A 55,989-nucleotide genomic window follows, 5' to 3' on the forward strand; every position below is an offset into this window, starting at 1 on the left:
CTGGCCGCCGCGGCGTTGCAGGGGGCCATCTTCGCGGTGGTCCGGGCCGCCGTGGACCGGGGCGGCGCGGTCGGCGTCCGCCGGATGACCGGCCACTGGCCGGACTGACCAGCGCAGCGACATCGGCCCCCTTCCCGCATCGACGGGCAGGGGGCCTTTCGCATGGCGTCGCACGCCGCCCAGCGATCTCAGGCATCCGTCAGGTCACATGTCGGAGAAATTCGTCGGAGAGGTCGTGCAGAGTTTTTGCGTACGTGATTTGCTGTTGCCGCTGTTGCGAGATGGCGTGGGTTGAGAGAAGTCTCCTTCGTGGGGGCCGCCTCAAACGCCGCTGCTCGAGAACGGCCAATTCGGCCGCACGGCGTGCACGGCCGCCAGTTTTAGAAGGAGATACACATGGCGCAGGGAACCGTGAAGTGGTTCAACGCTGACAAGGGCTTCGGCTTCATCACCGTCGACGGCGGGGGTGCTGACGTGTTCGTCCACTTCTCGGCCATCCAGACCAGCGGCTACCGCACGCTGGAGGAGAACCAGCGGGTGGAGTTCGAGATCGCTCAGGGTCAGAAGGGCCCGCAGGCTGAGCAGGTCCGTCCCATCTGAGTAGTGTGGCCGGCCCCCGCCGGCCAGTGGGACGATCCGGCCAGGGGTCGTTGTGTAGCCCCGTATCCCATCCGGGATACGGGGCTTTCCACGTCCCAGGCGCGGTTGGTCCGCCCCGACGCCACTGTGGAGACCGGCGTCCCGCCGCGTCAGCGTCGACGGCGGGAGTGCAGGCCGAGCCAGAGCAGCACCAGCCCCGCCAGGGCCACGATCGGGCCGAGCACCGCCCAGACCGGCTGGTCGGTCATCACACTGCCGCTGACGTAGCCCAGGCCCTGCACCGTCCACACCGCACCGATCACGACCGCCAGCAAACCGAGGGTGAGCGAAAGCCAGCCTCTCATCGCGTCCCCTCTCCGCCGGATCGGGCGGCGCCCCGCCGCGCGCTCCCAGCATCGCCGCCCGGGCGACGCCGTGCGAGCACCCAGGGCGCGCGGGTCACCACCGGTCGTGCACCTGCGGGCGGATCAGCTCGTCGTAGACCTCGCGCACGCCGGCCAGCTGCCCGGTAGAGAGCGGCGGCAGGTCGGCCGCGGCCGCGTTGCGCCGGGCCTGATCGGCGTCGCGGGCGCCGGGAATGACGACGGTGACGCCCGGCTGGTCCAGCACCCACCGCAGCGCGAACTGCGCCATCGTGCGGTCCGCGTCGACCAGCGGCGCCAGCCGGCGTACGGCGGCCAACCCCCGCTCGAAGTCGACGCCGGAGAACGTCTCGCCGACGTCGAACGCCTCGCCGTGCCGGTTGTAGTTGCGGTGGTCGTCGGCCGGGAACTCGGTGTGCTCGTCGTAGCGGCCGGAGAGCAGCCCGCTGGCCAGCGGCACCCGGGCGATGATGCCGACCCCGGCCGCCGCCGCGGCCGGCAGCACCTGCTCCAGTGGCTTGTGTCGTACCGCGTTGAGGATGATCTGGACGCTGGCCACCCCGGGCCGGGCGATCGCGGTGAGCGCCTGGTCGCAGGTCTCCACGCTGACCCCGTACCCGGCGATGGCTTTCTCCGCGACGAGGGTGTCCAGGGCGTCGAAGACCCCGTCGTCGGCGAAGACGGCCGTGGGCGGGCAGTGCAGCTGGACCAGGTCCAGGGTGTCCATCCCCAGGTTGGCCCGGGACCGGTCGGTCCACTGCCGGAAGTTGGTCAGGGTGTACGCCTCCGGCCGCTGCTCGACCCGGCGACCCATCTTGGTCGCGACGGTCAGCCCGGCGTCGGGCCGGGAGCGCAGGAAGCGGCCGATCAACTGCTCGCTGCGGCCGTCGCCGTACACGTCGGCGGTGTCCAGGAAGGTGACCCCGGCGTCCACGGCGGCGGCCAGCACGGCCATCGCGTCGTCCTCGCTGACGGTGCCCCAGTCCGCGCCGAGCTGCCAGGCGCCCAGGCCGACCATTCCGACGGTCCGGCCGAGCCGGTTGAAGCTGCGCTGTTCCATGCCCCGAGCCTAGTGATCGGGTTGCCGGCCTGCCACGCGAGCCGTACGGTAAACAAGACGGACGTACGGTTTGGGAGGCGACGATGTGGGATCCGACGACGTACCTGCGCTACGGCGACGAGCGGTCCCGACCGTTCCACGACCTGGTCGCCCGCATTCCGGCCGAACGGCCCCGCACGGTGGTCGACCTCGGCTGCGGCCCCGGCCAGCTCACCGCCACCCTCACCGAGCGCTGGCCCGCGAGCCGGGTGATCGGCCTCGACTCCTCGCCGGAGATGATCGACCGGGCCGCCGCCCTGGACGCCCCGGTCGACTTCGCCGTCGCTGACCTGCGTGACTGGCGGCCGGACGGCGACGAGGACGTGGTGGTCACCAACGCCGCGCTCCAGTGGGTCCCGGGCCACCAGGCACTGCTGCGCCGCTGGGCCGTCGAGCTGCCCGCCGGCGCCTGGCTCGCCATGCAGGTCCCGGGTAACTTCACCGCTCCCTCGCACCGGGCGCTGCGCGAGGTCGCCGACCGGCCGGCCTGGCGTGCCGAGCTGGCCCCGCTGCTGCGCTCCGACCCGGTCGACGACCCCGCCGACTACGCCGAGCTGCTGACCGGTGCCGGCTGCGCGGTGGACGCCTGGGAGACTACCTACGTGCACCTGCTGCCGGCCCGGCCCACCGCCGACCATCCGGTGCTGGCCTGGATGGAGGGCACCGCGTTGCGCCCGGTCCGCGCGGCCCTGGACGCCGCCGGCTGGTCCGCCTTCCGGGCCGAGCTGGGGCTACGACTCGCCGCCGCGTACCCGGTGCGGCAGGGTCAGGTGTACTTCCCGTTCCGTCGCGTCTTCGTCGTCGCCCGCACCGGCGACCGTGCCGAGGAGAACCTGTGACCGACCTGCCCGCCTTCATCGCCGGACTGCCCAAGGTGGAGCTGCACGTGCACCACGTCGGCTCCGCCTCGCCCCGCATCGTCGCCGAGCTGGCCGCCCGGCACGAGGGACGCACCCCCGTGCCGGCCGACCCGGAGGCGCTCGCGAACTACTTCGAGTTCCGCGACTTCGCGCACTTCGTCGAGGTCTACCTGAGCGTGGTGGACCTCATCCGCGACCCCGAGGACGTCTGGATCCTCACCCACGAGGTGGCCCGGGAGCTGGCCCGCCAGCACGTCCGGTACGCGGAGCTGACCATCACCCCGTACTCGCACGTGCACCGGGGGATCCCCGCGCCGGCGTTCTGCGAGGCGATCGAGGACGCCCGCAAGCGCGCCTCGGTCGACTTCGGCCTCGACCTGCGCTGGTGCTTCGACATCCCCGGCGAGGCGGGCCTGCCGGCGGCCGAGGAGACGCTGCGCATCGCGCTGGAGGAGCGGCCGGACGGGTTGATCAGCTTCGGCCTGGGCGGCCCGGAGATCGGCGTACCCCGGCCGCAGTTCCGGCCCTACTTCGACCAGGCCCGTGCCGCCGGGCTGCGGTCGGTGCCGCACGCGGGCGAGACCACCGGCCCGCAGACCGTCTGGGACGCGCTGAACGAACTGGGCGCCGAGCGGATCGGGCACGGCATCTCCGCCGCACAGGACCCGCAGCTGCTCGCGTACCTGGCCGAGCGGCAGATCGGAATGGAGATCTGCCCGACGTCCAACGTGCGGACCCGTGCGGTGGCCAGCCTCGACGAGCACCCGCTGCCCCGGCTGGTCGAGGCCGGGCTGCTGGTCACCATCAACTCCGACGACCCGCCGATGTTCGGCACCACCCTCAACGACGAGTACGCGGTGGCGGCCCGGCTGCTCGGGATGGGCCCGCAGGGGCTGGCCGGGCTGGCCCGCAACGCGGTGACCGCGTCGTTCCTCGACACGGCCGGCAAGCAGCGGATCACCGCGGAGATCGACGCCCACCTCGCCGCCGCCGGCTGAGCCGTTACCGGGGAGCAGGGCGCGCGGCGGGAGCGTGGGTGTGGGGGGACCTGGACTCCCGCCGCGCGCGCGGCTCCACCGGCCGGTGGGCGCGTGGTGCGCTGGCCGGTGGAACTGGTGGGTTCGTGCCCTCATCCTGACAGCCCGCGGCCGTTTCGCGGCCGTCGTTAACCGCGATCTAAGGAAGACTTGCGCCGGCGCACAGTCCCGGGCCGGTCAGCCGTCGGTGGGGCGCTGGCGGGGCCAGCGTCGGCCGGTGGCCTTCTGGTCCCGGGCGTCCCGCGCCATCCGGCCGACCAGGCCGAACCGGTTGACCTGCCGGGGCGTCGCCTCGGGATCGGCGAGCAGCATCACCACGCTGGCACCGCCCAGCCGGGCACGGTCGATGCTCACCGACCCGTTGGCCTGCAACGACACCCGCTTGGCGATGTCCAGGCCGAGCCCGGTCGAGCCCTGGTCGCTGGTGCCCCGCCGCAGCGCCCGGTCCGGGTTGACGATGCCGGGGCCGGCGTCGTCGATCCGGATCGCCACGTAGCCGTCCCGGCGGGACACGGCCACCTCGAACGCGGTGCCCTGCGGCGTGTAGCGGAAGACGTTGCCGATCACCGCGTCCAGCGCGGCGGCCAGCTCGGCACGCGGCACCGGCGCGGGGATGCGCAGCTGCGCGCCGATGACCCGGTGCGGCCGGTTCTGGTCGCCGGCCAGCGCCGCCCAGAACACCATCCGATCCCGGACCACCTCGCTGACGTCACACATCGCCGGCCCGGCCTCTAGTGCCACCGCCTTGCGGGTGGTCTTGATCAGCACGTCGATCTCACCCTCCAGGGTGACGATCGCCTGCCGTATCCGCCGGATGCCCCGCCGCCGGTCCAGCTCCGCCTCGGAGAACGAACCCACGCTGGTGTCGTCGGACTCCAACGCCTCCGCGTCCAGCCGCAGCACGGTCAGCGGGGTACGCAACCGGTGCGACAGGTCGGCCACCAACTCCCGTTCGTCGGTGCGGGCCGCGTCCAGCCGGTCGGCCATCCGGTTGAAGGCGTACCCGGCCTCGGCCAGCTCGCGTGGGCCGGTCGGCTCGACGCGTACCCCCAGGTCGCCGTCGCCGATCGAGAGAGCGGCCTTGACCAGCCCCCGGGTCGAGTCCACCGCGCGGGCGGCGACCCGGTCGACCACCAGCACCGCCGCGCCGGCCATCGCCGCGCCGACCGCGAGCAGCAGCAGCCAGGTGCCGCCGGCACCCTCGCCCAGCGCCGAGTCCGGCACGAACACCTCGACCACGGCCGTCCGGTCACCGAGGACCACCGGGTCGAGCCGGACCACCCCGCCGTCGACGTCGGCAATCAGCGAGCGCCGGTCGGCACGTGCCCGGTCCAGGTCGGCGTCGCCGGCCCGGCCGGCGGACTCGTCGAGACCCAGCCCGTGGACCACCGGTCGGGCCGGTGCGCCCTCGCCGCTGGCCACCACGGCCCGCTCGACCACCGCGGGCTCGGTGCTGACCGCCAGCGCCCCGGTCACCAGCGCGCTGCGTCGGGCGGCGTCACCGATCGCCTCCGCCCGGGTCTGCTCACGCAGACTCAGGCCGAGCGGGATCAGGAAGGCGAGCGCGACGAGGCTGCACATGCCGGCCGTGAGCAGGGCCAGCGCCGTCCTCAGTCCGGTGCCACCAGCCGGAATCCGACCCCCCGCACGGTGCGCAGGTAGCGCGGCTTCGCCGCGGACTCGCCCATCTTTCGGCGAAGCCAGTAGAGGTGAACGTCGATGGTCTGATCCTCGCCGACCGATGGCTGCCGCCATACCTCCTCCAAGAGCTCCCGGCGGGACACTACCCGCCCGGGTCGTGCGGCGAGATACGCCAGCAGGTCGAATTCCTTGCGGGTCAGCGCCAGCGGCTCCCCGTCGAGGTGGGCGCTGCGCTCGCCGACATCCACCCGCAGGCCGCCGACGGTGTGCACCGCGGGCTGCACCGTCCGGCTGGCCCGACCGGCCCGGCGCAGCACGGTGGTGATCCGCGCGTCCAGGTGCGCACCGGTGAACGGCTTGACCATGTAGTCGTCGGCGCCGGCGCGCAGCAGCTTGACCACCGACTGCTCGTCGTCACGCGCGGTGGCGATGATGATCGGGATGTCGGTGATGCCGCGCAGCATCCGTAGCGCGTCCGAGCCGTCCAGGTCGGGCAGGCCCAGGTCCAGCACCACCAGGTCGGGCGTCTCCGCGGCGACCCGGCGCAGGGCGTCCAGCGCGGTGCCCACGGCGTGCACGGCATGCCCCCGGTCGGCGAGGGACCGCAGCATCGCGCCGCGTACGACGTGATCGTCTTCGACCAGGAGCACGGAGGCCACCCCAAGACCGTACTTGGCCTGGCAAGTTGATCGCGTTGCGGCGTACCTGACGAGCGGGCAAGCTGGTACGACGATGTCCTTCACCCTGTTCGCCGATGCCCGCCTGGCGCTCGCCCGGGACAGCCTCGCCGGTCTCTCCACCGGCGACGCGCTCGGCGCGCGGTACTTCGCACCCGGCGCACGCCCGGAGGATCTTGCCGCGGGCGTCCTGCCGCCGGCGCCCTGGGAGTGGACCGACGACACCGAGATGGCCTGCTCGGTCCTCGCCGGGCTGGCCGAGTCCGGCGACGTCGACCGGGATCGGCTGGCCCTGGCGTTCGCGGAGCGCTGCGATCCGCGCCGCGGCTACGGCGCGGGCGCGATGCTGATCCTGCGGCTGATCCGCACCGGCACGCCGTGGCCGGTGGCCGCCGCGTCCGCCTTCGACGGCCAGGGCTCCTGCGGCAACGGCGCGGCGATGCGGGTGGGCCCGCTGGGCGCGTACTTCGCCGATTCGACCGTCCGCGCCGCGGCCCAGGCCCGCGCCTCGGCCGAGGTGACCCACGCGCACCCGGAGGGGATCGCCGGTGCGGTCGCGGTGGCGGTCGCCGCCGCGTTGGCCGCCCGGGCCCGCCTCGACGGGCACCGGCCGGCACCGGAGCGGCTGCTCGCCGGGATCGCCGGCGCGGTCGATCCGGGCACCGAGGTGCACCGCAGCGTGCACCGGGCGGCCGGGCTGCTCGGCCGGCCGCTGTCCCGGGTGGTGGCGGCGCTCGGCAACGGCTCCCGGGTGACCGCCCAGGACACCGTCGGCTTCACCCTCTGGGTGGCCGCCACCCACCTGGACGACTACCCGGCGGCGATCCGGGTCTGCGTGCAGGCCGGCGGGGACGTGGACACCACGGCCGCCATCGCCGGCGCGGTGGTGGCGGCGTACACCGGTGTCGGCACGCCCGGCGGCGTGCCCGAGCCGTGGCTGGCCGCCCGCGAGCCGCTGCCCACCTGGGCGCCCTGACGACGTCGCGCCGTGTCGGACCACCGAGCCGACCGCGGCCTGCCGCCCACCCTCTCCGACGCCTTTGCTCTGCTTCAACCGACGCAACAGCCACGGCCCTGAACCGTTGCGCGGGTTGAAGCAGAGCAAAGGTCGCGCGGTGACCGCCGGCCGCGCTGGATGCGGGCCGTCGTAGCTGCGGCCGTGGACCGTGGGCCGCCGACGGTGCGGGCGGGGCTCAGCCGGCGCGGACCGGGGTGGCGACCGCCGCCGGCACCGACTCACCCGGCGCCAACTCACCGGGCGTCGGATCGGTGGGCGCGGGGTCGTCGTCGTCTCCGCCGGTCACCTCGGCCAGCGCCGTGCGCTCGGCCGGGTCGCGCCGGCGCCACCGGCTGACCAGCCAGCCGATCGCCGCGCCACCGCCAAGCCCGGCCAGCAGTCCGGCGGCCAGCATGGCGTCGGCGCTGCCGGACTCCTCGCCGGAGCCGTCCGCGCGGTTCGCCGGCGCGGCGTCGCCACCGGCGTCGGGGTCGGTCGCCGCCCCGGCCGCCGGGGCGCCGTGCCCGCCGTGCCCGGCCGGGCCGGCCGCGCCCGGCGCCGCCGGCAGCAGGGTGAGCACCGGGGCCCGGTGCGCGCCGGTGGCGTCCGCCCAGCGGACCATCGTGCCGTCGGCGTACGTCTGGACCACCTCGAAGGTGAGCCGTTCGGCCTGTGGCAGCGGGCCCATGGACAGCGCCAGCCGGGCGGGGCCCGGTTCGCCCTGGCCGACCCGGATCCAGGTCACCGCGGTGGTCACCGTGCTCACCCCGGAGGAGTGGATGCCGGTCACCGGCCGGTCCAGGGTGCGGAAACTGATCCGGGGCGCCCAACCGGTCACCGACATGGGGTACACCTCGGCCACCGGCGCGTCGGCGGGCAACCGAACCTCGATCTGGCGGGTCGTCGTGCCGGCCCGCTCCTCCGGCACGGTGAACTCCAGCCGCACCGCGTCGCCCTGCCGGGCCTGGGTCGGGGTGGTCGTCACGTCCGCCGCGTGCGCCGTACCGGGCCAGAGCAGCGGCCCGGCGGCGGTCAGCGCGGTCACCGCCGCGATCCGCTGCCGGCGGCCACCGCCGTGCGTGCTCGCCATCTCGTGCCCCCATCCGTGTCGACGCGACCGGCACCGGTTCCGGCCACACCTCCTAGTTCGGCTCCGAGGCGCAAAAGGTTCAACGCCGACCGTTAACAAGGGGCCCTTCCTATACCGGAGGCGTTAAGAAGGTGCCCTTCCTTACCCAAGGTGGGTGGACCGATAGCATCGGCAGGAGCCGAGGATCGGCATCCGTTTCGTACCGCATGAAGGAGTCACCGTGTCCGCACCCCGTACCCCCGCCGTGGCCGACCCTGTCGTCGTCGCCGCCGGGACCACGGCGGCCGACGCGGTGGCCGCGGCCGGACTGCCCGCGAACGGCCCCAAGGCGATCGTCGCGGTCCGCGACCCGGAGGGTCAGCTGCGCGACCTGGACTGGTCGCCGGCCGAGGAGACCGTCGTCGAGCCGGTCAGCCTGGACTCGCCCGACGGGCTGAACGTGCTGCGCCACTCCACCGCGCACGTCCTGGCCCAGGCCGTGCAGGACATCTTCCCCGAGGCCAAGCTGGGCATCGGCCCGCCGATCGAGAACGGCTTCTACTACGACTTCGACGTCGACAAGCCGTTCCAGCCCGACGACCTCAGCAAGGTCGAGAAGCGGATGCAGGAGATCATCAAGTCCGGCCAGCGGTTCCGCCGGCGCCGCTTCCGCAACCTGGACGAGGCGCGCACCGAGCTGGCCGACGAGCCGTTCAAGTTGGAGTTGATCGACCTCAAGGGTGACGGGCTGGACTCCTCGCAGGTGATGGAGGTGGGCGGCGGCGAGCTGACCATCTACGACAACCTCGACGCCAAGGAGGACAAGGTCTGCTGGTCGGACCTGTGCCGGGGCCCACACCTGCCGACCACCCGGCTGATCGGCGCGTTCAAGCTGATGCGCTCGGCCGCCGCGTACTGGCGCGGGTCGGAGAAGAACCCGCAGTTGCAGCGGGTGTACGGCACCGCGTGGCCGACCCGCGACGAGCTGAAGGCGTACCTGAAGCTGCTGGAGGAGGCCGCCCGGCGCGACCACCGCAAGCTCGGCGCGGACCTGGACCTGTTCAGCTTCCCCGACGAGATCGGCTCCGGTCTGGCGGTCTTCCACCCCAAGGGCGGCATCATCCGCCGGGAGATGGAGCACTACTCGCGGCGCCGGCACGAGGAGGCGGGGTACGAGTTCGTCAACACCCCGCACATCACCAAGGCGCAGCTGTTCCAGACCTCCGGGCACCTGCCCTACTACGCGGACACCATGTTCCCGCCCATGCAGTTGGAGGGCGCGGACTACTACCTCAAGGCGATGAACTGCCCGATGCACAACCTGATCTTCAGGGCGCGCGGGCGGTCGTACCGGGAGCTGCCGCTGCGGCTGTTCGAGTTCGGCACGGTCTACCGGTACGAGAAGTCCGGCGTGGTGCACGGCCTGACCCGGGTGCGCGGCCTGACCCAGGACGACTCGCACATCTACTGCACCCGGGAGCAGATGGCCGGCGAGCTGTCCACGCTGCTCAGCTTCGTGTTGGACCTGCTGCGCGACTACGGCCTGGACGACTTCTACCTGGAGTTGTCCACCCGGGACGACTCGCCCAAGTTCATCGGCGACGAGGAGGACTGGGCGGAGGCGACCGAGGCGCTGCGGACCGCGGCCGCGACCTCCGGGCTGGACCTCGTCCCCGACCCGGGTGGCGCGGCGTTCTACGGGCCGAAGATCTCGGTACAGGCCCGGGACGCGATCGGCCGGACGTGGCAGATGTCCACCATCCAGGTCGACTTCAACCAGCCGGAGCGGTTCGGGTTGGAGTACCAGGCGGCCGACGGCAGCCGACAGCGACCGGTGATGATCCACCGGGCGCTGTTCGGCTCGATCGAGCGGTTCTTCGGGGTGCTCACCGAGCACTACGCGGGGGCGTTCCCGGCCTGGCTGGCTCCGGTCCAGGTGGTCGGCATCCCGATCCGCGAGGACCACACCGACTACCTGCACGGGTTCGTCGCGGCGCTGCGCACCGAGGGGATCCGGGCGCAGGTGGACGCGGGCGACGACCGGATGCAGAAGAAGATCCGCACCGCCCAGCAGCAGAAGATCCCGTTCATGGTGATCGCCGGCGATGACGACGTGGCCGCCAGCACGGTCTCCTTCCGCTACCGGGACGGCTCGCAGCGCAACGGCGTGCCGGTCGCCGAGGCGGTGACCCACGTCCTGGACGTGGTCAGCACGCGGACCAACATCGGCCCGTCCGCCGCCGCGGAGTAGCGGGCCCGTCGCGATCGCCATGATCGTGCTCGATCGATGAAGTAGTGGCCTCCCTGACGCGGGGAGGCCACTGCTTCCGTGTTCCAGCACGATCTCGGGTGGACGACCCGGCGTCAGATCCCGCAGGTCGGCGCCGACCAGGTCCGGGTGGACTTGTGCGCGACGTGGGTGTGGTCGTCGTGGCCCGGGTAGCCGGGGCCGAGGATCTCGTTGAAGCCGTGGTTGCGGGCCTGCTGGGCCAGGCGGCACAGTGAGTGCGGGGTGGCGCCGAGGTCGGCGGCGTCCCCGTAGAGGTGCCGGCTGGTCGACGACCCGCCGACCGCGCTGTTGCAGGCGTAGCTGCGGAACGCGCTGGTCACCCTGATCTGCTGGTCGCCGAGCGCGTGCCGCATGGCCTGGAGCTTCCACATCGAGACCCGGGCGTTGAACCGGGCGGTGCTGGCCGACACCGCCCCGCCGGACCAGTCGCTGTTGCAGTCGTTGAACTCGGCGTAGTCGAAGTTGACCGGCGTGCAGTCGTCGTCCTGGAGGGCGTAGATCCGGTTGAAGGTCTGCGGGCCGGCGATGCCGTCCGCGGGGAGCCCGTACGCCTGCTGGAAGCGCAGCACGGCGGACCGGGTGGCCGGCCCGTACGCGCCGTCGATGGTGAGCACGGCGCCGTAGCCGGGATAGCCGGCGACCCGGACCTGGAGTTGCCGGACGTCCTCGCCGGACATCCCCTGGGACAGCATGCGTCCCCAGGTGTAGCAGCCGTCCGCGTGCGCGGCCCCGGCGGTCAGGGTGACCCCGGCCACGGTGCTGACGGCGGTCAGCGCGATGGCCGCGAGAAAGGTGCCGATTCGTCGGATCACTGAAACCTTCCATCGATACATGGAAGTACGTGGATATACGAAAGTTTCAGGGATGGGACTTCGTTCGTCAACAACTTCCATTCGACGCGATTCTGAACAGCCGACAATCCGGCCGGCCCGCGCGAGCGGGTGGCAGCCGTCGCCGCCGCCCGGCACGGTCCGTAGGATCGCCTCTGTGACTGGGGCGGAACGGCACACGGACAGCGGCGGGATGACCGACGGCCTGGAGCGGCTCTGGACGCCGCACCGGATGACGTACATCTCCGGCGAGGACCGTCCGGCCGAGGGCTACGAGAAGCCCACCGGGTGCCCGTTCTGCCGGGCTCCCAAGCTGCCGCCCGAGGAGAGCCTGGTCGTGGCCCGCGGCGAGCACGTCTTCGTGGTGCTCAACCTCTACCCGTACAACCCGGGGCACCTGCTGGTCTGCCCGTACCGGCACGTCGCCGACTACACCGACCTGGACGGGCCGGAGACCAGCGAGCTGGCGTCGTTCACCCAGGCCGCGATGCGGGTGATCCGCAAGGTCAGCAACGCGCACGGCTTCAACCTGGGGATGAACCAGGGCGGGGTGGCCGGCGCCGGCATCGCCGCGCACCTGCACCAGCACGTGGTGCCGCGCTGGGGCGGCGACGCGAACTTCATGCCGGTGATCGGCCGCACCAAGGTCCTGCCGCAGCTGCTCGGCGACACCCGCGACCTGCTCGCCCGCGCCTGGCCCTCCTGACCCGTCGCGCCGGCGCGCGAGGTGCGCGCCGGCCCGGCTAGCCGGCGCGCAGCAGGGCGGCCAGCTCCGGCCAGCTCTCCACCCGGTGTACGCGGGGCAGCAGCCCGGCGTGCGCGGCGACCTCCGCCGGGCGGGGGCGGAACAGGTAGCGGTGCGGCACCGAGTCGAGGTAGCCGAGCACCTCCAGCCGATCGTCCACGAAGTGGGTCAGCCCGAGCCGCCGGGCGATCGGCGCCTTGTCCGGCCGGGTCCGGCAGAAGTGCAGCCGCTCCACCGGGATGCCGGTGCGGGTCGCAAAGTCGTGGTGGGCGAGCCACTCCCGGGTCCGCCGCTCGGTGGCCTCGCCGCACTTGGAGACCAGGTGCACCTCGTCGAACGCCGGGCCGAGCGCGGCGAGCGCCTCGAACGCCCCGTCGACGGCGGGGGTGCGCAGGTAGTGCGCGCCGAAGAACGAGGTGTCGGCGTCCTCGTCAGCCGGCTCGATGAGCACGCCGCCGATGTCCACACCCAGCCGTCGCATGGGCCCGATCATGCCGCACGGCACCCGCCGCCGCGCTCCGGCGTCCGCGTCCGGGAACCGCTACGCCTGGACCCGACGAAGGTGGCACGATCGTTCGATGGCAGTCACGACACGGATGTTGGGGCGCAGCGGCATCGAGGTCAGCGCCCTCGGCATGGGGTGCTGGGCGATCGGCGGCCCCTGGGCGGAGGGGACCCAGCCGCTGGGCTGGGGCGCGGTCGACGACGACGAGTCCGTGCGGGCGGTGCGCCGCGCGCTCGACCTGGGCGTCACCCTCTTCGACACCGCCGACACCTACGGCGCCGGGCACGGTGAGCGGGTGCTCGGGCGTGCGCTCGCCGGCCGCCGGGACGAGGCCGTGATCGCCACCAAGTGGGGCTACACCTTCGACGAGGCGAGCCGGCAGGCGACCGGCGAGGACGCGTCGCCGGCGTACCTGCGGCGGGCGGTTGTCGACTCGCTGCGCCGCCTGGGCACCGACCGGATCGACCTGTACCAGCTGCACCTGGCCGACCTGCCGGTGCCCCGGGCCGAGGCGCTGATCGGCACCTGCGAGGACCTGGTCACCGAGGGCCTGATACGGGCGTACGGGTGGAGCACCGACCGCCCCGACCGGGCGACCGCGTTCGGGCACGCGGCCGCCGGCGCCACCGCCGTGCAGCACACCCTGTCGGTGCTGCGCGACGCCCCCGAGCTGCTCGCCGTCTGCGACAAGTACGACCTGGCCAGCGTCAACCGCGGGCCACTGGGGATGGGGCTGCTCACCGGCAAGTACTCCGCCGCTTCGACGCTGCCCCGCGACGACGTGCGTGGGCTGACCCCGGGCTGGCTGGAGTGGTTCCGTGGCGGCCGGCCGGCACCGGAGTGGCTGCGCCGGGTGGGCGCCGTCCGCGCCGCGCTCACCGCCGACGGGCGCACCCTCGCGCAGGGCGCGCTGGGGTGGATCTGGGCCCGCAGCGGGCGCACCATCCCGATCCCGGGCTGCCGTACCGTCGAACAGGTCGAGGAGAACGCCGCCGCGCTGCACCGGGGCCCACTGCCGCCGGACCAGTTCGCCGAGGTCGAGCGCCAGCTGGCCGCCCTGCGCACCGCCGCCCTGCGCGACGCCGACCGCCCCCACTGGCCCCGCCCCACCCACCCGGTAACCCACCCCTGACCCACCCCTCCGCCCCCACCCGCCCGCCCGCCCCGCCCCCCGCCTCGTCGATCTAGGGCGAATCGTTGCCCGCGGAGATCAACTCACGGTGATTTCCCCTAGATCGACGGGGCGGGTGGGGCGGGCAGGGCGGCCTGGGCCCGTGGGGCGGGCGGGGCGGCGTGGCGCGGGAGGGGCAGGGGCGTGAGGTTACGGGGTGTGTTCTTTGCGCGCCTGGTCAGCCAGGTGGGTGGGCATGGGGTCATGGCGGACGAAGTGGCGGCGGAACGTGCCCGTGCCGGCGGTCATCGAGCGCAGCTCGACGGCGTAGCGGAGCAGCTCGGTGGCCGGCACCTCGGCGCGAACCAGGGTGCGGCCCTCGGCGTCCGGGTCCGGCTCGGTGCCGAGCACCCGGCCGCGCCGGCCGGACAGGTCGCCCATCACCGCGCCCACCGAGCCGTCCGGCACCCGGACGGTCACCTCGTCGATCGGCTCCAGCAGCGCCGGCTGGCCGCGTTCGGCCGCGTCGCGCAGCGCCAGCGCGCCCGCGGTCTGGAAGGCCGCGTCGGAGGAGTCGACGCTGTGCGCCTTTCCGTCGACCAGGGTCACCCGCAGGTCCACCACCGGGTGGCCGGCGACCAGGCCGCGTTCCAACTGGGCGCGGACGCCCTTCTCCACCGACGGGATGTAGTTGTGCGGCACCGCGCCGCCGACCACCCGGTCGACGAACTCGAAGCCGCTGCCCCGGGGCAGCGGCTCCACCTCGATGTCGCAGACCGCGTACTGGCCGTGGCCGCCGGACTGCTTGACGTGCCGGCCGTGCCCCTTCGCGGGCACGGTCAGCGTCTCGCGCAGCGACACCCGGACCGGCTCGGTGTCCAGCTCCACGCCACCGGCGCGCAGCCGGTCGAGCACCACGTCCGCGTGCGCCTCGCCCATGCACCAGAGCACCAGCTGGTGGGTCTCCGGGTTGCGCTCCAGCCGCAGCGTGGGGTCGCCGGCGACCAGCCGGGCCAGGTTGCGGGCCAGGGCGTCCTCGTCGGCCCGGCTCCGCGCGACGATCGCCACCGGCAGCAGCGGCTCCGGCATCTCCCACGGCGCGATCAGCAGCGGGTCGTCCTTGGCCGAGATGGTGTCGCCGGTCTCCGCGCTGCCCGACTTGGTGATCGCGCAGATGTCGCCGGCCACGCAGAGTGACACCTCGCGCAGGGTGGCGCCCAGCGGCGTGTAGATGTGCCCGACCCGCTCGTCGGCGTCGTGGTCGGGGTGGCCGCGCTCGGCCATGCCGTGCCCGGAGACGTGCACGGTCTGGTCGGGGCGCAGCGTGCCGGAGAAGACCCGGACCAGCGACACCCGCCCGACGTGCCGGTCGACGGTGGTCTTGACCACCTCGGCGACCAGTGGCCCGGCCGGGTCGCAGGTCAGCGGCGGTCGCGGCGAGCCGTCCACCCCGGCCACCGGCGGCACCTCGTGCTCCAGCGGCGACGGGAACGCGGCGGTCAGCACCTCCAGCAATGCGTCCAACCCGACCCCGGTCTCCGCGCAGACCGGCACGACCGGGTAGAAGTGACCTCGGGCGACCGCCTTCTCCAGGTCGTCGATAAGCACCTCGGTGCCGATCTCCTCGCCGCCGAGGTAGCGGTCCATCAGCGTCTCGTCCTCGCTCTCGGCGATGACCCCCTCGATCAGCTCGTTGCGGGACTCGACGATGGCCGGCAGGTGCTCCGGGTCCGGCTCGCGCACGTCGGCGGGCAGGCCGGCGGTGTAGTCGAAGACCCGGCGGGTGATCAGGCCGAGCAGGCCGACGGTGGAGACCCCGTCGTCACCGAGCATCGGCAGGTACAGCGGCATCACGTTGTCGCCGAAGACCCGCTGGCAGAGCGCCACCGCCTCGTCGAAGTCGGCGCGCGGCTGGTCCAGCCGCGCCACCGCGACTGCACGCGGCATGTCGACCGCCGCGCACTCCTCCCACAGCGCCACGGTGGCCGCGTCCATCCCGCCCGCGGCGGAGACGACGAAGAGCGCGGCGTCGGCGGCCCGCAGCCCGGCGCGCAGCTCGCCGACGAAGTCGGCGTACCCGGGGGTGTCCAGGAGGTTGACCTTGATGCCGTTGTGCAGCAGGGGCGCGCAGGACAGGCTCACCGAGCGCTGCTGGCGCACGGCCGCCGGGTCGTGATCGCTGACCGTGGTGCCGTCGACCACGTTGCCGGCCCGGCCGATGGTGCCGGTGGCCGCGAGCAACGCCTCGACCAGGGTCGTCTTGCCCGCTCCGGAGTGCCCGACGAGCACCACGTTGCGAACCCTGTCGGGTTCGGTCACCACCGGCGTGCCGCCGGCGGGACCCTTCTCCTGACTCTTCTGCGCCATCGGGCGCACCTCCCTCAGCCGGTGATTGGTGGCGACCGCCGCGCGACGGGAAGCGGCCCGGGGCGAGTGCGCGGCGATATCCTCCGGTGGTCTGCAGCACAGCGGGAACGGGACGGGCGGGCGGGTGAGCTGGCTCACCTCCTGGCTCGATCTCACACCCGTTGCCGGGTAGGCACAAGCCTCCCCCGGGCGGGTCGATGGGACCGGCCGTATCGCCGGAGCTGGGCGGACCGTTATCGTGGGGACCGCCATGGCGAAGATCTTCCAAGTGTCGGCCCGCGCGGGGATGACCCGCGTCGTCGAGCCGATCGCACGCGCCCTGCTCCGCGCGGGCGTCACCCCCAATGCCGTCACCGTTACGGGCACCGTCGGTGTGCTCATCGGTGCGCTCGGCTTCGGTGCCCGCGGCCATCTGGTCGCTGGCGCGTTGATCGTGACCGTGTTCGCGCTCACGGACCTGCTCGACGGGACGATGGCCCGGATGAGCGGTGGTTCCACCCGGTTCGGGGCGTTCCTCGACTCGAGCATGGACCGGGTCGCGGACAGCGCCGTCTTCGGCGCGGTCGCGTACTGGTTGGCCACCCAGAACAACCATTCCGGGGTGGCCGCCGCGCTGCTCTGCCTGGCCGCTGGCGCACTGGTCTCGTACGTCAAGGCCCGCGCCGAGGGGCTGGGCATGACCTGCAACGTGGGCATCGCCGAGCGTACCGAGCGGCTGCTGATCGTCGGGGTCGGCGGGATACTCACCGGCGTCGGCGTCGACCCGGCGCTGGAGATCGCACTCTGGCTGCTCGCCGCAGTGTCGATCTTCACGGTGGGGCAGCGGATGGCGCACGTCTACCGCCAGGCCCAACAGCTCCGGCCGGACGGCCAGGCGTGAGCGCAGCGGACCACGCGGCGCAGCACCGTGTCGGCGTGAGCGCGGGTGGCACCCCGGCGACCCGGCGCGGAATGACCGGCGGCCGGGTCGCGTGAACCTCACCGAACTGGGCTACGTCGCCGGCTGGCGGGTGCTGCGCGCGCTGCCCCGGCCGCTGGTGGCCGCGGCGTTTCAGGCGGGCGCGGATCGCGCCCACCGCCACGGTGGCGGGGGTACGGCCCGACTGCGCGCGAACCTGCGCCGGGTGGTCGGCCCGGATCTGCCCGAGGCGGAGCTGGACGAGCTGGTGAAGCGTGGGTTGCGCTCGTACGCCCGGTACTGGATGGAGGCGTTCCGGCTGCCCGCGCTGAGCCGGGCGCAGATCCTCTCCGGCTTCCGGCTCGACGGCGCCGAACTGCTCGCCGCCGACGTCGCCGCCGGTCGGGGCGCGGTGGTGGCGCTGCCGCACGCCGGCAACTGGGACGCTGCGGGCGCCTGGGTGGCGGCCACCGGCTGGCCGATCACCACGGTGGCCGAGCGGCTCAAGTCGGAGGTCGTCTACGAGCGGTTCGTGGCCTTCCGGGAGGGCCTGGGCATGGAGATCCTGCCCACCCACGGTGGGCCGCGACCGGCGTTCGACGTGCTGCTGGACCGGTTACGCGCCGGCGCGGTGGTGCCGCTGCTGGCCGACCGGGACCTCTCCGCCCGCGGGGTGGAGGTGGACTTCTTCGGTGCCAAAACTCGGATGCCGGCCGGGCCGGCGCTGCTCGCGTTGCACACCGGCGCGCCGCTCTACGTGGCGTCACTGTGGTACGAGTCGGACGCCGCGTGCGCCTCGCTCGCCGGGCCGCTGCCGGTGCCCGGGCCTGAGACGGGGCCGCTGGACCAGCGGGTCCGGTCGCTGACCCAGCTGATCGCCGACCGTCTGGCGACGGGTATCGCCCGGCATCCGGAAGACTGGCACATGTTGCAGCGGATGTGGCTGGACCAGCGTGGGACAGGGGGCGGCACGGCGCTGCCTTCGTCGGCCGCCGGTCAGGCCTGAGGGGGTGGGTGCACGGTGAGGCGGAGCGCCACAGTCTCGGACGAGGGGCGCTGACGCATGCGGATCGGCATCGTGTGCCCGTACTCCTTCGACGTCCCGGGCGGGGTGCAGAACCACGTGATGGACCTCGCCGAGGCGCTGATCGCGCTCGGCCACGAGGTCAGCGTGCTCGCCCCGGCGGACGAGGACTCTCCGCTGCCGGAGTACGTGGTTTCCGCCGGCCGTGCCGTGCCGCTGCCGTACAACGGTTCGGTGGCCCGGATCGCGTTCGGGCCGGTCTCCACGGCCCGGGTCCGGCGGTGGCTCACCAACGGCGACTTCGACGTGCTGCACGTGCACGAGCCGCTGACGCTGAGCCTGTCGTTGCTGGCGGTGCTGTCCGCTCGCGGTCCGGTGGTGGCCACCTTCCACACCGCGATGACCCGCTCCCGGGTGCTGGCCGCCGCGCAGGGCGTGCTCCAGATCGTGCTGGAGCGGATCACCGCCCGGATCGCGGTCAGTGCCCTGGCCCGCAAGGTGCAGGTCGAGCACATGGACGGCGGCGCGGTGGAGATCCCCAACGGGGTGGCGGTGGCCAAGTTCGCCGACGCCGAGCCGTTGCCCGGCTGGCCGGGGGAGTGCACCCCGGGTACGGGCGGCACCCTGGGTTTCCTGGGCCGGTTCACCGAGGCGCGCAAGGGCTTCCCGGTATTGCGCGACGCCTTCGTGGAGCTGGCCGCCACCCGCCCCGACCTGCGGCTGCTGGTCGCCGGCCCGGGCGACCGCGACGACCTGTACGACCGGTTCCCGGCCACGTTGCGCGAGCGGGTGACCTTCCTCGGCCTGGTCTCCGAACCGGACAAGGCGCGGATGCTGCGCAGTGTGCACCTGTACGTGGCGCCGAACACCGGCGGCGAGTCGTTCGGCATGATCCTCACCGAGGCGCTGGCCGCCGGCACCACGGTGGTGGCGAGCGACCTGGACGCGTTCCGGCGGGTGCTCGACGGCGGCCGGGCCGGGCGGCTCTTCCCCACCGGCGACCCGGCGGGGCTGCGCGACGCGCTGGCCGACCTGCTGGACGACCCGGCCGGTCGGGCCGAGCTGAGCGCCTGCGGCGATCAGGTGGTGGCGAATTTCGACTGGCCGGTGGTTGCTCGCCGTGTTCTGGAGGTATACGCAGCGGCGATCGAGGCGACCGACGGGCGGGTCATCGACCAGGAATGGGTGGGGCTGGGCTGAGCCGGTGTGACGGATGGTGCGGGCGGTGACCGGGTGACCGGCGTGGCCGTGCCCGGACGGACGGAAACGGAGCAGCACTACGATGCCGCACATGTGGTGGGTGGTGGCCGCGAGCCTGGTCGTGGGGCTGGTTGCGGCGTACCTCATCTGGACCGCGGGCCGGGTCGAGCGGCTCCAGGGCCGCGCGGAGCTGGCGGCGCGGGCCCTCGACGCCCACCTGCTGCGCCGGGCGGCGGCCGCCGCCGTGCTGGCCGAGCGGCACTTCGGCGTCGAGCTGTACGCGGCGGCCCGGATCGCCCTGGACGCCCCGCCGGACGAGCGGGAGGCGGCGGAGAACGACCTGACCCGGCAGCTGCGCGGGGTGCAGCTGGACCCGACCGATCCGGACTGCGCGGCGGTCATCGCCGCCAGTCGCCGGCTCGCGCTGTCCCGGCAGGTGCACACCGACCTCGTCCGTGACGCCCGGTCGGCGCGCAGCCGTCCACTGGTGCGGTTGTTGCGGATGGGGCGGGGCCACGAGTGGCCGCGGTACTTCGACATCGACGATCCGACCCTGACGGTCCCCGCAGACGTGCCCGCGAGCTGACCGACGCCGTCGACCGGCCACCCCGTCCGGCCGGTGACGGGGGCCACAGTGCAGGCCACCGGGGGTCTGATTGGCTGTCGGTACGGCGTTGGCTCCGGCGTAGCATTTTCGCTGCCACCCCCGGAGCACGTCCAAGGAGCGCTGACCCGTGCCCGAAACCACCGCCCCGAACACCGCTACCACCCCCGTCGTCGGCACCGCCCGCGTCAAGCGCGGCATGGCCGAGATGCTCAAGGGTGGCGTGATCATGGATGTGGTCAACGCCGAGCAGGCCAAGATCGCCGAGGACGCCGGTGCGGTCGCGGTGATGGCGCTGGAGCGGGTGCCCGCCGACATCCGCGCGCAGGGCGGCGTGTCCCGGATGAGCGACCCCGACATGATCGACGGGATCATCGAGGCGGTCTCCATCCCGGTGATGGCAAAGGCCCGCATCGGCCACTTCGTGGAGGCGCAGATCCTCCAGTCGCTGGGCGTGGACTACGTCGACGAGTCCGAGGTGCTGACGCCGGCCGACTACGCCAACCACATCGACAAGTGGGCCTTCACGGTCCCCTTCGTCTGCGGTGCGACCAACCTCGGTGAGGCGCTGCGCCGGATCACCGAGGGCGCGGCCATGATCCGCTCCAAGGGTGAGGCCGGCACCGGTGACGTCTCCAACGCCACCACCCACATGCGCAAGATCCGCCAGGAGATCCGCCGGCTCTCCTCGCTGCCGGTCGACGAGCTGTACGTCGCAGCCAAGGAGCTCCAGGCCCCGTACGAGCTGGTCAAGGAGGTCGCCGAGAGCGGCAAGCTGCCGGTGGTCCTGTTCACCGCCGGTGGGATCGCCACCCCGGCCGACGCCGCGATGATGATGCAGCTCGGCGCGGAGGGCGTCTTCGTCGGCTCCGGCATCTTCAAGGCGGGCAACCCGGCTCAGCGGGCCGCCGCGATCGTCAAGGCCACCACCTTCCACGACGACCCGGACGTGCTGGCCAAGGTCTCCCGTGGTCTCGGCGAGGCGATGGTCGGCATCAACGTCGACGAGATCCCGCAGCCGCACCGCCTGGCCGAGCGCGGCTGGTGACGAAGGAAGCGACCCTTCCTGACAACGAGAGGAACTGGGGGAGGGCATGGCGCCGGTGATCGGTGTGCTCGCGCTCCAGGGGGACGTCCGGGAGCACGTGGCGGCGCTTGCCGCGGCGGGCGCGGACGCCCGCCCGGTCCGCCGCCCAGCGGAGCTGGACGCGGTCGACGGGCTGGTCATTCCCGGAGGCGAGTCGACCACGATCAGCAAGCTCGCCGACATCTTCGAGATGCGCGAGCCGATCGACAAGCGGATCGCCGGCGGCATGCCGGTCTACGGGTCCTGCGCCGGCATGATCATGCTGGCCACCGAGGTGCTGGACGGGCGCCCCGACCAGCGTGGCTTCGCCGGCATCGACATGACGGTGCGGCGCAACGCGTTCGGCCGACAGGTCGACTCGTTCGAGGCGCCCGTGGAGATCAGCGGGATTCCGGGCGAGCCGTTCCACGCGGTGTTCATCCGCGCCCCGTGGGTGGAGCGGGTCGGCGACGGTGTCGAGGTGATCGGGAAGGTGACCGGTGGCCCGGCCGCCGACCGGATCGTGGCGGTCCGGCAGGGCAACCTGCTGGCCACCTCGTTCCACCCCGAGTTGACCGGTGACCTGCGGGTGCACGCGTACTTCGTGGACCTGGTGCGGGCCGCCTGAGCGGTGGACACGATGCCCCGCACGACGCGGCGGGGCATGTTTCCCGGCCCCCGGTCGTTATCTTCTGGGTGGCCCGGGTGCCCCGGCGGCGCCCCGAGCGGGTGCCGGGTGTGACACGCCCGGGTGTGACCTCGGTAAGATTGCCGCGGTTCGGCAGGGCCGTCGCCCGGCGCGGCATCTCCCGCGGAGCCGACCGGCCGCCGGATCGCCGGATGCGGCGCGGAATCGGTGCGGCAGTCGACGCAGGCGTGGAATGACAGACGGAGGTAGGAGATGTCCGGCCACTCAAAGTGGGCGACGACCAAGCACAAGAAGGCCGTCATCGACGCCAAGCGCGGCAAGATGTTCGCCAAGCTGATCAAGAACGTCGAGGTGGCCGCACGGACCGGCGGCGGCGACCCCTCCGGTAACCCGACGCTCTACGACGCCATCCAGAAGGCCAAGAAGAGCTCGGTGCCGAACGACAACATCGACCGCGCGGTCAAGCGCGGCTCCGGCCTGGAGGCCGGCGGCGCCGACTGGCAGACGATCATGTACGAGGGGTACGGCCCGAACGGCGTGGCGATGCTGATCGAGTGCCTCACCGACAACCGCAACCGTGCGGCGACCGAGGTGCGCACCGCGCTGACCCGCAACGGCGGCTCGCTCGCCGACGCCGGCTCGGTGTCGTACATGTTCTCCCGCAAGGGCGTGGTGATCGTCCCCAAGGAGGGCACCAGCGAGGACGACGTGATGATGGCCGTCCTCGACGTCGGCGCCGAAGAGGTCAACGACCTCGGCGAGGCGTACGAGGTGGTCTCCGAGCCGACCGACCTGATCGCGGTCCGCACGGCGCTGCAGGACGCCGGCATCGAGTACGAGTCGGCGGAGTCGTCCCTCATCCCCAGCATGAACATTCCGCTGGACGAGGATGGCGCGCGCAAGATCTTCAAGCTGATCGACGTCCTGGAGGACTGCGACGACGTGCAGAACGTCTACGCGAACTTCGACGTCAGCGACGACGTGATGGCCGCGGTGGACGCCTGACGCGGTAGGACCGCTCTGTGGGGGTGACGGGGCGCCGGTTCGCGCCGGGCGACGTGGTCGTCCGGCGCGAGATCCTTCTCGGTGAGGTCTGGTTCGGCCGCCCGACGATCTGCGTCGAGGACTCGCCCGACCTGCTCGCCCTCTACCTCCCGCCGGGGGCCGAGTTCGGCTTCCCAACAAAGGGCGCCTTCCCGTGCGGGCGGCACCCGTGGGAGGTCGCTGGGCATCGCGCCTAGCAGGGGCACGGCAAGCTGATGCTGCACCGTCCCGGCGAGGCGCACTCGGTCGACGTGTTCTGGACGGGGCCGGAGCGCGACTTCGCCGGCTGGTACTTCAACCTCCAGGACCCGGTGCGGCGTACCCCGATCGGGGTGGACACCCTGGACCACGAGCTGGACCTGTGGTGGGGCGCGGACGCCGACCGGTACGTCTGGAAGGACGTGGAGATGTTCGCGCAGCGCCTCGTCGAGGGGCGCTACCCGGGCATGGCGGACGCCATCCGGGGCGAGGGTGACCGGATCGCCGCCCTGCTCGACGTGGGGCAGCGCTGGTGGGACCCGGCCTGGGCGGCGTGGCGGCCCGACCGGTCCTGGTCGGCACCCCGGTTGCCCGTCGGTTGGGACGAGGTGCCGCCCGTCCACTGAGGACGAACGGCACCCGCGCGGGCCGTCAGCGGTCAGCCGATGGTCTCCCGCTCCCGCCAGGCGGCACGCACCGAGGTGCGCCCGTTGGTCCGCAGCAGCGACCCCTCGTAGATCCGTGCCCCGGCGACCACGAAGGCGCCGGCGGTGACCAGCAGGATGGCCAGCGAGACGAACGGCTCCCAGCCGGCGGCGTCGCCGTTGAACAGCCGCAGCGGCATCGCCGTGGGCGAGGAGAACGGCAGGTAGGACATCAGCCGCATGGCCGCGGCGTTGTCGTTGAGGAAGATCACCGCGAAGAACGGCAGCATGACGGCGAGCTGGACCGGCGTCGACACAGCCGCGATGTCCTCCTGCCGGTTGACCAGGGCGCCGGCCGCCGCCCACATCGCGGCCAGCAGCACGAAGCCGAGCAGGAAGAACGGCACGAACCAGCCGATCGCCGGGGCGAGCAGGGTGAGCAGGCCGCCGCTGTCGCCGATCCGCATACCGGCGACGGCCACGACGGCGATCAACGCGATCTGCCCGAGCGCCAGTATGCCGCCGGCGATCACCTTGCCGGCCAACAGCGCCCGTACCGGTACGGCGGCGACCAGGATCTCCACGATCCGGGTCTGCTTCTCCTCGGTGACGCTCTGCGCGATCTGCAGGCCGAAGGTCTGCGAGGTGAGGAAGAAGACGAACGCGAAGACGAACGGCACGAGGAACGCCACCACCGGGTCGACCGCGTCCGGGTCCAGCAGTCGCACGGGCGGGGCCGTGCTCAGCGCCCGGACCACGTCGTCGGGGGCCTCGTCCATGGCGAGCACCGCCGGACCGGAGACCACCGCGGCGTCCACGTCGCCGTCGCGGACGGCCTGTTCGGCGGCGCGGTCGTCAGGCACCACGTGGACCTCGAGTCCGGCGGCTCGCAGCGGACTGGCCGCCTCCTGGGTGACCGCGACGCTCTTCGGCCCGCCGGAGAGCAACGGCGGCAGGATGGTGCCCGCCGCGGCGATCAGCAGGAAGAAGAGCGTGCCGAACAGGAAGGTGCGGTCGCGGAGCTTGACCCGGATCTCGCGTTCGGCGACCAGCCGGGTGGCCTGGGTGACGTTCACTGGGTGACCTCTCGGAAGATCTCGGTGAGCGAGGGGCTGACCGGGCGGAAGGCGCGGACCGGGCCCCGGGCGAGGGCCGCGTGCAGCACGGGCTGTTCGTCGGCGCCGGCCGGTAGGTCGAACACCGCTCGCGCGCCGTCGAGCTCGACCAGGGACACCCCCGGCTCGTCGCGCACCCAGCCGGCGTCGGTCGCCACCACCAGCTCAAAGCGGGGCACGGTGTACGAGTCGCGCAGTTGCTGCCGGCTGCCGGCGGCCCGGATCACCCCGTCGCCGATGATCACCAGGTCGTCGCAGAGCCGCTCCACCACGTCCAGCTGGTGGCTGGAGAAGAGCACCGGCACCCCGGCGGCGGCGCGTTCCCGCAGCACGGCGACGACGGTGTCCACGGCCAGCGGGTCGAGGCCGGAGAACGGCTCGTCGAGCACCAGCACCTCCGGGTCGTGCACCAGCGCGGCCGCGATCTGTGCGCGCTGCTGGTTGCCCAGTGACAGCGTCTCCAGCAGGTCGCCGCCGCGCTCGCCCAGCCCGACCCGCTCCAGCAGCGTGTCGGTGGCGCGTCCGGCGGCGGCGGCGCCCAGGCCGTGCAACCGGCCCAGGTAGGTCACCTGCTCCCGTACGGTCATCTTGGGGTAGAGGCCGCGTTCCTCGGGCATGTAGCCGAACCGCTGCCGGTCCTGCCGGGTCAGCGTCGCGCCGCCCCAGCTCACCTCGCCGGCGTCCGGGGCGAGCACGCCCAGGATGATCCGCATGGTGGTGGTCTTGCCGGCGCCGTTGGCGCCCACGAAGCCGGTCATCCGGCCGGCGGTCACCTCGAAGGACACGTTCTTGAGCACTTGCCGGTCGCCGAAGCTGCGGTCGACGCCGTCCAGGCGGAGCGTTCTGGTCACGGACCCACGCTAGATCGAATACGTCGGTCCGCCGTCCGCCCGGCGGCTGAGCCGGCGGGTCCACCGCGCGACGGAGGCCGGTTCAGCCGCCGGGGCGGACCACCCCGTTCTCGTACGCGAAGACGACCGCCTGCACCCGGTCGCGCAGACCGAGTTTGGCCAGCACCCGGCTCACGTGTGTCTTCACCGTCGCCTCGCCCAGGTGCATCGCCGCCGCGATTTCCGCGTTGCTCGCACCGGCGGCGAGCAGCACGAGCGCCTCCCGTTCGCGCGGGGTCAGCTCGCCCAGGGCGGCGTCGGCGTCCGGCCCACTGCGGGCGGCGCCCGTCGGATCGCCCGGGCGGGCGAAGGTGGAGATCACCCGGCGGGTGATCTCCGGAGCGAGCAGGCCGTCGCCCCGGGCCAGCACCCGGATCGCCTCGACCAGCTCCTCCGGGGTGCCGTTCTTGAGCAGGAAGCCGCTGGCACCGGCCCGCAGCGCGGCGAACAGGTAGTCGTCGCGGTCGAAGGTGGTGAGGATCAGCACCGCGGGCGCCCCGGGCCCCTCGCCGGTGATCAGCCGGGTGGCCTCCAGCCCGTCCATTCCGGGCATTTCCACATCCATCAGCACCACGTCGGGCTGGGTGACCCGTGCCATGGTGACGGCGCGTGCGCCGTCCGCGGCCTCGCCCACCACCTCGATGTCGTCCTCCACCTCGAGGATGACCCGGAAGCCGGTGCGGACGAGGTGCTGGTCATCGGCGAGCAGCACCCGGACCCGCTCCTGGGCGCCTGGCGTGCCGTTGGTCGGCGAGGCGGTCACGCCGGCACCCCCACGCCGGCCGACGCGGTCTCGCCCGCCGTCGCCGTCGCCGTCGCGGTCACCGGTGGCAGCGGCAGTCGGGCGCGGACCCGCCAGCCGCCACCGGGGCGGGGGCCGGCCTCCAGGACGCCGTCCTGGGCGGCGACCCGCTCCCGCATGCCGATCAGGCCGAGCCCTTCGGCGCCGGGCCGACCGCCGGTCCGTCCGTTGTCGCTCACGTCCAACTCCACCTCCCGTGCCAGGTAGCGGATCCGCACGTCCAGCAGATCGGCCTCGGCGTGCTTCAGTGTGTTGGTCACCGCCTCCTGCACCACCCGGTACGCCGTCTGGGACACCGACGCGGGTAGCGGGACGGGGGCGCCGTACACCCCGACGGTGGCCGCGAGCCCGGCGGAGCGGGCCCGCTCGACCAGTTCATCGATCCGGTCGACGGTACCGGTCGCCGCCGGTGGGGCCTCGGCGTCGCTGCCCGGGGCGCGCAGCACACCCAGCATCCGGCGCAGCTCGTCGACGGCGGTGCGGGCGGTCTGCTCGATGGCGGTTAGCGCCGCGCGGGCCTTGCCCGGGTCCCGGTCCCACACCCGACGGCAGGCGGACGCCTGCACCCCCATCACCGACACGTGGTGGGCGACCACGTCGTGCAGCTCCCGGGCGATCCGCACCCGTTCGCCGAGCACCGCCCGTTCCCGGGCCTCGGCCTGCGACCGGCGCAGCTCCTCGGCCTGGGCGCGCAGCTCGTGCTCGCGCCGCGCGGCCACCCAGGAGGTCTCCCCGAAGAAGTACGCGAAGCCGAAGAACAGCCCGTTGACCAGCACCCCGCTGACCATCGCGGCGAGCACCGGCGGGACCGGCCCCACCGCGTCGGCGAAGGCGCCGGGCGGGATGTGGTCCACGCTCACCGTGTAGTAGACGCCCAGCCAGGCGAACATCGTGGCGATGACGCCGATCCGCAGCCTCCGGGCCAGCCGCCGGTCCGGCCCCCACGCGCCGACGGCGTAGAGGGCGCCGAACAGTGCCCACGCGGAGAGCTGGGTCTCCGGGGCCGACCGGGCCTGCGCGGCGATGAACGCCACCGCGACGATCAGGAGGGTGGTGGCCGGCCAGCGCCGCCGCCAGACCAGCGGCAGGGTCACCGCGACGGTCCAGAACAGCTGCTCCGGCCCGGACGGCGGCGGGCCCAGCAGGAACGCCCCGGCGCTGCGGGCCAGGGTGAGGCTGACCAGCGCCAGCAGGGTCACCCCCAGCCCGATCCACAGGTCGATTCGGCGTTGCTCCGGTGTCGGACCCGGGCGGCGCCATTCGTCACGCTGTGCCACGGTCATCCCGGAACGATGCCACGTCGGCCACGTCGGCCGCCACGGCCTTTCGCCGGGCCGTACGGCGGTGACCTGGTGTGGCGGACGGGCGGCGGCCCGGCGCGGGGTCCGCGCCGGGCCGCCTGGTCGACTGCTGTTCATGCGGTCTGGCGGCGGGTCTTCATGGCGGTGTCGATCAGGTCCCAGACCAGGACCACGGCCGCGCCCAGTGCGATGAGGGCGCCGAGGGTGTTCCGGTTGTCCCCGTCCGCCAGCCAGCTCAGCCGCTCGCCGAGGGCCGGGTTGAGCAGCCGGTCGGTGAGCGCCAACCACACCACCGGCACCGCGAACGCCACGTTGAGCAGGGCCTTCACCGCGAAGAGCGGCCAGCTCCAGCGCCCGATCCGGTACTTGACGATCTCGAACACCACGCTGCCCAGCAGCACCGCGATCAGCGCCGGCAGCCAGAACGACCAGAGCGCCGGGTCGAGGATCGGGAGGTTGTCACCGGCGTCGTCCTCGACCCAGGACTTGTAGTGCTGGAAGGGCAGGTAGCCGATGGTCAGCACCAGCATGGCCACCGACGCGATGGTGTCGGCGAGGGAGATGTCTCGGTGCACCGGCGCGTCGGGCAGCTGGTCGACGGTCCAGTCGGGCAGGTCCATGGTGGGTTGGAACCGCTCGATGAGGGCGAAGGTCAGGGTGAGCCAGAACGCGACCTGCACGGCCACCTGGATGGCGGTGGCGATGCCGGTCCCGATCGCCCCGAAACCCTTGCCGTCCGCCGCGTCGATGACCGCGACCACCGTGCCGACGATCGCCGGGATGAAGCTGAGCAGCAGCTTCAGCAGCCGCAGCCAGACCAGGTAGTAGGCCGGGCCGATGAGCTGCAGCCGGCGGTCGGCGTACCGGGCGGCCAGCAGGTCAGGGTTGCCCAGCTCGGTGAGCACCTCGCGCTCGGCGGTGGTCGTGTCCTGGCCGCTGCCGGTCCGGTCCTCGATCATGTCCTCGATGGAGGCGCGCAGCTCGGTGGCGATCTCGTCCCGGCGCTGGGTGGGCACCGAGCGCAGGGTGGCGGCGAGGTAGCGGTCGGTCAGGGTGTTCATCGGTCCACTCCTTGGATCAGCCCGGTGATGGAGGTCTGCACGGCGGCGAGGTCGTCGAGGAGCCGGTTCAGCATCGACTCGCCCTCGTCGCTGGTCCGGTAGAACTTGCGCGGCCGGCTCTCCTCGGTGTTCCACTCGCTGGTCAGCAGGCCCTGGTCCTCCAGCCGGCGCAGCAGTGGGTAGAGCGTGTTGGCGTCCACCGGGAAGCCGTGGTCGGTGAGCCGTTGCAGCAGTGCGTAGCCGTAGTCCGGTCGGCGCAACGCGACCAGGCTGGCCACCACGACGGTGCCTCGACGCAGCTCCTGTAGGTGCGTCCGTAGAACGTCCTCGCTAACCATGTGTCACACCATACTGTGTGGCACACACTGTTGTCGAGTTCAATATCATTGTGCCTGCCTATGCCGGTTCGCGGCGGGCCGACACGTGGTTGCGGGACGCCCGGCGAGCACCGGACGCCCCGCGGTACGGACGCGAATCAGCAGGATCCGCCCTGGCGGAAGTTCCGCTCGACGAAGGTGGCCGGCCCGACCTGGAAGTAGCCCACGCCGGGGCGGATCGGGTGCCCGCTGAACAGCTCTACCCGCGATCCGACGCGCACCAGGTACGCCTCGGCGTCCCCCGCGTCGTTGCGGATCAGCGAGCCCCGCCGGCCGTAGATCTCCTCCAGTTCGGCGAACGACATGCCGACCGTGGCCCCCGCGGGGGACCGGGGCGGCGCGGTGGCCGTACCGACCTCCACCAGCCGCCCGTCGCGGAAGGCCAGCAGGATCACGCCGGCCCAGGAACCGGTGGCGCCGGCGTGCACCACCCCGGCGCATCCCGGCGCGACCCAGTCGATGCGCCCGGCCGCGGTGAGCGTCGCCAGGCTGGCCCCGATCCGGTACGCACCGGCGCCGCGGACGCTGAGCAGCCGCGGGTGGCTGTGCCCACCGTCCGGCCCGACGGTTGCGGAGGTGACGAGTGACGTGCCGTGCGCCGGGCCGGACACGGTGCCGCCGGCCAGGGGTGCCGCCGCTGCCGGGCCGGCGACGGTCACCGGAACCAGCGTGCTGAGCGCCAGCGCGCCGGTGGCGATGAGGATCGAGGGATGGTTCATGGTTCGCTCCTTGGGTGGTGGGTCTCCTGCCCTGTTAGTCACCGCGTCGGGGCCGGCGGTTCGTCGGGTTTCCGACCGGCCCGGTCTACTGTGAAGTGAGACGCCAACCGACGGCGCTGGCCGGGGGTGACGCGGTGACGGCTCCACTGCGGATCGGGCCCTACACCATCGAGCGGCTGCTGGGCGTCGGGTCGTTCGCGACGGTCTGGCTGGGCTACGACCGGGCGCTCGACGCGCACGTGGCGATCAAGGTGCTGGCCGAGAACTGGAGCCACGACCTGCGGGTCCGGGAACGCTTCCGCGACGAGGCCCGATTGCTGCGCCGGCTGGAGCACGAGCGGCTGGTCCGGGTGCACGCCGTCGGTGAGTTGCCCGACGGCCGGCCGTACGCGGTGCTGGCCTGGGCGGACGGGGGAAGTTTGCGGGACCGCCTGGCCGCCGGACCGATCCCCGGGCCGACGGCGCTGCGGCTGCTCGGCGAGATCTGCGCCGGCGTCGCCGTGCTGCACCGGCACGGCGTCGTGCACCGCGACCTCACCCCGGGCAACATCCTGTTCCGCTCCACCGACGTGGCTGGCACCGGCGCCGAACAGGTGCTGATCGCCGACCTCGGCCTCGCCAAGGCGCTCGCCGCCGCCTCCGGGCTGACCGCCCGCGCGGGCACACCCGGCTACATGGCGCCGGAGCAGGACGACCCGGGCGCGGTGATCGACACCCGCGCCGACGTGTACGGGCTCGGCCGGCTCGGGATCCGCCTGCTGTCCGCCGACCCCGCTGAGCGCCGCCGGCCCCGACCCGGCACGCCGGGCCGCCCCGATCCGGTTGCGGGAAGGCGTGCCGTCGGCGGTCGCCGCGGTGCTCACCCGGGCCACCGCGCACCACCCGGCCGGCCGCTACCCGGACGCGGCGGCCCTGCACGCCGCGCTGGCCGGAGCGGCCCGCCCCGCGCGGCAGCCGCCATCACCCCGATCGGCGGCCCGCCGCCCGTACCGGTTGCGGCTGGCCGGGGCGGCCGCCGTGGCCGTCGCCGCAGTGGGTGGGGCGGGCGCCGAGGCCGGTGGCAACGGCTCCGGGCGGCCGGCCGGCGGGACGTACACCACCGGGCCGCTGACCGTGGCGTTGCCGGCCGGCTGGTCGGCCACGGGGGCGAGCTGGGCCGGTCAGTACGGTGCCGACGGCGACGCGGAACCGGCGCTGGTGATGTCGCCGCAACCCCGCCGCTGGGCCGCCGACCCCCGGCTGCCCGGCGCCTTCGTCGGCCTCTCCGCCGCCACGGCGGCCCGCACCACGCCGGCCGGGTTCCTGGCCGAGCGTACGCACGGGGACTGCACGTCTGCGCCGGCCCGCGCCACGCGGCAGGCGGGCGTCGAGTGGACCGTGGTGGGGTACCGCTGCGACCGGGCCCGGCCGCAGATCGTCGAGTCGGCCGGGCTGCATCGCGGCCGCAACGCTCTGGTGTACGTGCAGATCGTTCCGCCGGTCGACGGTGGACCCGAGTTCGTGGACACCCTGCTCGCGGGGGTGCGGGTGCGGTAGCGGGCGGTCGCGGTGCGGGCGAACGCGCCCGATGGCGGTCCCTCGGGTGTGAAGCTGTCACCGTGGCGGCGGAGGGGTATCAGGACGTGCTCGCGGCGCCGCCTGCCGGTGGCCGTGGCGTCGGGAGGCCGGGCGGATGCCGGTGACGGGCGGTCCGCGCCGGCCGCTGACCCGCATGGCGCAGGGGCCGCAGCGTGCGGACCTGCTGGAGCTGTTCTTCGACCTTGCCTTCATCGCCAGCCTGACCCTGACGTCGCAGAAGATGGCGGCCGAGCAGACCTGGACCGGCATCGGCCAGGCGTTGCTCGCCCTGTCGACGCTGTGGGCGGTGTGGGTGACCACGACGTTGATCACCGACACCTACAGTCCGCGGAATCGACCGATCCCCTACCTGATCCTGGGCATCATGTTCGGCGTCATGCTGATGTCCGCCGCGCTGCCGACGGCGTTCCGTGACCACGGACTGATCTTCGGTGGGACCTGGGCCGCGATCAACCTGGGCCGGGGGCTGGTGCTCATCCGCTCCCTGCGCCGTCGGCAGGGGCAGGAACGCTCCCTCCGCGCCCTGGTCTGGAACCTCGTCTCGGGGACCCTCTGGGTGGTCGGCGGCCTCGTGGCCGACCCCGGGTGGCGGCTCGTCGTGTGGCTCGCCGCGCTGGCCGTGGACTACATCGCGTTCGGGTTCCGCTTCCCCATTCCCGGTCGGGCGCCCCTGCCGCAGTATCAGGTGGCGCCGGAGCACCTTGCCGAGCGGTACCAGCAGATCTACATCCTCACTCTGGGCGAACTCGTCCTGGTCAGCGTCCTCAGCCTGAGCCACCAGCCCTTCACGCCCGGTCGGATCGGCGCCTTCGGCATCGCGTTCCTGACGGCCGTGGTGCTCTGGTGGAGCTACGCCCAGGGAGCGGGGGCGACACTCCGCGACGCCATCGAGGCGTCACCGCACCGGTCCCGGCTGGTGCAGACCAACCCGTACGCCCACTGGTTGATGGTGGTCGGGGTGGTGAGCACGGCCGCCGGCATCGAACGGATCATCGCGCAGCCGGGCGAGCGGCCCGGCGCCCCGATGACCGCGCTCATCCTGGGTGGCGCCGGGCTCTTCCTCTTCGGTCGGGCGGTCCTGGAACACGAGGTCTACGGGCGGGTCCCGCTGTCCCACGTCATCGGTGTCGTCGCGGCGATCGCCCTGGCGCCGCCCGCGGCGCACCTGGCCGGTCTGGCGCTGGGCGTCGCCGTCGCTCTGGTGCTGCTGGCGGTCGCGGCCGCCGAGTTCGTCCGGGCCCGGCACCGTCCCGCCCCGGCTCCGGCGACACCGTGACACCAGCCCCGGCCGCGCCCACCCGCGAACCGGCGGCCTACCGGACCACCACCGTGATGGTGTGCGCCCGGTCCTCCTGCGGGATCGTGACGGCGACCGTGCCACGGCGGACGAACCGGATGTCCACCACCCCGGCCTCGTACTGCTGCGAGACCAGTTCCGGGCGGTCCACGGTGACCAGACCGGGACCGATCCCCTGGATCCGCAGCACCGCTCCGGTGGCGAAGCAGAGCGAGCGCAGCAGCTCAAGCTCGGTCTCGGCCAGCGGCAGGTCGTAGCGAACCGTGCCCTGGCAACTCGTGGTCGGCTCGTTCGACGACGGGGCCGGTCGGGGCGGCGTACCCCGGGTCCTGGTCGGTGCGGGCGGTGCCGGAACCGGGCGCCCGGTGCTCGGCGGCACCCGCGACGGCGACACGGTGGCGGTTTGGGTCGCGCTCGGCGTCGGCGCCGAGCCGGACGTGCCAGGGGGTGGCTGGACGGGCAGCGGCGCCACCGGCTCGGCGCCGCAGGCGGCGACCGCGATGGTCAGGGTGAGCGCGGCAGCGATGGTGCTGGTGGATCGGCGGATCGCGGCGGGATTCATGGCCGGGCTCCTTCGTCGGGTGGTCGGTTCACCCTGTTGGTCGCCATCGCCGCCGGATCCGTTCGTCGTCCAAGTGCTCAGCTCGCCGCGTCGCCGAGCCGCTGCCGGACCTCCCGCCGGGCGAGGTGCAGCCGGGACTTCACCGTGCCCTCCGGCACCTCCAGCAGGGTGGCGATCTCCTGGTAGCTGAGCCCGAGGACGTCCCGTAACGTCACCACCTCGGCGAGGTCGGGTCGCACCGCGTCGAGCGCGTCGAGCAGGTCCAGGCGGGTGCCGGCGACGACGCTGGTCCGCCGGGGATCGGCCCGGTCGGGCAGCGGCACGTTCCCCGCCTCCAACAGCCAGCGCCGGCGCAGGGCCCGGTAGGTCGACCGTGCCCGGTTGGCGCTCAGCCGGTGCAGCCAGGTGTGGAACGAGGAGCGCGCCTCGAACCGGGTGATGCCGCGGGCCACGGCCAGCAGCGTGTCCTGGCAGGCTTCCTCGGCGTCCTCCCGGTTGGGCAGGAACCGGGCGCACAGTCGGAGCACCTCCGGCCGCACCGCGACCAGCAGGGCGTCCAACGCCACCCGGTCGCCGTGCGCGGCGGACCGGGCCAGGGTGTCGACGTCGTCTCCGAGGGGCATGCCGGGATGTCCAATGCTCCGCCGTGCCGTTCTCCGAGCGTACGGCCGATGTCGCCGGTCGGCCCCGGTCGAGTCTGCCAGCCGACTCCGACCGTCCGTCCCGGTGACGCCACGGAGCCAGGGGCCTCGGCCGTGCGTTACTCGAAGCGGGACGGGTCGCCGGCGCCCCGGCGCAGGATCTCCGGCTCGGGCCCGGACAGGTCGACCACCGTCGTCGGTTCCTTTCCGCAGTCGCCCGCGTCGACCACCGCGTCGAGCAGGTGGTCGAGCCGTTCCTTGATCTCCCACCCCTGGGTCATCGGCTCGTCCTCGCCGGGCAGGGCCAGGGTGCTCGACACCAGCGGCTCGCCCAGCTCGGCCAGGAGCGCCTGGGTGACGGTGTGCCGGGGCACACGGACGCCGACGGTGCGCTTCTTGGGGTGCAGCATCCGGCGGGGCACCTCACGGGTGGCCGGCAGGATGAAGGTGTAGCTGCCCGGGGTGGACGCCTTCACCAGGCGGAAGACCGAGTTGCTGACGTGGACGAACTGGCCGAGCTGGGCGAAGTCGCGACACACCAGGGTGAAATGGTGCCGATCGTCGAGCCGGCGGATCTCGCGGATCCGGTCCAGGCCCTCCCGGTCGCCCAGACGGCAGCCGAGCGCGTAGCACGAGTCCGTCGGGTAGGCGACCAGGCCGCCGTCGCGGATCAGGTCAGCGACCTGGCGGATGACCCGCGGCTGCGGGTTCTCCGGGTGTACGTCGTAGTACCTCGCCATCCTCCGAGAGTAGGCGCATCCTCGTGCGCGGGGGAGACGAGGGCCACCCTCGGCGCGGACGGTGGAGCCGCCGAGATCACCTCGGTAGGGTAGGTCCCGGTCGGCTCCGACCACCAAGATCCATATCGCCGGGGGGCGCCACGCATGGCCGATTCGTTCGCGCATCTGCACGTGCACACCGAGTACTCGATGCTCGACGGAGCGGCCCGGCTCAAGGACCTGTTCGCCGAGGCCAACCGGCTGGGCATGCCGGCGGTGGCGATCACCGACCACGGCAACATGCACGGGGCGAACGACTTCTACAACCAGGCGATGGCCGCCGGGATCACCCCGATCCTGGGCGTCGAGGCGTACGTGGCGCCCGAGTCGCGCTATCACAAGGCGCGGGTCAAGTGGGGTCGGCCGGAGCAGAAGAGCGACGACATCTCCGGTAACGGCGCGATCACCCACAAGACCATGTGGGCGAAGAACGCGCAGGGCCTGAAGAACCTGTTCACCCTCAACTCCCGCGCGTCCATGGAGGGGCACTACGTCAAGTGGCCCCGGATGGACATGGAGCTGATCGCCGAGCACGCCGAGGGCATCATGGCGACCACCGGCTGCCCCTCCGGCGCGGTGCAGACCCGGCTGCGGCTGGGTCAGTTCGACGAGGCGCTCAAGGTCGCCGCCAGCTACCAGGACATCTTCGGCAAGGACAACTACTTCCTGGAGATCATGGATCACGGCCTCTCCATCGAGCGCCGGGTCCGCGACGGGCTCACCGAGATCGCCCGCAAGCTCGACATCCCGCCGGTGGTCACCAACGACTCGCACTACACGCACGAGGCGCAGGCCACCGCGCACGACGTGCTGCTGTGCGTGCAGACCGGCAGCAACATCGACGACCCGAACCGGTTCCGGTTCGAGGGCGGCGGCTACTTCATCAAGAGCGCCGACCAGATGCGCGCGGTCGACTCCTCCGAGCTGTGGCAGCAGGGCTGCCGCAACACCCTGCTGGTCGCCGAGAAGGTCGACCCGACCGGGATGTTCGAGTTCCACAACCTGATGCCGCGCTTCCCGGTCCCGGAGGGGGAGACCGAGGAGTCCTGGTTCCGCAAGGAGACCTTCGCCGGGCTGGCCCGCCGCTACCCGGGCGGCATTCCGGAGGGGCACGTCGTCCAGGCCGAGTACGAGCTGGGCGTCATCAACCAGATGGGCTTCCCGTCGTACTTCCTCGTGGTCGCCGATTTCATCCAGTGGGCGAAGAACCAGGGCATCGCGGTGGGCCCGGGCCGTGGGTCGGCCGCCGGCTCGCTCGTCGCGTACGCGCTGGGCATCACCGACCTTGACCCGATCCAGCACGGCCTGATCTTCGAGCGGTTCCTCAACCCCGAGCGGGTCTCGATGCCGGATGTCGACATCGACTTCGACGAGCGCCGGCGCGGTGAGGTGATCAAGTACGTCACCGACAAGTGGGGCGAGGACAAGGTTGCCCAGATCGCCACCTTCGGCACGATCAAGGCGAAGGCCGCGATCAAGGACTCGGCCCGGGTGCTCGGTTTCCCGTACGCGGTCGGCGACCGGATCACCAAGGCCATGCCGCCGGCCGTGATGGGCAAGGACATCCCGCTCACCGGCATCTTCGACCCGAAGCACTCCCGCTACGCGGAGGCCGGCGAGATCCGTGGCCTGTACGAGTCCGACCCGGACGTGCGCAAGGTGATCGACACGGCCAAGGGCATCGAGGGGCTGATCCGGCAGACCGGTGTGCACGCCGCCGGCGTCATCATGTCCGCCGAGCCGATCATCGAACACATCCCGTTGATGCGCCGCGACGCCGACGGGGCGATCATCACGCAGTTCGACTACCCGACCTGCGAGTCGCTCGGGCTGCTGAAGATGGACTTCCTCGGCCTGCGCAACCTGACGATCATCGACGACGCGGTCAAGAACATCGAGCTCAACCACGACAGGAAGCTCGACCTGCTGGCCCTGCCGTTGGACGACAAGGCCGCCTACGAGCTGCTGGCCCGCGGCGACACCCTCGGCGTGTTCCAGCTCGACGGCGGGCCGATGCGCTCGCTGCTGCGACTGATGAAGCCGGACAACTTCGAGGACATCTCCGCCGTCCTGGCGCTGTACCGGCCCGGCCCGATGGGCGTCGACTCGCACACCAACTACGCGCTGCGCAAGAACGGCCTCCAGGAGATCACGCCGATCCACCCGGAGCTGGAGGAGCCGCTACGGGAGATCCTGGCGCCCACCCACGGCCTGATCGTCTACCAGGAGCAGGTGCAGCGCGCGGCGCAGATCCTCGCCGGCTACACCCTCGGTCAGGCAGACCTGCTGCGCCGGGCGATGGGCAAGAAGAAGAAGGAGATCCTCGACAAGGAGTTCATCCCGTTCCGGGACGGCTGCCGCGAGCGCGGCTACTCCGACGAGGCGATCCAGGCGGTGTGGGACGTCCTGGTGCCGTTCGCCGGGTACGCCTTCAACAAGGCGCACTCCGCCGCGTACGGCCTGGTCTCCTACTGGACCGCGTACCTCAAGGCGCACTACCCGGCCGAGTACATGGCGGGGCTGCTGACCAGCGTCGGCGACGACAAGGACAAGATGGCCCTCTATCTGTCCGAGTGTCGCCGGATGCGCATCCAGGTGCTGCCGCCGGACGTGAACACCTCGGCCGGGCCCTTCACCCCGGTCGGCACGGACATCCGCTTCGGCCTGGCCGCGGTGCGTAACGTCGGCGCGAACGTGGTCGCCTCGATCATGCGCTGCCGGGCGGAGAAGGGCGACTACACCGACTTCTACGACTTCCTGTCCAAGGTGGACGCGGTGGTCTGCAACAAGAAGACGATCGAATCGCTGATCAAGGCCGGTGCCTTCGACTCGCTCGGGCACCCGCGCAAGGGCCTGCTCGCGGTGCACGCCGACGCCATCGACGCGTACGCCGACGTCAAGCGCAAGGAGGCGGTCGGCCAGTACGACCTCTTCGGCGCGGGCTTCGGTGACGCCGACACCGGCAGCACGACGGTGATGCCGGTCATCGGCGACAGTGAGTGGGAGAAGCGGGACAAGCTGGCCTTCGAGCGCGAGATGCTCGGCCTGTACGTCTCCGACCACCCGCTGTTCGGCCTGGAGCACATCCTCGGCGCGGCGGCCGACACCACCATCGCCGCGCTGGCCGAGGAGGGCGCGGTCCCCGACGGCGCGGTGGTCACCCTCGCCGGCATCCTCTCCGGGGTGCAGCGCCGGGTCACCAAGCAGGGCCGGGCCTGGGCCTCGGCGACCCTGGAGGACCTGGCCGGCGGGGTGGAGACGCTGTTCTTCCCCAACACCTACGAGGTGATCGGGCAGTACATCGCCGAGGACGCCATCGTGGTGGTCAAGGGGCGGGTGGACCGCCGCGACGACACCCCACGCATCATGGCGATGGACATGTCCATGCCGGACGTCAGCACCAGCGCCACCAACAAGCCGGTCACCCTCACCATCCCCGTGCACCGGTGCACGCCGCCGCTGGTGGAGCGGCTCAAGGAGACCCTGGTGCTGCACCCCGGCGACACCGAGGTGCACGTCAAGCTGCTCAACGGCGGCCGGACCACCACCCTGCGGCTGGGTCCGTTCCGGGTGGCGGCCACGACCGCGCTGATGGGTGACCTGAAGAGCGTCCTCGGCCCGGCCAACGTGAGCTGACCGGGCCGCGGGACGCCGCCGGGCTCAGCCCCGGTCGGGGGCCGCGATCTCCCGCAGCTGGCCGTCGGCCAGCCGCAGCCAGCGCTGCACGCCGATCTCGGCCAGGAACCGTTCGTCGTGGCTGACCACCACGAACGCACCCTGGTACGCGCTCAGCGCGCTCTCCAGCTGCGCGACGCTGACCAGGTCCAGGTTGTTGGTCGGCTCGTCGAGCAGCAGCAGTTGCGGCGCCGGTTCGGCGCAGAGCACGCAGGCCAGCGTGGCGCGCAGCCGCTCACCGCCGGAGAGCACCCCGACCGGCAGCTGCACCCGGGCGCCCCGGAACAGGAACCGGGCGAGCAGGTTCATCCGCTGCGCGTCCGGCAGGCTCGGCGCGTACGCGGCGAAGTTCTCCGCCACCGTACGGTCGAGGTCCAGCAGGTCCAGCCGCTGCGACAGGTACGCGATCCGGCCGTCGGCCCGCCGGATCTCGCCGCCGGCCGGTTCCAGGTCGCCGTCGATGAGGCGCAGCAGGGTCGACTTGCCGGCGCCGTTGGGCCCGGTGAGCGCGATCCGCTCCGGCCCCCGGATCACCAGGTCGGCGCCGTCGCCGGCGAACACCTCCCGGTCGTCGAAGCGGGCCCGCATCCCCTGTCCGGTGAAGACCGTGCGGCCGGCCGGGACGGTGGTGTCCGGCAGGTCCACGACGATCCGGTCCTCCTCGCGCAACGCCCGTCCGGCCTCGTCGAGCCGGGCCTGGGCCTGGCCGACCCGGGCCGAGTGTGTCTCGCGGGCCTTCCCGGCGGCCTCCTGCGCGCCCCGCTTCATGGTGCCGGCGAAGATCTTCGGCAGGCCGGCGTTCTTCAGGTTGCGGCTGGCGTTGCTGGCCCGCCGGTCCGCTCGCTCGCGGGCCTGCTGCATCTCCCGCTTCTCCCGCTTGACCTCCTGCTCGGCGTTGCGGATGTTGCTCTCGGCCACCTCCCGCGCCGCCTGCACCGCCTCGATGTACGCGGTGAAGTTGCCGCCGTACCAGCGGATCTCGCCGCGGTCCAGCTCGGCGATGCGGTCCATCCGGTCCAGCAGTTCCCGGTCGTGGCTGACCAGCAGCAGGCAGCCGGTCCACTCGGACAGCACGTCGTAGAGCTTGTGCCGGGCCTCCAGGTCCAGGTTGTTGGTCGGCTCGTCGAGCAGCAGCACGTCGGGGCGTCGGAGCAGCTGCGCCGCCAGGCCGAGGGAGACCACCTGGCCTCCGCTGAGGGTGTGCAGCCGCCGGTCGAGCGTCAGCTCGCCCAGGCCGAGGCGGTCCAACTCGGCGCGGGTGCGCTCCTCGATGTCCCAGTCGTCGCCGATCGTGGCGAAGTGCTCCTCGCTGGCGTCGCCGGCCTCGATGGCGTGCAGCGCCGCGATCCGCTCGGCGACGCCCAGCACCTCGGCCACGGTCAGGTCGCCGGCCAGCGGCAGGGTCTGCGGGAGGTAACCGAGCACCCCGTCGACGGTGACGCTGCCGCCACTGGGCGTCAGCTCCCCGGCGATCAGCCGCAGCAGCGTGCTCTTGCCGGCGCCGTTGGGCGCGACCAGACCGGTGCGGCCGCCGGGGACGGTGAAGGACAGCTCCGAGAAGACCGGGGTGTCGTCCGGCCAGGAGAAGGACAGGTTCGAGCAGACAATGAATGCATCAGACATGCGAGTGACCTCAAGGGTGGGGTGGGCGCGCCGGAGCCGCCCGACGAAACGGGGACCGGTGGAACGACGACATGGCCACGGCGGCCGCGCAGACGCGCGCCGAACGGTGGCCTGAGACATCCGGTATCACCCGGAGATGTCGTCGTCACCCGCCATGTCTGGTCTCCCTCGTCAACCGCTGACACCCAACTCCGCAAAGTCTAACAACGGATCTTCCGCCCGCCACCGGGTTCCCCGAGTGGTTGGTCGGCCGCGAAAGACAGACATGCCCCGCGGCGGTGCGCTCAGCGAGGCCGGTACTCGACCTCGGGGCGGCCGGGGGTGCCGTAGCGGGGTCGGCGCGCGGCCCGGTCGACGGTCACCAGGTACTCCAGGTAGCGGCGGGCGGTCACCCGCGAGATGCCGGTACGCGCGCTCACCTCGGTCGCGGAGAGCCCCACCTCCGCGCGGCTCCCGTCCGTGAGGGCGGCGCGTACCCGGTTTAGGGTCTCGGCGTCGAGGCCCTTGGGCAGGCTATGCCCGGCCGTGCCGCGCAGGGTGGCGAACATCCGGTCCACCTCGTGCTGGGCGGCCACCTCACCATCGGCGAGCGCCTGCGCGCGGTAGTCGGCGTAACGTTCCAGCTTGTCGCGGAACGCGGCGAAGGTGAACGGCTTGAGCAGGTAGTGGGTCACCCCGAGGGACACCGCGGTGCGCACCACCGCCAGGTCCCGCGCCGAGGTCACCGCCAGCACGTCGACGCTGCTGCCGGCCGCGCGCAGCGCCCGGCAGACGTCCAGGCCGTGCAGGTCGGGCAGCCGGAAGTCGAGCAGCACCAGGTCGACGTCGCCGCCGTCGTTGGCGCGCAGCGCCGCCATCGCCGCCCGCGCCGTGTGCGCCACCCCGACCACCACAAAACCGGGAACCCGCTCGGTGTACGCCGCGTGCGCCTCCGCCAGCAGCGGCTCGTCCTCGACGACCAGCACCCGGATGTCGGTCATCGGCGCACTCCGATTGGCAGCCGGACGGTGAACAGGCTGCCGCCGTCGTCCGAGCGGCCCACCTCGGACCGGCCACCGTGCCGGTGGATCACCTGCCCGATCAGGGCCAGACCGAGCCCACGGCCGGTGCTCTTGGTGGACCAGCCGCGCCGGAACGCGTCCGCCACCCGGTCCGGGGCCAGCCCGGGGCCGCTGTCGGCGACCCGCACCACCAACTCGTCGTCGACCGCGCCGACGAAGACCCGCACCCGGCGGGGCGCCGGCGTACCGGCCACCGCTTCGAGGGCGTTGTCGACCAGGTTGCCGACCACGGTGAGCAGGTCGTTGGTCGGCAGCGGGCTGTCGTCGAGCCGGCAGTCCGGCTCGATCACCAGGTCCACCCCGCGCTCGCTGGCCTGCGCCGACTTGCCCAGCAGCAACGCGGCCAGCGCCGGCTCGGTCACCGCGCCGACCACCCGGTCGGTCAGCTGCTGAGCCAGCGCCAGGTCCCGGGTGCCGAGCCGGACCGCCTCGTCGGCGCGGCCCAGCTCCACCAGGGTCAGCACGGTGTGCAGCCGGTTGGCCGACTCGTGGGTCTGCGCCTGCAACGCCTCGGTCAGCGCGCGTACCGAGTCCAGCTCGCTGGCCAGGGTGCGCAGCTCGGTCTGGTCGCGCAGGGTCAGCACCGTGCCGAGCTCGGCGCCCTCGAATCGGGTGATCCGCTGGTTGGCCACCAGCACCCGGTCACCGGCCAGGACCGGCTCGTCGAGGGCGTCCCGCCCGGAGCCGAGCAGCTCGGCCACCGCCGGCGGCAGGTCGATCCCGGCCACCGGCTGGTCGATCACCGGCGCGTCCGCGTCGAGCCCCAGCAGCCGGCGGCCCTCGTCGTTGATCAGTGCCACCCGGCGGTCGGTGGTCAGCACGACGAGGCCCTCACGCACCGAGTGCAGGACCGCGTCGTAGTACTCGTACATCCGAGTCATCTGGGCCGGCCCGAGGCCGTGCGTCTGCCGGCGCAGCCGGCGACTGAGCAGCCAGGAGCCGGTCGCGGCGAGGGCGAGCGCCGGCGCGGCGACGCCCAACAGCACCGGCAGCTGGCCGAGCAGCTTACGGTTGATCGCCGAGGTGGTGATGCCCACCGAGACCAGGCCGACGATCCGACGCTGGTCGTCGTACACCGGCACCACCGCGCGCACCGACTCGCCGAGCGTGCCGACGTTGGTGATGGTGAACGGTTGGCCGGCAAGCGCCGGCTCGATCTCCCCGACGAACGGCTGGCCGATCAGCTCCCGGGTCGGGTGCGAGAAGCGGGTGCGGTCCGGGGCCATCACCACCACGAAGTCGGTGCCCGTCGCCTGCCGGGTCGACTCGGCGTACGGCTGGAGGGTGCTGGCCGGGTCGCCGGTCGCGAGGGCCGCGCGGACGTCGGGGGAGCGAGCGACGGTCTGCGCCACCGCGAGCACCTCCTCCTGTGCCGCCTGCCGGGCGTCGCTGCGGGCCAGCCAGGCGGCGCCCGCCGCGCCGGCCAGCACGAGCAGCGTCACCACCACCGCCTGGAGGGCGAACAGCTGCCCCGCGATGCTCCACTGACGCCCGGCCACCTCCACCACCTCCTCCGTGCCGCTGTCGTTGGTGCTTACGCGGTGAACAGAATGACCGCAAGGCTGTCAACGGGTGAGACGCGCTTCACATTGTCGGGATGGAATCCACCACATCCACCACCACACCGGCGCCGCCGACCCGTCGGGACCGTACCCGTTACCTCTACCTGGCCGTCATCGTGGCCGTGCTGGCCGGCATCGTGGTCGGCCTGGTCGCCCCCGATTTCGGCAAGGAACTGAAGCCGATCGGCACGGGCTTCGTCAACCTGATCAAGATGATGATCAGCCCGGTCATCTTCTGCACCATCGTGCTGGGCGTCGGCTCCGTCCGGCAGGCCGCGAAGGTCGGCAAGGTCGGCGGGCTCGCCCTCGGCTACTTCCTGACCATGTCGACCGTCGCGCTCGCCATCGGCCTGGTGGTCGGCAACCTCATCCAACCCGGCTCCGGCCTGAACCTGGGTCAGGACCTGGCCGGCGCGGGCAAGGCCGCCGCGGGTGACGAAGCCGGCGGAACGGCGGACTTCCTGCTCGGGATCATCCCGACCTCGCTGCTCTCCGCCCTCACCGAGGGGGAGGTGCTCCAGACGCTGCTGGTCGCGCTGCTGGTCGGCTTCGCCGTGCAGGCCATGGGCCGCCGCGGTGAGCCGGTGCTGAGCGCCATCGCCGTCATCCAGCGGGTGGTCTTCAAGGTGCTCGCCATGATCATGTGGTTGGCGCCGATCGGCGCGTTCGGCGCCATGGCCGCCGTGGTCGGCGCGACCGGCGTGGACGCGCTCAAGAGCCTCGCGCAGATCATGGTCGGCTTCTACGCGACCTGCCTGATCTTCGTGCTGGTGATCCTCGGCGCCCTGCTCTGGTTCATCGCCCGGATCTCGATCTTCTCGCTGCTGCGGTACCTCGGCCGGGAGTTCCTGCTGATCCTGTCGACCTCGTCGTCGGAGTCGGCGCTGCCGCGCCTCATCGCCAAGATGGAGCACTTCGGGGTGAGCAAGCCGGTCGTGGGCATCACGGTGCCGACCGGGTACTCGTTCAACCTGGACGGCACGGCGATCTACCTGACGATGGCGTCGCTGTTCATCGCCGATGCGCTGGGCAAGCCGCTGTCGATCGGCGAGCAGGTGTCGCTGCTGCTCTTCATGATCATTGCTTCCAAGGGTGCCGCTGGGGTTACCGGCGCTGGGCTGGCCACGCTGGCTGGTGGGCTTCAGTCGCACCGGCCGGATCTCGTTGACGGGGTTGGGCTGATCGTGGGCATCGACCGGTTCATGTCGGAGGCTCGGGCGTTGACGAACTTCGCCGGTAACGCGGTGGCGACGGTGCTGGTGGGGACGTGGACCGGGGAGTTCGACCGGGATCGGGCGGTCGGAGTGCTGCGCGGCGACGACCCGTTCGACGAGGCCACCATGCTCGACGAGCACGACGACGAGGACGGGTCGGCGGCGCGGCGGTCCGACGAGACGGCCACGCCGGCCGGGGTGCCCGCCTGACCCCGTTCAAGAGACGCCCCCGGGGTCCCGCCGGCTCACGGCAGCGGGACCCCGGGTTCATACCCATTTGGGCCACCGGGGCAGCCGCCCCCGGGCTACCCCAGATGAGGTTGCGGATCCAGTGAGCGGTTGATCGAGGCTGGCACGGTGAGTCGATACTGAGCCGATGAGGGACGAGCAGCCGACGGAGCTGACCCGGTGGACCATCCACGGTGAGCGGATCGTCGACGACACCCGCCGAGCGCGGCTGAGCATCGCCGAGGTGGAGTTGCCAGACGGGGTGCGGTTCGAGCAGTACGTGATCCGAGCGCCCCGCTCGGCCATCGTCGCGGTCCTCGACGATCGCGAGCGCCTGCTGCTGATGCGGCGGCACCGGTTCGTGTTCGACCGGTGGGTGTGGGAGCTGCCGCGGACCTGAGCCTTTACACGATCACGACTGAGGTTGGCTGCGACGTCGCTACTTATCTACGTCGGGCCCGGGCCATGGCATTACTTTGATTCCACGACGGACCAGCCAAAAGGTTGCTGGCCATGCGGCGATGAAGCCACTGGCCAGCCCGATCTGGATGACGAACCAGAAGGCCGGGGTGGTCGGGTTCAATGGGGGCTCCGGGGCAATGACATGGTGTGAGAACGCCAACCAGACAAACAGAGCTATCTCGAAGGCGGTCACGGCGAGCAGGTCAGCCTTGGCGACGGTAACTAATGCATCCCACATCCTTAGCCGGCCCCTGCGAACCGAGGTGAAGTATCGGAACGTCACCCCTACGACGACCGCCCCTAGATAATCGCTGATGTAAGAGGCCCACAGCATGTCGCCCGCTAAGCTGATGCCACTTGCAAAAACGACCAGCTCACCGAGGACGACGCCGAGAGCGCAGTGGGCGCCGCACTGACAAACCCCGGTTAGGATGACTATTTGGCGTGGCCTTTTTGGCGGCCTGCCGTTTCGCTGCTGCCACCTGCGGGAATGGGGCCTGACCCAACGCCGGTACGCCACGATGGCGGCTGGGCCGAGGTAAAGCCCGGTTACGGGCCAGACAAACTCCTCGCTCTTGATCGGCTGGCGGTACCCGCGAACGCGGGTGTCTACGACGATTAAGGCTGAGCTAACAACCCCCGCACCGAGTGAAATCCACGAGAGCAACACCAGCAACATTTGTTGCATAGCTATCTCCTTCCCGCCCACGAGGTGGTGACGCAACGCCAGCGCGGACGAGTGAGGCAAGCCTGGGATAACGTAGCCACGTGGACGCGCTCAAGTTTTTCAGCTTTTACTCGTACCGTTGACGAAACGCACCGACCTCAGTTCATCGGCAGGCACTCGACCCTGATCCACTCGCCGCGACCGTCGGGGGCGTGGCTCGCGGCGCATATCGCTGCACTCGCGCCCAGCGCGAAGCGGGCGATTCGCCGTGGGCGGCAAGACAATCCGCAGGCCCAGGTACGAGCCGGTGAGGTCGTCGACCAATGGGAACCTGCCGAAAATCGCACTCTGCCAGGTCGGAACGACTCATCATGCGACGAGTCGCGGGCTTGACGCGACCCACAGCGATCATCTCAACCGTCAACCGAGGCCGCCGTGGGCGGGTTCAACCGGTCAGCGCAATGGGCTCGACGACTCGATGAGAATGCATCGATTCGATCGAGGAAGTTGTTGATGACCGCCCATCTGGTTTCTGTACGTCTTCAAGGCGGCCTGAGACGGGCCGCACGCGCCGCCGCCTGGACGCCCGTCCGTCGCTCCGCTGGCGCTCCGACTCCGGCCACGCAGAATGCCCGGCGGCTGGCGTGGAAAGCGGAAGCCCAAGGGGCCGCCGCAGAACGACAGGGCAGTGACCAGTAGGGGCGATGGGCCGGCAGCCGGCCGGCCGCGCGGCCAGCACCGCGCGGCGTAGGAGAGGGCACGCCGGCCGCGTGGGCGAGCTACGGGGCGGTGGTCCCGCCGCAGGCAAGACCGATGCCGAGGTTGACCCGGTCCTGCCGCCCGCTCGACCGAACCATCAGCGGCACGCAGGTCGCTCGAGCTACCCAGGTTCCACCGACGAAGGCCAGCCATTGGCGTTGTCCCACGTTAGGCGCGCAGGCCCGCACCCGTACGCTCGCCGCTGGGGCGGCTGGCGCACCCCAGCCGATACGGGCGTCGTCTTCCCAGCCGGGTGCCACCCGAAGGTCAACGATCGTGCCGGCGCGTACGACCAGGCCCCACTTGGCGAACAGCCGGGCCGCTGGATCGGCCTCCCCTGATTCCTCCGCCGGCAGCACCGCGCGGTCCGGTACCGCCACGTCCTCTCCCACGAGCCGATAACCCGCCGGCGGTTCTGGCATCGAAGCGACCGAGGTGGTGCACGGTGCCTCTCCCGTGCTCCCGCTTGTCGAGGGAGCTGCGTCGTCAGCTCCATGAGGCGCCGTTGAGGTCGGTGCCGGCGGGCTGGAGGTGCCCGGAGAAGTACAGGCCGACCCCATCATCGCCAGGCCCACGCCCAGCGGCGCCCACACCCTGCTGTTGGCCTTCCGCATCTGCAACCCCCTCGGCGGCGCGATCCACAGCAGTTGCCAGTGCCGAGCGCCGCCGGCCGGCATGCGAAGAGTGTGCCCGTTCTCCCTGGACCCGGGTGTCCTGCGAATCGTCGCGAAACCCGCCACCACCGAGAGCCTCGGTGAAGAATGGTGGGCCGGGGAGGGTGCTGCAACGAACCCGGGGGAGCAGGCGTGCTCGGAACCAGCCTCCTGGGCCGGCTTCGCCGCCGTGACCCCGGGGATGTCGTCCTGCGCCGTGCGGCACGGCTGACCCTCGTCGCGTCCGCCGTCTTCTACGCCTGCCGCTACGGCGCGGACAGTCCGATGCTCGCTACGTACGGTCTGTTCGGCGTGGTCGCCGCCGGGTCGTTCGCGCAGTTGCCCGGCCCGGCGCCCCAGCGGGCGCGGATCCTCGTCACGTCGCTGCCGGCGGTCTGGGCCCTGATCGCCGCGGGCTCGCTGCTGGCGTGGAGCACCTGGGCGGCCGCCGGCGGAATGTTGATCATCGGGTTCGTCGTGGCGTTCGCCGGGGTCGGCAACCCGCGCCTGGTGGGGCTGGCCAGCGCGTTCCAGCTCTTCTACATCCTGGCGTCCTTCCCGCCGTACCAGCCGGACACGCTGCCGGAGCGGCTGGGCGGGGTCACGCTCGCCGTCGTGCTGCTCGCCGTGGCGGAGGTGGTCCTCTGGCCCGACCCGGTGCCGGTCACCTACCGGCAGCGCCTCGCCGAGGCTGCAGACGGCGTCGCGGCGTTCCTCGACGCCACGGCGAACGCGCTGACCCACCCGAACGGCGGTCCGGACACGCGGCGTGAGCGGGCGTACGAAGCGGTGGCCGAGCTGGCGTTGGCCCGCAACCCTCCGGCGTGGGCACCCACCGCGGCGGGCGCTCGGGACCGGGCGCTGCGAATCTGCGCGGCCGCCTTACGGGATGTGCTCGCCGAGGCGGACCGGTTGGCGGCGGACGCGCCGCCGGAGCCGATCCCGGACCTGGCGGCGGCGCGGCTGCTGCGCTCGTGCGCCGACACGACGCGTGCCGCTGGCCGGAGCCTGTCGGCGGGTGCGCCGCCGGTCGACCTCGGCGAGGTGGACGCCGCGATCGGGCGGGCCGAGGCGGTGTACCCCGTTGGAGAGGGCGGCCGCGACGCGCCGGACGTACCCCGGTTGTGCCGGGACGCCACCGCGCTGGCCCTCGCTGACCAGGTGCGGGTCCTCGCCGTCGGTACCCGGGTGGCCAACGGGTCGCGGCTCGACGACGAGGACGCCTACTCGGGGCTGTTCGAGTACGCGCGGCATGGTCCATGGACGCTGTACTGGCGGCAGTTCCACTCCCACCTGGCGCCCCGCTCCGCCCACCTGCACAGCTCGCTGCGGCTGGCCGTAGCGCTGGCCGTCGCCCGGGTGGCCGCCGGGGTGTTGCAGCTGATCCACGGCTTCTGGGTGCTCCTGGCGACCCTCACCGTCCTGCGCACCTCGGCGGCGGAGACCCGCACCGCGCTGCGGCCCGCCGTGCTGGGCACGATCGCTGGCGCAGTCGTCAGCGGCGGGCTGATGCTCGTCATCCAGGAGCCGATCGTCTACGCCATCGCGTTGCCGTTCACTCTGATGCTGGCCTTCGGCGTCGGCCGCCTGCTGGGGCCGGTCTGGCAGCAGGCGTTGTTCACCGTGCTGCTGACGTTCGTCTTCGCCCAGCTCGCCCCCGAAGGATGGCGACTCGCCGAGGCCCGCCTGGTCGACGTCGTGCTCGGTGCGGTGATCGGCGTACTCGCCGGTGTGGCGATGTGGCCGCGTGGCGCGAGCCGCGACCTCCGGCGCACCGCCGCCCGCTACCTGGGTGCCAGCGCGGACGCGGTCGAGCAGACTGTCGAGGCGGTGCTCGGCGGACCTCCGCCTGACCATGCTCTCGACCGTGTCCGCCAGCGGACGATCCTCGTCGACTCGTCCTACTGCCAGTACCACTCAGAGCGGCACGATGCGCCGAGCCGGCGGGTGGACTGGGACGACGTCCTGGGTGCCGGGCACCACGCGGTACTCGGCGCCGAGTCGCTGCTGCGGCGCAACCCGCCCGGCTGTCTCGCCGGCTGGCCCGCGGCGGCGGCGTTGCTGCGGGACTCCGCCGGCGAGCTGCGGTCGGCGTACGGCGACCTCGCCGACGAGGTCGCGCACGGCCGGCCGTCGGGCCCGGTGCCCGTCCCGGCTGACTGCGTCGACGAACTCGACCGGATCCGCCCGGTGCTCGGCGAGGTCGGCTCTCAGTCCTCGGTCCGGCATCTGGTGGAGGTCGATCGGTGGCTCGCCAGTCTCGCCGACAGCCTCGCCCGGATCCGCCCGCCCGCCGATGGCGAACCGGTCAGTCGAGACCGGACGTAGTCCCAGCAGTACAAGCTCTCATCCCTTGCCGTAGCCCCGCGTGCGAGAGCTGCCCTTGGGACCCGCGCTGACGGCCCGTCTAGCGGGGCACGAAACCCTGTTGTGCAGCTCACGCGACCCGTAGTCGATCTTCAGTGGCCGAGTGGCCACTGTCGAAACCTGGTGAAGATCACCAGACTCCGCCGCGTGACCTACCAACCACCCGAACAGCCTTACCCCGGCCCGCAACCGCCACCAACGGGTACCCCGGTCTCCAGCCCCCGTCCGTCCCGGGCCGGCGCAAGCTGGGCACCTGGGCGATCGTCGGCATCGTCGTGGGCGTTGTCGTGCTGCTCTGCTGCGGCATTGGTGCCGTCGGGGCGATCGTCGGTGACGACAGCCCTCAGGTAACGCCCTCGGCGTCGGCGCGGGCCGTGGCCGAAGGCGCCGTGCCGACGCCAACGGCCGCCGCTGCGACTCCGGCCGCGCCGGTGACTACTGCCGCTGCACCGCCGTCCGTGGCCCCGACGACGAAGCCGGCGCCCCCGCCCGCCCCGGTAACGGTTGTCATGCCGGACCTGGTTGGTCTGAACGCTGCCGTGGCTCAGGACAAGTTGAAGAGGCTCGGCATCACCGCCATCAAGCTCGGTAGCGCCGACGAAAACGACACTTTCGTGATCCTGCCGGAGAACTGGACGGTGACGAAGCAGTCCCACAAGAAGGGCGCCAAGGTGGCCCCTGATGAGCTGGTGGTGTTGACCTGCACCAAGCAAGGCTGAACGCGATGGGGCCCCGAACACCCGTGTTTGGTGGTTCGGGGCTTCACGTCGCCGCGCCGCCGCGCGCTTGCAGGCTGCGCCGATTGGTTGTGCCCAACCCGGGCCGTCCCGCCTGTCTGAGTGGCTCAACAGCCCGGAGAGCCGGCAGCGTGTCGATGAGCGTGATACCTCAGGGTCATCGGTGTCGCGGCGTGGATACCCCTGCCTTCAGGCGGGGGAGGAAACGCCGCTCCCCTCAGGGATAGGCTTACGTGAACTACTGGTAGAATGTGAGGCATGGGTGAGGTGGTGAAGCGTGCGTACAAGTACCGCTTCTATCCGACCCGACAGCAGGCTGAGCAGTTGAACCGCACCTTCGGATGCGTGCGCAAGGTGTACAACCTGGCGCTGGATGCGCGCACCCGCGCGTGGGCGGTCGACCGGCAGCGCAGCACCTACGTGCAGTCGTCGGCGTGGCTGACTGAGTGGAAGCGCACCGAGGATCTGGCGTTCCTCAATGAGGTCAGTTCCGTGCCGTTGCAGCAGGCGCTGCGGCACCTGCAAGCCGGGTTCGCCGCGTTCTGGGGCAAGCGGTCGCGTTATCCGCGGTTCAAGTCCAAGCGCAAGTCTCGGGCGTCGGCGGAGTACACCCGCTCGGCGTTCCGCTGGCGCGACGGGCAACTCACCCTGGCCAAGATGGACGCCCCGCTGACCATTGTGTGGTCGCGGCCCCTGCCCGACGGCGTCGAGCCGTCCACGGTCACGGTGTCCCGCGACCCGGCCGGTCGGTGGTTCGTGTCCCTGCTGGTCGAGGATCCCACCGTGACGCCGCTCCCGCCGGTCGACACGGCGGTAGGGGTGGATGCGGGCATCACCAGTCTGCTCACCCTGTCCACCGGGGAGAAGATCACCAACCCGCGGCACGAGCGTGCCGACCGGCGCAAGCTGGCCAAGGCGCAACGCCACCTGTCGCGTAAGGCCAAGGACTCCGCCAACCGGGCCAAGGCCCGCCTCGCGGTAGCCCGCATCCACTCCCGCATCGCCGACCGGCGGCGGGATCACCTGCACAAGCTGTCGACTCGACTCGTCCGCGAGAACCAAACGGTCGTGATCGAAGACCTCAGCGTGCGCAACATGCTGCGCAACCACTCGCTGGCCCGCGCCATCTCCGACGCGGCGTGGACACACCTGCGCAACATGATCGAGTACAAGGCCGCCTGGTACGGGCGGACCGTGATCGCCGTCGACCAATGGCACCCGAGCACGAAGACCTGCTCGGCGTGCGGTCGGATCAACACCGCGATGACCCTCGGCGTTCGCGCCTGGACGTGTCCCGGCTGTGATGCCGTGCACGACCGGGACGTCAACGCCGCCAGGAACATTCTCGCCGCCGGGCTGGCGGAGAGGTGAAACGCCTGTGGAGGGACGGTAAGACCCGACCCGCGAAAGCGGTGAAGGCGCGGCCCGGTGAAACAGGAACCCCCTCGGGCGACCGAGGGAATCCCCGCCCTTCAGGGCGGTGGAGGATGTCAAATCTATACCTCAGAGTCATCACGCCCCGCCTGCAGGCCGCCGGTCGCCGATTGGCCGTGCCCAACCCGGTCCGCCCCGCCTAGCGTCGGTCGCGTGGACATCGAGCAGGCGCAGCAGTTGTGGAAGCCGGAGCCCGGCTGGTTGAACACCGCCTCCTACGGGCTGCCGCCCGAGCCGGCCTGGACGGCGATGCAGGAGGCCCTGGCCGACTGGCGGGTCGGCCGGACGTCGTGGGAGGGCTGGGGAGACTCGGTGCAGCGGGCCAGGACAGCGTTCGCCGGCCTGATCAACGTGCCGGGCGAGGACGTGGCGATCGGCGCTACCGCCTCGCAGATGCTGGCGCCGGTCGCGGCGGCGCTGCCGGCCGGGTCGACGGTGGTGGTCCCGGAGGTCGAGTTCACCTCGAACCTCTTCCCCTGGCTGGTGCAGACCGAGCGGGGCGTCACGGTGCGCACCGTGCCGGCGGACGGGCTGGCCGACGCGATCGACGCCGACACCGACCTGGTCGCCTTCAGCCTGGTGCAGTCGGCCGACGGCGCCGTCGCGGCGTACGACGAGATCGTGGCCGCGGCCCGCGCGCACGGCGCGCTGGTGGTGGTGGACGCGAGCCAGGCGTGCGGCTGGTTGCCGTTCGACGGGAGCCTGGCCGACGTGGTGGTGGTGAGCGGCTACAAGTGGGTGATGGGGCCGCGTGGCTGCGCGTACGCCTACCTGGCCCCGGCGTTGCGCGACCGGCTCCGGCCGGACGCCGCCGGCTGGTACGCGGGCCGCGACCCGTACGCCTCCTACTACGGCCCGCCGCTGCGGTTGGCCGACGACGCGCGCCGGTTCGACATCTCACCGGCCTGGTTCAGCTGGGTCGGCGCGGCGCCCGCCCTGGAGCTGATCGCCGAGATCGGCGTGCCGGCGATCCAGGCGCACGACGTGGCGCTGGCCAACCGGTTCCTGACCGGGCTGGGCCGGCCGCCGGGGCAGAGCGCCATCGTCACCGTCGACGTGCCCGACGCGGAGCGGCGCCTGGCGGCGGCCGGCATCCGGGCGGCGGTGCGCGCCGGCCGGGTCCGGGCCTCCTTCCATGTCTACTCCACCGAGGCCGATGTGGACGCCGCGCTGACGGCGCTGACCGCCTGAGGTTGCGCAAGGTTGGGCCGGCCGTGACCGCAGGGTCCCGGCCGGCCGTCGCCCGCGCGGTCAGGAGCAGATGCTGAAGGTCGCGGAGGTGTACGAGAGGGGTCGCCACTCCAGGTCGGGACCGAGGCTCATGTCCCACCTGCCGTCATCGAGGCGACCGAAGTAGATGAACTTGGTGCCGGCTCCGTCGTAGTAGTACCAACCCTCGCCCTCGTACACGCTGAGGCGGGTCGCTGCCCTGGCCAGGGTCCTGGGGCCGACGACACCGTCGCTGACGAGGCCTCGGGCGCTCTGCCATTTTTTGGTGGCGGCCGTCGTCACCGGCCCGAACCGGCAGTCGACGCCGGAGCGGGCAAGGTAGCCGTCGGCCCACAGGATCATCTGCCACATGGCGACCACATTGCTGTGCGAGCGTGTGGACGCGGAGATGGCGCCCTCGTCTCCCCAGTCGTCCGTCCAGGTGCCCGAGCCCGCGACGTACCCCTGGTTGACGGAGGCCGACGCTGGCACGGCCGAGATGGTGAGAGTGCCGAACGTGGCGACCACCATCGCCATCGCAACGGCCTTGATTCGTAGGAACATGCGCATCCCCCTCTGGCTGTCGGGCGGGTTGTGCCGAATACACGTTCGGCGACCCGGTTCCGCTGCACGTCAGTCAGGAGGCGGACAGATCGACTCAGGCCAGGTGGCCGCCGATCTTCGTGTACCCGCGCAGCAGGTCCCGCGAGATGATCAGGCGCTGCATCTCGTCGGTGCCCTCGAAGATCCGGTAGAGCCGGACTTGCCGGTACCAGCGCTCGATGGGCAGCTCCCGGGTGTAGCCCATGCCGCCGTGGATCTGGAGCACCCGGTCGACCACCCGGTTGACCATTCCGGCGCCGTAGAGCTTGCCCATCGACGAGGCGTGTCGGGGGTCCATGCCCTGGTCGACCGTCCATGCCGACTTCAACACGAGCCAGCGGGCCGCCTCCAGCTCGGTCTCCGAGTCGGCGATCATCCACTGGATGGCCTGGTTGGTGCCGATCTTCGTGCCGAAGGTCTCCCGGGTGTTGGCGTGGTCGATCGCCATCTGCAGGACCCGCTCGGCGATGCCGATGGCGTGCGACGGGATGGTGTATCGGCCCTTGCCGATCCACTCCATGCCCAGCGTGAAGCCCTGCCCGATCTCGCCGAGGATGTTGCGGTGCGGCACGCGTACGCCATCGAAGATCAGCGAGGCAGGCCCGCCCTCGCCCATGGTCTGGATGAACTCGGAGCGCCAGCCCATCGCCCGGTCGACCAGGAACGCGGTGGCGCCGCCGTTTCGGGCGCCCTTCTCCCGGTCGGTCACCGCCACCACGATGGCGAAGTCGGCGTCGTTGCCGCCGGTGATGAACGTCTTCTCGCCGTCGAGGATCCAGTCGTCGCCGTCGCGGCGGGCGGACAGCCGGATGTTCGCCGCGTCCGAGCCGGCCCCCGGCTCGGTGATCGCGAAGCAGGAGCGGCGCTCGCCCTCGATGGTCGGGATGAGGAACTCCCGCTTCTGCTCCTCGGTGGCGTGGAACAGGATGTTGTCCGCCTCGCCGCCGAAGCGGAACGGCACGAACGTGTGGCCCAGTTCGGTCCAGATCAGCGACTGGAGCACGGCCGGCAGGTCCATTCCGCCGTACTCCTCCGGGGTGGCCAGGCCCCAGAAGCCGAACTTGCGTGCCTTGAGTTGCAGCTCGCGTAGCTCGGAGTGGTCCAGGCCCGGCTGGTGCGCCCGCTCCCGGCGGAGCACCTCCGCCTCCAGCGGCATCACCTCGCGGCGGATGAACGACCGGACGGTGTCCCGCACCGCCCGTTCCTCGTCGGTCAGCGAAAAGTCCACGGTGGTCCTCCTGGCGTCGGTGCTGCCGGTCACCCTTAAACTAGCGGTGTAAGTTTTGCCGCGTCCAGACCCCACGGCCGAGACCCGCGAGGAGCGCAGTGCCCCGACCACGCCAGCCCCGGCTCACCCGGCAGCTCATCGTCGAGACCGCCACCGCGGTGATCGACGCCGAGGGCCTGCCGGCGTTCTCCACCCGCCGGCTCGCCGCCGAGCTGGGCGTGCGCGGTCCCTCGCTCTACAACCACTTCGCCACCAAGGACGAGATCCTGGACGCGGTCGCCGACACGGTCACCGCCGCCGTCGACACCAGTGGCTTCGCCAGCCGGGACTGGGCCGCCGCGCTGCGCGACTGGGCCTGGTCGTACCGGCGGGCGCTCACCGCGCACCCGAACATCGTGCCGTACCTGGCCCAGGGACCCGGGCGGCGGCCGGCCGCGCTGGCCATGGCCGACGCGGTCTACGGCGGGCTGGTGCGCGCCGGTTGGCCGCCGGCCCGGGCCACCCACATCGGCGCGGCGCTGCGCTACTTCGTGGCCGGGTCGGCGCTCGGGTCGTTCGCCCGCGGCTTCGTCGAGGATCCCGAGCTGTACGCCGCGCACTACCCGCACCTGCGCCAGGCGCACCGGCTCGCCGAGCACCAGCAGAGCGTGGACGAGGGCGCGTTCGCCCTCGGCCTGGACGCCCTGCTGCACGGCCTGGCCGCCGAGTACGCCCGCACCGTCGGCCCGGTGGAGTCCGCCCGGCCCAGCGGGTAGCGTCGAAACTCCCAGCGCTAGTTTCATCGCCCATCGCCCACCCCCGAAGGGACGACATGGACCTCGCCGCCGCGCCGTCGCAGCTGCTGCCCGACGCCCTGCGCCTCCGGCGCCACCTGCACATCGCCGGCGAGTGGACCGAGTCCACCGCCAGCGAGGTGATCGGAGTGGAGACCCCGAGCACCGGCGAGCTGATCGGGCAGGTGCCGGCCGGCGCTCCAGCCGATGTGGACCGGGCCGTGGCCGCGGCCCGCGCCGCCCTCCCCGGTTGGTCGGCCGCGACCCCCGCCGAACGCTCCGTGTGCCTCGACCGGCTACACATCGCGCTCGCCGCGCGTGCCGACGACCTCGCCCGCACCATCGCCGTGGAGTTGGGCGCCCCGCTCAAGCTCGCCACCCGGGTGCAGGTCGGGTTGCCGCTGACCGTGCTGCGCGACCACGTCGCGCTCGCCGCCCGACCACCGGTCGAGGAGAGCATCGGCAACTCCCTCGTCGTCCGCGAGCCGATCGGCGTCGTCGGGGCCATCACCCCGTGGAACTACCCGCTGCACCAGGTGATGGCGAAGCTGGCGCCCGCGCTGGCCGCCGGCTGCACGGTGGTGCTCAAGCCCAGCGAGCTGACCCCGCTGACCGCGTACCTGCTCTTCGACGCGGTCACCGAGGCCGGGCTGCCGCCGGGTGTGCTCAACCTGGTCCCCGGCACCGGCCCGGTGGTCGGCGAGGCGCTCGCCGGGCACCCCGACGTCGACCTGGTCTCGTTCACCGGCTCCACCGCCACCGGCGCGCGGATCATGCGGCTCGCTGCCGACCGGATCGCCCGCGTCGCGCTGGAGCTGGGCGGCAAGTCCGCCAACGTGATCCTCCCCGACGCCGACCTGGCCACCGCGGTCAAGGTCGGCGTCGGAAACGCCCTGCTCAACTCCGGCCAGACCTGCACCGCGTGGACCCGGATGCTGGTGCACCGCGACCGGTACGCGGAGGCGCTCGACCTGATCGCCACGGCGGTGGCCGGCTACCGCCTCGGCGACCCGTTCGACCCGGCCACCCGGCTCGGCCCCCTGGTCTCCGCCGTCCAGGCCGAGCGGGTCCGCGGCCACGTCGACCGGGCTCTCGCCGACGGCGCCCGGCTGGTCGCCGGTGGCCCGGACGCCCCGGTGCCGGCCCAGGGCCACTTCGTCGCCCCGACCGTCTTCGCCGACGTGCACCCCGACAGCGCGCTCGCCCAGCAGGAGGTCTTCGGTCCGGTGCTCGCCGTCATCCCGTTCGCCGACACCGACGAGGCGGTGGCCATCGCCAACAACTCGAAGTACGGGCTGGCCGGCGCGGTGTGGT

General features: G+C 72.2%; 52 protein-coding genes and 2 pseudogenes (2 of these 54 cut by a window edge). 29 read left to right on the plus strand and 25 right to left on the minus strand.

Features of this window, described 5'->3' with window-relative positions:
- Positions 1-108 carry the final stretch of a DUF4235 domain-containing protein gene (locus BUS84_RS34255; RefSeq protein WP_074318480.1) on the plus strand. It extends 165 nt beyond the left edge of the window, so the window shows 108 of its 273 coding nt (coding positions 166-273); its start codon lies off the left edge, out of view; its stop codon occupies positions 106-108.
- A 288-nt stretch (positions 109-396) separates the two neighbouring features.
- Positions 397-600 carry a cold-shock protein gene (locus BUS84_RS34260; RefSeq protein WP_007075740.1) on the plus strand — a complete coding sequence of 68 codons (204 nt, stop codon included), beginning with the start codon at positions 397-399 and terminating at the stop codon, positions 598-600.
- A gap of 149 nt (positions 601-749) precedes the next feature.
- On the opposite strand, the gene BUS84_RS34265 is transcribed toward BUS84_RS34260, so the two are convergent.
- Both BUS84_RS34265 and BUS84_RS34270 read right to left on the minus strand, forming a co-directional pair.
- Positions 750-944: a hypothetical protein gene (locus BUS84_RS34265; protein WP_074318481.1), complete on the minus strand. Its 195-nt coding sequence runs from the start codon at positions 942-944 to the stop codon at positions 750-752.
- A 94-nt stretch (positions 945-1,038) separates the two neighbouring features.
- Entirely contained in the window at positions 1,039-2,022 is a 984-nt protein-coding gene (locus tag BUS84_RS34270) for an aldo/keto reductase (RefSeq protein WP_074318482.1), read from the minus strand.
- Between the two features lie 83 nt (positions 2,023-2,105).
- Between BUS84_RS34270 and BUS84_RS34275 the strand changes: the two genes are divergently transcribed.
- Together BUS84_RS34275 and BUS84_RS34280 are read left to right on the plus strand one after the other, a co-directional pair.
- Complete coding sequence (locus BUS84_RS34275) at positions 2,106-2,900, plus strand: trans-aconitate 2-methyltransferase (protein WP_074318483.1); 795 nt, start codon at positions 2,106-2,108, stop codon at positions 2,898-2,900.
- Positions 2,897-3,919, plus strand: coding sequence for an adenosine deaminase (locus tag BUS84_RS34280; protein WP_074318484.1), 1,023 nt, complete (start codon positions 2,897-2,899; stop codon positions 3,917-3,919). Before BUS84_RS34275 ends, BUS84_RS34280 begins: the two co-directional genes overlap by 4 nt.
- A gap of 216 nt (positions 3,920-4,135) precedes the next feature.
- Here BUS84_RS34280 and BUS84_RS34285 read toward each other — a convergent pair whose 3' ends face one another.
- Together BUS84_RS34285 and BUS84_RS34290 are read right to left on the minus strand one after the other, a co-directional pair.
- Positions 4,136-5,539, minus strand: coding sequence for a HAMP domain-containing sensor histidine kinase (locus BUS84_RS34285; protein ID WP_208869796.1), 1,404 nt, complete (start codon positions 5,537-5,539; stop codon positions 4,136-4,138).
- A gap of 29 nt (positions 5,540-5,568) precedes the next feature.
- Positions 5,569-6,258: a response regulator transcription factor gene (locus BUS84_RS34290; RefSeq protein ID WP_074318485.1), complete on the minus strand. Its 690-nt coding sequence runs from the start codon at positions 6,256-6,258 to the stop codon at positions 5,569-5,571.
- Between the two features lie 73 nt (positions 6,259-6,331).
- Here BUS84_RS34290 and BUS84_RS34295 point away from each other — a divergent pair, with 73 nt between their 5' ends.
- On the plus strand, positions 6,332-7,252 hold the full coding sequence (locus BUS84_RS34295; protein WP_074318486.1) for an ADP-ribosylglycohydrolase family protein: 921 nt from the start codon (positions 6,332-6,334) through the stop codon (positions 7,250-7,252).
- Positions 7,253-7,469: 217 nt separating this feature from the next.
- On the opposite strand, the gene BUS84_RS34300 is transcribed toward BUS84_RS34295, so the two are convergent.
- A complete protein-coding gene (locus tag BUS84_RS34300; RefSeq protein WP_074318487.1) occupies positions 7,470-8,363 on the minus strand; it encodes a DUF1775 domain-containing protein in 894 nt (297 codons plus the stop codon).
- A 220-nt stretch (positions 8,364-8,583) separates the two neighbouring features.
- On the opposite strand from BUS84_RS34300, the gene thrS reads away from it, so the two are divergent.
- Positions 8,584-10,593 carry a threonine--tRNA ligase gene (gene thrS, locus BUS84_RS34305; RefSeq protein WP_074318488.1) on the plus strand — a complete coding sequence of 670 codons (2,010 nt, stop codon included), beginning with the start codon at positions 8,584-8,586 and terminating at the stop codon, positions 10,591-10,593.
- A gap of 113 nt (positions 10,594-10,706) precedes the next feature.
- Here the strand turns inward: thrS and BUS84_RS34310 are convergent, their stop codons facing one another.
- Positions 10,707-11,444 (minus strand): D-Ala-D-Ala carboxypeptidase family metallohydrolase, encoded by a 738-nt coding sequence (locus tag BUS84_RS34310; RefSeq protein ID WP_244298817.1) that lies wholly within the window; start codon positions 11,442-11,444, stop codon positions 10,707-10,709.
- Between the two features lie 211 nt (positions 11,445-11,655).
- On the opposite strand from BUS84_RS34310, the gene BUS84_RS34315 reads away from it, so the two are divergent.
- Positions 11,656-12,168 (plus strand): HIT family protein, encoded by a 513-nt coding sequence (locus BUS84_RS34315; RefSeq protein WP_208869974.1) that lies wholly within the window; start codon positions 11,656-11,658, stop codon positions 12,166-12,168.
- Positions 12,169-12,205: 37 nt separating this feature from the next.
- Here the strand turns inward: BUS84_RS34315 and BUS84_RS34320 are convergent, their stop codons facing one another.
- On the minus strand, positions 12,206-12,688 hold the full coding sequence (locus BUS84_RS34320) for a hypothetical protein (protein ID WP_244298818.1): 483 nt from the start codon (positions 12,686-12,688) through the stop codon (positions 12,206-12,208).
- A gap of 97 nt (positions 12,689-12,785) precedes the next feature.
- Here BUS84_RS34320 and BUS84_RS34325 point away from each other — a divergent pair, with 97 nt between their 5' ends.
- A complete protein-coding gene (locus BUS84_RS34325) occupies positions 12,786-13,844 on the plus strand; it encodes an aldo/keto reductase (RefSeq protein WP_074319335.1) in 1,059 nt (352 codons plus the stop codon).
- Positions 13,845-14,033: 189 nt separating this feature from the next.
- Here the strand turns inward: BUS84_RS34325 and BUS84_RS34330 are convergent, their stop codons facing one another.
- Entirely contained in the window at positions 14,034-16,190 is a 2,157-nt protein-coding gene (locus BUS84_RS34330; RefSeq protein WP_074318492.1) for an elongation factor G-like protein EF-G2, read from the minus strand.
- A 250-nt stretch (positions 16,191-16,440) separates the two neighbouring features.
- On the opposite strand from BUS84_RS34330, the gene pgsA reads away from it, so the two are divergent.
- The 9 genes from pgsA to BUS84_RS40365 all read left to right on the plus strand — a co-directional run bounded on the left by pgsA (position 16,441) and on the right by BUS84_RS40365 (position 23,280).
- Entirely contained in the window at positions 16,441-17,070 is a 630-nt protein-coding gene (pgsA, locus tag BUS84_RS34335) for a phosphatidylinositol phosphate synthase (protein ID WP_074318493.1), read from the plus strand.
- Positions 17,071-17,161: 91 nt separating this feature from the next.
- Positions 17,162-18,094 carry a phosphatidylinositol mannoside acyltransferase gene (locus BUS84_RS34340; protein ID WP_074318494.1) on the plus strand — a complete coding sequence of 311 codons (933 nt, stop codon included), beginning with the start codon at positions 17,162-17,164 and terminating at the stop codon, positions 18,092-18,094.
- A 57-nt stretch (positions 18,095-18,151) separates the two neighbouring features.
- Positions 18,152-19,312, plus strand: a complete 1,161-nt coding sequence (locus BUS84_RS34345; protein WP_074318495.1) for a glycosyltransferase family 4 protein — start codon at positions 18,152-18,154, stop codon at positions 19,310-19,312.
- 82 nt (positions 19,313-19,394) lie between these two features.
- The gene (locus BUS84_RS34350) at positions 19,395-19,898 is read left to right on the plus strand and encodes a hypothetical protein (protein ID WP_074318496.1); all 504 of its coding nucleotides are present in this window, start codon (positions 19,395-19,397) and stop codon (positions 19,896-19,898) included.
- Between the two features lie 148 nt (positions 19,899-20,046).
- Positions 20,047-20,964 (plus strand): pyridoxal 5'-phosphate synthase lyase subunit PdxS, encoded by a 918-nt coding sequence (gene pdxS / locus BUS84_RS34355; RefSeq protein ID WP_074318497.1) that lies wholly within the window; start codon positions 20,047-20,049, stop codon positions 20,962-20,964.
- Between the two features lie 46 nt (positions 20,965-21,010).
- Positions 21,011-21,610, plus strand: coding sequence for a pyridoxal 5'-phosphate synthase glutaminase subunit PdxT (gene pdxT / locus BUS84_RS34360; RefSeq protein ID WP_074318498.1), 600 nt, complete (start codon positions 21,011-21,013; stop codon positions 21,608-21,610).
- A gap of 273 nt (positions 21,611-21,883) precedes the next feature.
- Complete coding sequence (locus BUS84_RS34365; protein ID WP_074318499.1) at positions 21,884-22,636, plus strand: YebC/PmpR family DNA-binding transcriptional regulator; 753 nt, start codon at positions 21,884-21,886, stop codon at positions 22,634-22,636.
- Positions 22,637-22,653: 17 nt separating this feature from the next.
- A complete protein-coding gene (locus tag BUS84_RS40360; protein ID WP_244298819.1) occupies positions 22,654-22,872 on the plus strand; it encodes a hypothetical protein in 219 nt (72 codons plus the stop codon).
- 15 nt (positions 22,873-22,887) lie between these two features.
- Positions 22,888-23,280 (plus strand): ribonuclease FAU-1 family protein, encoded by a 393-nt coding sequence (locus BUS84_RS40365; protein ID WP_483189038.1) that lies wholly within the window; start codon positions 22,888-22,890, stop codon positions 23,278-23,280.
- Positions 23,281-23,312: 32 nt separating this feature from the next.
- Here BUS84_RS40365 and BUS84_RS34375 read toward each other — a convergent pair whose 3' ends face one another.
- The 7 genes from BUS84_RS34375 to BUS84_RS34405 all read right to left on the minus strand — a co-directional run bounded on the left by BUS84_RS34375 (position 23,313) and on the right by BUS84_RS34405 (position 29,563).
- On the minus strand, positions 23,313-24,374 hold the full coding sequence (locus BUS84_RS34375; RefSeq protein WP_074318500.1) for an ABC transporter permease: 1,062 nt from the start codon (positions 24,372-24,374) through the stop codon (positions 23,313-23,315).
- Positions 24,371-25,264, minus strand: coding sequence for an ABC transporter ATP-binding protein (locus tag BUS84_RS34380; RefSeq protein ID WP_074318501.1), 894 nt, complete (start codon positions 25,262-25,264; stop codon positions 24,371-24,373). Before BUS84_RS34380 ends, BUS84_RS34375 begins: the two co-directional genes overlap by 4 nt.
- A gap of 82 nt (positions 25,265-25,346) precedes the next feature.
- Positions 25,347-26,066: a response regulator gene (locus BUS84_RS34385; RefSeq protein ID WP_074318502.1), complete on the minus strand. Its 720-nt coding sequence runs from the start codon at positions 26,064-26,066 to the stop codon at positions 25,347-25,349.
- Positions 26,063-27,388: a sensor histidine kinase gene (locus tag BUS84_RS34390; protein WP_074318503.1), complete on the minus strand. Its 1,326-nt coding sequence runs from the start codon at positions 27,386-27,388 to the stop codon at positions 26,063-26,065. Before BUS84_RS34390 ends, BUS84_RS34385 begins: the two co-directional genes overlap by 4 nt.
- A 131-nt stretch (positions 27,389-27,519) precedes the next feature.
- Entirely contained in the window at positions 27,520-28,467 is a 948-nt protein-coding gene (locus tag BUS84_RS34395) for a permease prefix domain 1-containing protein (protein ID WP_074318504.1), read from the minus strand.
- Positions 28,464-28,805, minus strand: coding sequence for a PadR family transcriptional regulator (locus BUS84_RS34400; RefSeq protein WP_007458189.1), 342 nt, complete (start codon positions 28,803-28,805; stop codon positions 28,464-28,466). Before BUS84_RS34400 ends, BUS84_RS34395 begins: the two co-directional genes overlap by 4 nt.
- Positions 28,806-28,942: 137 nt before the next feature.
- Positions 28,943-29,563 (minus strand): hypothetical protein, encoded by a 621-nt coding sequence (locus tag BUS84_RS34405; RefSeq protein WP_074318505.1) that lies wholly within the window; start codon positions 29,561-29,563, stop codon positions 28,943-28,945.
- A gap of 134 nt (positions 29,564-29,697) precedes the next feature.
- Here BUS84_RS34405 and BUS84_RS40370 point away from each other — a divergent pair.
- The 3 genes and pseudogenes from BUS84_RS40370 to BUS84_RS34415 form a co-directional block, all read left to right on the plus strand.
- Positions 29,698-30,273, plus strand: a pseudogene (locus BUS84_RS40370) (serine/threonine-protein kinase); the annotation flags it as partial.
- 124 nt (positions 30,274-30,397) lie between these two features.
- Positions 30,398-31,099, plus strand: coding sequence for a hypothetical protein (locus BUS84_RS40375; protein WP_244298940.1), 702 nt, complete (start codon positions 30,398-30,400; stop codon positions 31,097-31,099).
- Between the two features lie 136 nt (positions 31,100-31,235).
- The gene (locus BUS84_RS34415; protein WP_074318506.1) at positions 31,236-32,417 is read left to right on the plus strand and encodes a low temperature requirement protein A; all 1,182 of its coding nucleotides are present in this window, start codon (positions 31,236-31,238) and stop codon (positions 32,415-32,417) included.
- A 37-nt stretch (positions 32,418-32,454) separates the two neighbouring features.
- On the opposite strand, the gene BUS84_RS34420 is transcribed toward BUS84_RS34415, so the two are convergent.
- The 3 genes from BUS84_RS34420 to BUS84_RS34430 all read right to left on the minus strand — a co-directional run bounded on the left by BUS84_RS34420 (position 32,455) and on the right by BUS84_RS34430 (position 34,381).
- On the minus strand, positions 32,455-33,000 hold the full coding sequence (locus tag BUS84_RS34420; RefSeq protein WP_074318507.1) for a hypothetical protein: 546 nt from the start codon (positions 32,998-33,000) through the stop codon (positions 32,455-32,457).
- Positions 33,001-33,077: 77 nt separating this feature from the next.
- Positions 33,078-33,623, minus strand: coding sequence for an RNA polymerase sigma factor (locus tag BUS84_RS34425; RefSeq protein ID WP_074318508.1), 546 nt, complete (start codon positions 33,621-33,623; stop codon positions 33,078-33,080).
- 137 nt (positions 33,624-33,760) lie between these two features.
- Positions 33,761-34,381 carry an L-threonylcarbamoyladenylate synthase gene (locus tag BUS84_RS34430; protein WP_074318509.1) on the minus strand — a complete coding sequence of 207 codons (621 nt, stop codon included), beginning with the start codon at positions 34,379-34,381 and terminating at the stop codon, positions 33,761-33,763.
- Between the two features lie 144 nt (positions 34,382-34,525).
- Between BUS84_RS34430 and dnaE the strand changes: the two genes are divergently transcribed.
- Positions 34,526-38,056 (plus strand): DNA polymerase III subunit alpha, encoded by a 3,531-nt coding sequence (dnaE, locus tag BUS84_RS34435; RefSeq protein ID WP_074318510.1) that lies wholly within the window; start codon positions 34,526-34,528, stop codon positions 38,054-38,056.
- Between the two features lie 24 nt (positions 38,057-38,080).
- On the opposite strand, the gene abc-f is transcribed toward dnaE, so the two are convergent.
- The 3 genes from abc-f to BUS84_RS34450 form a co-directional block, all read right to left on the minus strand.
- Positions 38,081-39,718: a ribosomal protection-like ABC-F family protein gene (gene abc-f, locus BUS84_RS34440; protein ID WP_074318511.1), complete on the minus strand. Its 1,638-nt coding sequence runs from the start codon at positions 39,716-39,718 to the stop codon at positions 38,081-38,083.
- Positions 39,719-40,002: 284 nt separating this feature from the next.
- Entirely contained in the window at positions 40,003-40,698 is a 696-nt protein-coding gene (locus BUS84_RS34445; protein ID WP_074318512.1) for a response regulator, read from the minus strand.
- Positions 40,695-42,278 carry an ATP-binding protein gene (locus tag BUS84_RS34450; RefSeq protein ID WP_074319336.1) on the minus strand — a complete coding sequence of 528 codons (1,584 nt, stop codon included), beginning with the start codon at positions 42,276-42,278 and terminating at the stop codon, positions 40,695-40,697. The genes BUS84_RS34445 and BUS84_RS34450 overlap by 4 nt, the downstream gene beginning before the upstream one ends.
- A gap of 98 nt (positions 42,279-42,376) precedes the next feature.
- Here BUS84_RS34450 and BUS84_RS34455 point away from each other — a divergent pair, with 98 nt between their 5' ends.
- Both BUS84_RS34455 and BUS84_RS34460 read left to right on the plus strand, forming a co-directional pair.
- Positions 42,377-43,765, plus strand: coding sequence for a cation:dicarboxylate symporter family transporter (locus tag BUS84_RS34455; RefSeq protein WP_074318513.1), 1,389 nt, complete (start codon positions 42,377-42,379; stop codon positions 43,763-43,765).
- Between the two features lie 166 nt (positions 43,766-43,931).
- Positions 43,932-44,174: pseudogene (locus tag BUS84_RS34460) on the plus strand (NUDIX hydrolase); the annotation flags it as partial.
- Between the two features lie 48 nt (positions 44,175-44,222).
- On the opposite strand, the gene BUS84_RS34465 reads toward BUS84_RS34460, so the two are convergent.
- Complete coding sequence (locus BUS84_RS34465; protein WP_074319337.1) at positions 44,223-44,933, minus strand: DUF4396 domain-containing protein; 711 nt, start codon at positions 44,931-44,933, stop codon at positions 44,223-44,225.
- A gap of 758 nt (positions 44,934-45,691) precedes the next feature.
- On the minus strand, positions 45,692-46,051 hold the full coding sequence (locus BUS84_RS34470; RefSeq protein WP_143728606.1) for a hypothetical protein: 360 nt from the start codon (positions 46,049-46,051) through the stop codon (positions 45,692-45,694).
- Positions 46,052-46,477: 426 nt separating this feature from the next.
- Between BUS84_RS34470 and BUS84_RS34475 the strand changes: the two genes are divergently transcribed.
- From BUS84_RS34475 to BUS84_RS34490, 4 genes are all read left to right on the plus strand, one after another.
- A complete protein-coding gene (locus BUS84_RS34475; protein WP_074318514.1) occupies positions 46,478-48,652 on the plus strand; it encodes an FUSC family protein in 2,175 nt (724 codons plus the stop codon).
- A gap of 314 nt (positions 48,653-48,966) precedes the next feature.
- The gene (locus BUS84_RS37915) at positions 48,967-49,410 is read left to right on the plus strand and encodes a PASTA domain-containing protein (RefSeq protein WP_143728607.1); all 444 of its coding nucleotides are present in this window, start codon (positions 48,967-48,969) and stop codon (positions 49,408-49,410) included.
- Between the two features lie 276 nt (positions 49,411-49,686).
- A complete protein-coding gene (locus BUS84_RS34485) occupies positions 49,687-50,799 on the plus strand; it encodes an RNA-guided endonuclease InsQ/TnpB family protein (RefSeq protein ID WP_074318516.1) in 1,113 nt (370 codons plus the stop codon).
- 216 nt (positions 50,800-51,015) lie between these two features.
- The gene (locus BUS84_RS34490; RefSeq protein WP_074318517.1) at positions 51,016-52,053 is read left to right on the plus strand and encodes an aminotransferase class V-fold PLP-dependent enzyme; all 1,038 of its coding nucleotides are present in this window, start codon (positions 51,016-51,018) and stop codon (positions 52,051-52,053) included.
- Between the two features lie 60 nt (positions 52,054-52,113).
- On the opposite strand, the gene BUS84_RS34495 is transcribed toward BUS84_RS34490, so the two are convergent.
- Together BUS84_RS34495 and BUS84_RS34500 are read right to left on the minus strand one after the other, a co-directional pair.
- The gene (locus BUS84_RS34495; RefSeq protein ID WP_159451102.1) at positions 52,114-52,635 is read right to left on the minus strand and encodes a peptidoglycan-binding domain-containing protein; all 522 of its coding nucleotides are present in this window, start codon (positions 52,633-52,635) and stop codon (positions 52,114-52,116) included.
- A gap of 94 nt (positions 52,636-52,729) precedes the next feature.
- The gene (locus BUS84_RS34500; RefSeq protein ID WP_074318519.1) at positions 52,730-53,902 is read right to left on the minus strand and encodes an acyl-CoA dehydrogenase family protein; all 1,173 of its coding nucleotides are present in this window, start codon (positions 53,900-53,902) and stop codon (positions 52,730-52,732) included.
- 98 nt (positions 53,903-54,000) lie between these two features.
- Between BUS84_RS34500 and BUS84_RS34505 the strand changes: the two genes are divergently transcribed.
- Together BUS84_RS34505 and BUS84_RS34510 are read left to right on the plus strand one after the other, a co-directional pair.
- Positions 54,001-54,657, plus strand: a complete 657-nt coding sequence (locus BUS84_RS34505) for a TetR/AcrR family transcriptional regulator C-terminal domain-containing protein (RefSeq protein ID WP_074318520.1) — start codon at positions 54,001-54,003, stop codon at positions 54,655-54,657.
- 56 nt (positions 54,658-54,713) lie between these two features.
- A protein-coding gene (locus BUS84_RS34510) for an aldehyde dehydrogenase family protein (protein ID WP_074318521.1) crosses the window boundary here: on the plus strand, positions 54,714-55,989 show its 5' portion. It continues 182 nt past the right edge of the window; 1,276 of the gene's 1,458 nt are visible here — the first part of the coding sequence; its start codon is at positions 54,714-54,716; its stop codon lies off the right edge, out of view.

The sequence above is a fragment of the Micromonospora cremea genome (genome assembly GCF_900143515.1).
Classification (GTDB): Bacteria; Actinomycetota; Actinomycetes; order Mycobacteriales; family Micromonosporaceae; genus Micromonospora; species Micromonospora cremea.

Bases quoted from the DNA above. Each gene is read 5' to 3' on its own strand.
- BUS84_RS34260 (WP_007075740.1), top strand. From the start codon at position 397: ATGGCGCAGGGAACCGTGAAGTGGTTCAACGCTGACAAGGGCTTCGGC.
- BUS84_RS34265 (WP_074318481.1), bottom strand. From the start codon at position 944: ATGAGAGGCTGGCTTTCGCTCACCCTCGGTTTGCTGGCGGTCGTGATC.
- BUS84_RS34270 (WP_074318482.1), bottom strand. From the start codon at position 2,022: ATGGAACAGCGCAGCTTCAACCGGCTCGGCCGGACCGTCGGAATGGTC.
- BUS84_RS34275 (WP_074318483.1), top strand. From the start codon at position 2,106: ATGTGGGATCCGACGACGTACCTGCGCTACGGCGACGAGCGGTCCCGA.
- BUS84_RS34285 (WP_208869796.1), bottom strand. From the start codon at position 5,539: ATGTGCAGCCTCGTCGCGCTCGCCTTCCTGATCCCGCTCGGCCTGAGT.
- BUS84_RS34295 (WP_074318486.1), top strand. From the start codon at position 6,332: ATGTCCTTCACCCTGTTCGCCGATGCCCGCCTGGCGCTCGCCCGGGAC.
- BUS84_RS34300 (WP_074318487.1), bottom strand. From the start codon at position 8,363: ATGGCGAGCACGCACGGCGGTGGCCGCCGGCAGCGGATCGCGGCGGTG.
- BUS84_RS34315 (WP_208869974.1), top strand. From the start codon at position 11,656: ATGACCGACGGCCTGGAGCGGCTCTGGACGCCGCACCGGATGACGTAC.
- BUS84_RS34320 (WP_244298818.1), bottom strand. From the start codon at position 12,688: ATGCGACGGCTGGGTGTGGACATCGGCGGCGTGCTCATCGAGCCGGCT.
- BUS84_RS34325 (WP_074319335.1), top strand. From the start codon at position 12,786: ATGGCAGTCACGACACGGATGTTGGGGCGCAGCGGCATCGAGGTCAGC.
- BUS84_RS34330 (WP_074318492.1), bottom strand. From the start codon at position 16,190: ATGGCGCAGAAGAGTCAGGAGAAGGGTCCCGCCGGCGGCACGCCGGTG.
- pgsA (WP_074318493.1), top strand. From the start codon at position 16,441: ATGGCGAAGATCTTCCAAGTGTCGGCCCGCGCGGGGATGACCCGCGTC.
- BUS84_RS34345 (WP_074318495.1), top strand. From the start codon at position 18,152: ATGCGGATCGGCATCGTGTGCCCGTACTCCTTCGACGTCCCGGGCGGG.
- BUS84_RS34350 (WP_074318496.1), top strand. From the start codon at position 19,395: ATGCCGCACATGTGGTGGGTGGTGGCCGCGAGCCTGGTCGTGGGGCTG.
- pdxT (WP_074318498.1), top strand. From the start codon at position 21,011: ATGGCGCCGGTGATCGGTGTGCTCGCGCTCCAGGGGGACGTCCGGGAG.
- BUS84_RS34365 (WP_074318499.1), top strand. From the start codon at position 21,884: ATGTCCGGCCACTCAAAGTGGGCGACGACCAAGCACAAGAAGGCCGTC.
- BUS84_RS34390 (WP_074318503.1), bottom strand. From the start codon at position 27,388: ATGACCGTGGCACAGCGTGACGAATGGCGCCGCCCGGGTCCGACACCG.
- BUS84_RS34395 (WP_074318504.1), bottom strand. From the start codon at position 28,467: ATGAACACCCTGACCGACCGCTACCTCGCCGCCACCCTGCGCTCGGTG.
- BUS84_RS34400 (WP_007458189.1), bottom strand. From the start codon at position 28,805: ATGGTTAGCGAGGACGTTCTACGGACGCACCTACAGGAGCTGCGTCGA.
- BUS84_RS34405 (WP_074318505.1), bottom strand. From the start codon at position 29,563: ATGAACCATCCCTCGATCCTCATCGCCACCGGCGCGCTGGCGCTCAGC.
- BUS84_RS34415 (WP_074318506.1), top strand. From the start codon at position 31,236: ATGCCGGTGACGGGCGGTCCGCGCCGGCCGCTGACCCGCATGGCGCAG.
- BUS84_RS34420 (WP_074318507.1), bottom strand. From the start codon at position 33,000: ATGAATCCCGCCGCGATCCGCCGATCCACCAGCACCATCGCTGCCGCG.
- BUS84_RS34425 (WP_074318508.1), bottom strand. From the start codon at position 33,623: ATGCCCCTCGGAGACGACGTCGACACCCTGGCCCGGTCCGCCGCGCAC.
- BUS84_RS34430 (WP_074318509.1), bottom strand. From the start codon at position 34,381: ATGGCGAGGTACTACGACGTACACCCGGAGAACCCGCAGCCGCGGGTC.
- dnaE (WP_074318510.1), top strand. From the start codon at position 34,526: ATGGCCGATTCGTTCGCGCATCTGCACGTGCACACCGAGTACTCGATG.
- abc-f (WP_074318511.1), bottom strand. From the start codon at position 39,718: ATGTCTGATGCATTCATTGTCTGCTCGAACCTGTCCTTCTCCTGGCCG.
- BUS84_RS34445 (WP_074318512.1), bottom strand. From the start codon at position 40,698: ATGACCGACATCCGGGTGCTGGTCGTCGAGGACGAGCCGCTGCTGGCG.
- BUS84_RS34455 (WP_074318513.1), top strand. From the start codon at position 42,377: ATGGAATCCACCACATCCACCACCACACCGGCGCCGCCGACCCGTCGG.
- BUS84_RS34465 (WP_074319337.1), bottom strand. From the start codon at position 44,933: ATGCAACAAATGTTGCTGGTGTTGCTCTCGTGGATTTCACTCGGTGCG.
- BUS84_RS34485 (WP_074318516.1), top strand. From the start codon at position 49,687: ATGGGTGAGGTGGTGAAGCGTGCGTACAAGTACCGCTTCTATCCGACC.
- BUS84_RS34495 (WP_159451102.1), bottom strand. From the start codon at position 52,635: ATGTTCCTACGAATCAAGGCCGTTGCGATGGCGATGGTGGTCGCCACG.